39 protein-coding genes are annotated in these 43973 nt (G+C 67.2%); 16 read left to right on the forward strand and 23 right to left on the reverse strand.

Features of this window, described 5'->3' with window-relative positions; genetic code table 11:
* Window positions 1–41 precede the first annotated feature (41 nt).
* Window positions 42–332 carry an antibiotic biosynthesis monooxygenase family protein gene (locus RM96_RS01145; RefSeq protein ID WP_039006795.1) on the reverse strand — a complete coding sequence of 97 codons (291 nt, stop codon included), beginning with the start codon at window positions 330–332 and terminating at the stop codon, window positions 42–44.
* 176 nt (window positions 333–508) lie between these two features.
* Between RM96_RS01145 and RM96_RS01150 the strand changes: the two genes are divergently transcribed.
* The gene (locus RM96_RS01150) at window positions 509–2476 is read left to right on the forward strand and encodes an ExeM/NucH family extracellular endonuclease (RefSeq protein ID WP_039006796.1); all 1968 of its coding nucleotides are present in this window, start codon (window positions 509–511) and stop codon (window positions 2474–2476) included.
* Between the two features lie 78 nt (window positions 2477–2554).
* On the opposite strand, the gene RM96_RS01155 is transcribed toward RM96_RS01150, so the two are convergent.
* The 9 genes from RM96_RS01155 to RM96_RS01195 form a co-directional block, all read right to left on the reverse strand.
* Window positions 2555–3145 (reverse strand): hypothetical protein, encoded by a 591-nt coding sequence (locus RM96_RS01155; RefSeq protein WP_039006798.1) that lies wholly within the window; start codon window positions 3143–3145, stop codon window positions 2555–2557.
* A 120-nt stretch (window positions 3146–3265) separates the two neighbouring features.
* Window positions 3266–3727 carry a DUF2127 domain-containing protein gene (locus RM96_RS01160; protein ID WP_039006800.1) on the reverse strand — a complete coding sequence of 154 codons (462 nt, stop codon included), beginning with the start codon at window positions 3725–3727 and terminating at the stop codon, window positions 3266–3268.
* A gap of 81 nt (window positions 3728–3808) precedes the next feature.
* The gene (locus tag RM96_RS01165; protein ID WP_052279255.1) at window positions 3809–4243 is read right to left on the reverse strand and encodes a hypothetical protein; all 435 of its coding nucleotides are present in this window, start codon (window positions 4241–4243) and stop codon (window positions 3809–3811) included.
* A gap of 27 nt (window positions 4244–4270) precedes the next feature.
* On the reverse strand, window positions 4271–4750 hold the full coding sequence (locus RM96_RS01170; protein ID WP_039006855.1) for a YbhB/YbcL family Raf kinase inhibitor-like protein: 480 nt from the start codon (window positions 4748–4750) through the stop codon (window positions 4271–4273).
* A 228-nt stretch (window positions 4751–4978) separates the two neighbouring features.
* Window positions 4979–5536, reverse strand: a complete 558-nt coding sequence (locus tag RM96_RS01175) for an SRPBCC family protein (RefSeq protein ID WP_052279256.1) — start codon at window positions 5534–5536, stop codon at window positions 4979–4981.
* A gap of 98 nt (window positions 5537–5634) precedes the next feature.
* On the reverse strand, window positions 5635–7158 hold the full coding sequence (locus tag RM96_RS01180; protein ID WP_274520134.1) for an efflux transporter outer membrane subunit: 1524 nt from the start codon (window positions 7156–7158) through the stop codon (window positions 5635–5637).
* Window positions 7159–7169: 11 nt separating this feature from the next.
* Window positions 7170–10355 carry an efflux RND transporter permease subunit gene (locus RM96_RS01185; protein ID WP_039006802.1) on the reverse strand — a complete coding sequence of 1062 codons (3186 nt, stop codon included), beginning with the start codon at window positions 10353–10355 and terminating at the stop codon, window positions 7170–7172.
* A 108-nt stretch (window positions 10356–10463) separates the two neighbouring features.
* Window positions 10464–11705, reverse strand: coding sequence for an efflux RND transporter periplasmic adaptor subunit (locus RM96_RS01190; RefSeq protein ID WP_039006804.1), 1242 nt, complete (start codon window positions 11703–11705; stop codon window positions 10464–10466).
* A 183-nt stretch (window positions 11706–11888) separates the two neighbouring features.
* Window positions 11889–12839, reverse strand: a complete 951-nt coding sequence (locus RM96_RS01195) for an alpha/beta hydrolase (protein ID WP_039006806.1) — start codon at window positions 12837–12839, stop codon at window positions 11889–11891.
* 446 nt (window positions 12840–13285) lie between these two features.
* Between RM96_RS01195 and RM96_RS01200 the strand changes: the two genes are divergently transcribed.
* A complete protein-coding gene (locus tag RM96_RS01200; protein ID WP_039006808.1) occupies window positions 13286–14215 on the forward strand; it encodes a LysR family transcriptional regulator in 930 nt (309 codons plus the stop codon).
* A gap of 110 nt (window positions 14216–14325) precedes the next feature.
* Window positions 14326–14880 carry a superoxide dismutase family protein gene (locus RM96_RS01205; RefSeq protein WP_039006809.1) on the forward strand — a complete coding sequence of 185 codons (555 nt, stop codon included), beginning with the start codon at window positions 14326–14328 and terminating at the stop codon, window positions 14878–14880.
* Window positions 14881–15107: 227 nt separating this feature from the next.
* Here RM96_RS01205 and RM96_RS01210 read toward each other — a convergent pair whose 3' ends face one another.
* The gene (locus tag RM96_RS01210; protein ID WP_039006812.1) at window positions 15108–15371 is read right to left on the reverse strand and encodes a hypothetical protein; all 264 of its coding nucleotides are present in this window, start codon (window positions 15369–15371) and stop codon (window positions 15108–15110) included.
* Between the two features lie 198 nt (window positions 15372–15569).
* Between RM96_RS01210 and RM96_RS01215 the strand changes: the two genes are divergently transcribed.
* The 3 genes from RM96_RS01215 (at window position 15570) to RM96_RS01225 (ending at window position 18508) form a co-directional block, all read left to right on the forward strand.
* Window positions 15570–17153: a phospholipase D family protein gene (locus tag RM96_RS01215; protein ID WP_039006813.1), complete on the forward strand. Its 1584-nt coding sequence runs from the start codon at window positions 15570–15572 to the stop codon at window positions 17151–17153.
* Between the two features lie 153 nt (window positions 17154–17306).
* The gene (locus RM96_RS01220) at window positions 17307–17645 is read left to right on the forward strand and encodes a hypothetical protein (RefSeq protein ID WP_039006858.1); all 339 of its coding nucleotides are present in this window, start codon (window positions 17307–17309) and stop codon (window positions 17643–17645) included.
* Between the two features lie 185 nt (window positions 17646–17830).
* The gene (locus tag RM96_RS01225) at window positions 17831–18508 is read left to right on the forward strand and encodes a peroxiredoxin-like family protein (protein WP_039006815.1); all 678 of its coding nucleotides are present in this window, start codon (window positions 17831–17833) and stop codon (window positions 18506–18508) included.
* On the opposite strand, the gene RM96_RS01230 is transcribed toward RM96_RS01225, so the two are convergent.
* Window positions 18509–19423: a LysR family transcriptional regulator gene (locus RM96_RS01230; protein WP_039006817.1), complete on the reverse strand. Its 915-nt coding sequence runs from the start codon at window positions 19421–19423 to the stop codon at window positions 18509–18511.
* 51 nt (window positions 19424–19474) lie between these two features.
* Window positions 19475–20737, reverse strand: coding sequence for a M20/M25/M40 family metallo-hydrolase (locus RM96_RS01235; RefSeq protein WP_039006819.1), 1263 nt, complete (start codon window positions 20735–20737; stop codon window positions 19475–19477).
* 124 nt (window positions 20738–20861) lie between these two features.
* Here RM96_RS01235 and RM96_RS01240 point away from each other — a divergent pair, with 124 nt between their 5' ends.
* Window positions 20862–21932: a GlxA family transcriptional regulator gene (locus RM96_RS01240; RefSeq protein WP_039006821.1), complete on the forward strand. Its 1071-nt coding sequence runs from the start codon at window positions 20862–20864 to the stop codon at window positions 21930–21932.
* Window positions 21933–21960: 28 nt separating this feature from the next.
* On the opposite strand, the gene RM96_RS01245 is transcribed toward RM96_RS01240, so the two are convergent.
* Together RM96_RS01245 and RM96_RS01250 are read right to left on the reverse strand one after the other, a co-directional pair.
* Entirely contained in the window at window positions 21961–22692 is a 732-nt protein-coding gene (locus RM96_RS01245) for a BON domain-containing protein (protein WP_039006823.1), read from the reverse strand.
* Window positions 22693–22855: 163 nt separating this feature from the next.
* The gene (locus tag RM96_RS01250; protein ID WP_039006825.1) at window positions 22856–24517 is read right to left on the reverse strand and encodes an acyl-CoA synthetase; all 1662 of its coding nucleotides are present in this window, start codon (window positions 24515–24517) and stop codon (window positions 22856–22858) included.
* 756 nt (window positions 24518–25273) lie between these two features.
* Between RM96_RS01250 and RM96_RS39200 the strand changes: the two genes are divergently transcribed.
* The 5 genes from RM96_RS39200 (at window position 25274) to RM96_RS01265 (ending at window position 28671) form a co-directional block, all read left to right on the forward strand.
* Window positions 25274–25441, forward strand: coding sequence for a hypothetical protein (locus tag RM96_RS39200; RefSeq protein WP_193752370.1), 168 nt, complete (start codon window positions 25274–25276; stop codon window positions 25439–25441).
* 117 nt (window positions 25442–25558) lie between these two features.
* Window positions 25559–26230: an SOS response-associated peptidase gene (locus RM96_RS01255; RefSeq protein ID WP_039006827.1), complete on the forward strand. Its 672-nt coding sequence runs from the start codon at window positions 25559–25561 to the stop codon at window positions 26228–26230.
* A 324-nt stretch (window positions 26231–26554) separates the two neighbouring features.
* Complete coding sequence (locus RM96_RS39205) at window positions 26555–26722, forward strand: hypothetical protein (RefSeq protein WP_193752371.1); 168 nt, start codon at window positions 26555–26557, stop codon at window positions 26720–26722.
* Window positions 26723–26932: 210 nt separating this feature from the next.
* Window positions 26933–28018, forward strand: a complete 1086-nt coding sequence (locus RM96_RS01260) for a calcium:proton antiporter (protein ID WP_039006829.1) — start codon at window positions 26933–26935, stop codon at window positions 28016–28018.
* 131 nt (window positions 28019–28149) lie between these two features.
* The gene (locus RM96_RS01265; RefSeq protein WP_039006831.1) at window positions 28150–28671 is read left to right on the forward strand and encodes a DsbA family protein; all 522 of its coding nucleotides are present in this window, start codon (window positions 28150–28152) and stop codon (window positions 28669–28671) included.
* On the opposite strand, the gene RM96_RS01270 is transcribed toward RM96_RS01265, so the two are convergent.
* The gene (locus tag RM96_RS01270) at window positions 28668–29582 is read right to left on the reverse strand and encodes a LysR substrate-binding domain-containing protein (protein WP_039006833.1); all 915 of its coding nucleotides are present in this window, start codon (window positions 29580–29582) and stop codon (window positions 28668–28670) included. The genes RM96_RS01265 and RM96_RS01270 overlap by 4 nt on opposite strands.
* 109 nt (window positions 29583–29691) lie before the next feature.
* Between RM96_RS01270 and RM96_RS39210 the strand changes: the two genes are divergently transcribed.
* A complete protein-coding gene (locus RM96_RS39210; protein ID WP_039006835.1) occupies window positions 29692–29997 on the forward strand; it encodes a DUF2917 domain-containing protein in 306 nt (101 codons plus the stop codon).
* Window positions 29994–30785: a crotonase/enoyl-CoA hydratase family protein gene (locus RM96_RS01280; RefSeq protein WP_039006837.1), complete on the forward strand. Its 792-nt coding sequence runs from the start codon at window positions 29994–29996 to the stop codon at window positions 30783–30785. The genes RM96_RS39210 and RM96_RS01280 overlap by 4 nt, the downstream gene beginning before the upstream one ends.
* Before the next feature lie 76 nt (window positions 30786–30861).
* Here RM96_RS01280 and RM96_RS01285 read toward each other — a convergent pair whose 3' ends face one another.
* The 6 genes from RM96_RS01285 to RM96_RS01310 form a co-directional block, all read right to left on the reverse strand.
* Window positions 30862–32262, reverse strand: coding sequence for a dihydrolipoyl dehydrogenase (locus RM96_RS01285; RefSeq protein ID WP_039006838.1), 1401 nt, complete (start codon window positions 32260–32262; stop codon window positions 30862–30864).
* A gap of 140 nt (window positions 32263–32402) precedes the next feature.
* Window positions 32403–33134: a glutathione peroxidase gene (locus RM96_RS01290; protein WP_039006839.1), complete on the reverse strand. Its 732-nt coding sequence runs from the start codon at window positions 33132–33134 to the stop codon at window positions 32403–32405.
* 798 nt (window positions 33135–33932) lie between these two features.
* Window positions 33933–34736 (reverse strand): IclR family transcriptional regulator, encoded by an 804-nt coding sequence (locus tag RM96_RS01295; RefSeq protein WP_039006841.1) that lies wholly within the window; start codon window positions 34734–34736, stop codon window positions 33933–33935.
* A 110-nt stretch (window positions 34737–34846) separates the two neighbouring features.
* Window positions 34847–36970 (reverse strand): acetate--CoA ligase family protein, encoded by a 2124-nt coding sequence (locus RM96_RS01300; protein ID WP_039006844.1) that lies wholly within the window; start codon window positions 36968–36970, stop codon window positions 34847–34849.
* A 3-nt stretch (window positions 36971–36973) separates the two neighbouring features.
* Window positions 36974–37774 (reverse strand): enoyl-CoA hydratase/isomerase family protein, encoded by an 801-nt coding sequence (locus RM96_RS01305; protein WP_039006845.1) that lies wholly within the window; start codon window positions 37772–37774, stop codon window positions 36974–36976.
* 30 nt (window positions 37775–37804) lie between these two features.
* Window positions 37805–38779 (reverse strand): tripartite tricarboxylate transporter substrate binding protein, encoded by a 975-nt coding sequence (locus tag RM96_RS01310; protein WP_039006860.1) that lies wholly within the window; start codon window positions 38777–38779, stop codon window positions 37805–37807.
* A 280-nt stretch (window positions 38780–39059) separates the two neighbouring features.
* Between RM96_RS01310 and RM96_RS01315 the strand changes: the two genes are divergently transcribed.
* Window positions 39060–40805, forward strand: a complete 1746-nt coding sequence (locus RM96_RS01315; protein WP_039006847.1) for a dipeptidase — start codon at window positions 39060–39062, stop codon at window positions 40803–40805.
* 56 nt (window positions 40806–40861) lie between these two features.
* Here the strand turns inward: RM96_RS01315 and RM96_RS01320 are convergent, their stop codons facing one another.
* On the reverse strand, window positions 40862–42631 hold the full coding sequence (locus RM96_RS01320) for an FAD-dependent oxidoreductase (RefSeq protein WP_039006850.1): 1770 nt from the start codon (window positions 42629–42631) through the stop codon (window positions 40862–40864).
* Between the two features lie 395 nt (window positions 42632–43026).
* On the opposite strand from RM96_RS01320, the gene RM96_RS01325 reads away from it, so the two are divergent.
* Window positions 43027–43734, forward strand: a complete 708-nt coding sequence (locus tag RM96_RS01325) for a YceH family protein (RefSeq protein WP_039006851.1) — start codon at window positions 43027–43029, stop codon at window positions 43732–43734.
* The last annotated feature ends 239 nt before the right edge of the window (window positions 43735–43973 follow it).

Genomic DNA, 43973 nt, shown 5'->3' on the forward strand with positions numbered 1-43973 from the left:
CGGGGACGCTCCGGCGGCGTCAGCATACCGGTGGTGGCCCCTTACAGCACCTTGGACACGTGGCCCACGTTGGGCGGCGCGGCAAAGCAGTCGCCGACCAGCGCACGCCACTCCTGGAACTCGGGGGCCTCGCGGAAATGAACCATGTGGTTTTCCACGGTTTCCCATTCAACCACCAGCGTGTACTGCTCCGGGTGCTCGACCGAGCGGAACAACTGCACGCCGTGGCAGCCGCGCGAACGCAGGAACAGCGGCGTGGCCTTGCTCACACCCTGCTCGAACTGGCTTTCCATGCCGGGCTTGACGGTGATTTGGGCGATTTCCTTGATCATGATTTCTCTTGCTGGTTGCGGTTGGGCCGGCATCTGCGGGCGGACTGCGTTACCTTAGCACGATCACGCGACGGGGGTCGCGCACCGGGCCGGGCCGGCGCCAGCGCTCGGCCATCTTTTCGTTACCGCGGCCCCTTAGCATCCCTCGCTTGACTGACAGCCATAGCGAACCAACCATGCGCCTGAATCCACGCCGTTCCCTCCTGCTGTGCCTTGCCCTGTCGGGCACGCCCGCGCTAGGCGCCGGCCCTCCGTGCGGCACGCCGGCGACGCCGATTGCCGAGATACAGGGCTCCACGCCCACCTCGCCGCTCGCGGGCCGCAAGGTCGAGATCGAAGCCGTGGTCACCGCCGACTACAGCGGACCGGATGGCTTCAAGGGATTCTTCATCCAGCAGGCGGATGCGCAGCGGCAACACCGTCCTGGTGTGTCTGAAGGCCTCTTCGTCTACGCGCCGCATGTGGCCGCCCGCGCCGGCGACCTGCTGCGCATGTCCGGCAAGATCGAAGAGAAGTTCGGCCAGACCCAGCTCGCGCTGAGCGGCACGCCCGCACTATGCGCGACCGGCCGGACTGTCACGCCGGCCAAACTGACACTGCCGGTGGCCGACACGCAGGCGCTGGCCGCGTTCGAAGGCATGCTGGTCAGCCTGCCGCAGACGCTGACGGTCAGCGAAACCCACGAGCTGGCCCGCTACGGCAGCCTGCTGCTCAGCAACGGCCGCCTGCGCATACCAACCAATGTGGCGCCGCCGGGCAACGACGCCGCCCGGGTTGCCGCCGCCAATGCGCTCAACAGGCTGGTGCTGGACGATGGCGCAAGCCGCCAGAATCCGGGCACGGTTCCCTACCCCGCGCCCGGCTTGAGCGCTGCCAACCCGGTGCGCAGCGGCGATACCGTGAGCGGCGTGCAGGGCGTGCTGGAGAAACGCCACGACGCCTGGCGCCTGCAGCCGGTGCCGGGCGCCCCTGCCCCGGTCTTCCACCCGGCCAACCCGCGCACCGGCGCCCCGCTGCGCCATGCCGGCACCGACTTGCGCGTGGCGTCGTTCAATGTGCTCAACTACTTCAACGGCAACGGCCAGGGCGCGGGCTTCGATGATCCGGAAAATCGCGGTGCAAAGACCCAGGCCGAGTTCGAGCGGCAGGAAGCCAAGCTCGTCGCGGCGCTGCGCGCGCTGGACGCTGACGTGATCGGGCTGATGGAAATCGAGAACGACGGCTATGGCGAAGCCAGCGCGATCCGGCGGCTGACGGCCAGGCTCGGCCCCGACTGGCGCTTCGTCGACCCCGGCCTGCCACGGCTGGGGGGCGACGCCATCGCCGTGGCGCTGATCTACAACAGCCGTACCGTGGTACCCGTGGGTGTCCCGGCCACGCTCGCCATCGACGACCGGAGCCGCCAGCCGCTGGCGCGCACCTTCCGGCGGGTCGGGCAAAGCCTCGCGGTCACCGTCGTGGTCAACCACCTCAAGTCCAAAGGCTGTACCGGTGCGTCCGGCCCGGATGCCGACCAGGGCGACGGACAAGGCTGCTGGAACCCCACGCGCCAGCACGCCGCACAGGCGCTTGCCGACTGGCTTTCCACCTCGCCGACCGGCGTTGCCGATGCGGGCCAGTTGCTGATCGGCGACCTCAACAGCTACGCAATGGAGGCCCCGGTGCGCCTGCTGGCAAGCCGCGGGTATGCCGACATGATGGCGAAGTTCGCGGGCAAGGATGCCTACAGCTACGTCTTTGCCGGCGAGGCCGGCTATCTCGACCACGCCCTCGCCAGCGCGCCGCTGGCACGACGCATCCGGGCCGTACAGCCCTGGCATATCAATGCCGATGAACCGGCCGCGCTTGCCTACTCGCAGGCCTGGCGGGATGCAACGCAGCGCCAGCGCTACTACGCGCCCGATGGCTATCGCTCATCGGATCATGACCCGGTGCTGGTGGACGTGGCACTGGGCGATGCCGTGGACAGCTCGCCAGCAACGCAGCCTGACAGTGGCAGTTCGGGGGCAGGCCCGGTTCCGGTCAGTCCGCACGCCACCGACGTGCCTGACGGCGGGGGCGGTGCTGCCGATCCGCTGGCATTGCTCGCAATCGTCGCCGCGGCCGTCCTGGTGTTGTTGCGCAACCGCGGCTGGTTGCGCTGACAATCGGCGCTGCCACCGGCCGGCAGCCCCATCCTGGCTGCAGCGGCATGGCATCGACGGATCAGAAGCGGATCACGCTCAGACGCGTGAACCATCGCTATTCGCTTCGAGCGTGCGGCCCGGCGTACCGGACACGCCGCGCGTGTCCATGCCTGCGATCGTCAGCGCGCCATCGGTGAACGGATCGACCTGGCGGGTGCGGGCACCATCGGTATAGGTGTCGAACTTGCGGGCCGGATCAGCGGAGGGACCCGAACGGTCCAGCCCAGCCACAGTCAATGAACCATCGGTGTACGAGTCGAGCTTGCGGGCCGGATCGGCGGACACGCCAGCGCGGTCCATCCCGGCAATGGTCCGGGCGCCATCCGTGAACGGATCGGCCTGACGCGTGCGTGCGCCATCGGTAGAGGTGTCGAACTTGCGTGCCGGATCGGCGGAGACGCCAGCGCGGTCCATGCCGGCGATGGTCAGCGCGCCGTCGGTGAACGGGTCCAGCTTGCCAGTGCGCGCGCCATCGCTGAACGGATCGACCTTGCCGGTACGGGCGCCGTCGCTGTAGGGATCCGGCGTACGCACGGCATGGATACCTGCAGCATGTGCAGCACCGAACGAGAGGGCGGCGGCTGTCGCTACGGCAGTCAGCAGGGTCTTGGCGAGGATGGGGGTCATGGCAGTCTCCAACGGGGGGTGAATGTTCCCGTTGGTCGCTGCCCGATACGTGGCCTTACAGAATTTCTTCGAATTTCTTCAGTGTTCGCGCGCAGGCCCGTGCTGCGTGCCGTCTTGCTCCTACGCCGCCACTTTCCGCCGCACCAGGCCCATCGTCAGATAGATCACCACTATGAGGTTGGCGGCTGCCAGCGCGATATGCAGCAGATTCGGATGCCGGAATGCCTCATAGAGCTCCAGCGGGATATACATGCCTCCCGACCACACCCCGAGCCAGTTGCCCCACGCCAGGCCGCGCCACAGCCCATACGCCTCTGCGAAACGCATCAGCGCATAGACCGCCGCCGAACTCCCGATGGCCCAGAGCCGGGCATCGCTCGGATGATTGAGCAGCGCAAGGAAGATGGTTGGATAGCGGCTGGCCGGGTTGATATGCAGGCGCATGATGATCGATTCCGCCAGCGCCTGGGCATCGCGATGCAGCAGCGCGACCAGCCCGAGGCCGGCCAGGATCACCAGCGCGCCCTTGGCGGCCTCGAACAGCGCAATGCTCTTCAGGCCAAGCGCTTCCTGCTTTGCCATGGGTGGGGCTCCGTGGTTGTGATGGAAAGCCGATATTGTGCAACACCGGCCATCCACAACCCGCGCCCGCACCGTTTCCGTTCAGCGCGAGTACTCCCGTTCGCGCATCGGACCGTCGGCATCGATGCCGCCGTTGGCCTCGATCGGACCATCCACGGTCAGCGGCCCGTCGACCAGCAGATCGCCTCTTACGACCATGGAGCCGTGTATCGTCAGCGGCCCGTCGAATTCCTTGAGATAGCCGCCCTGGAAGGGAATCCCCGCGGCGCTGACCGGCCCCGAGAAGTACGCCGCCGTTACCGGACCACGTGCCCGCACGCGGCCCGCGACGCTCAGTCTGCCGTGAACCACCACCGGTCCCCTGGCATGGACCGAGCCGCCCACCGTGATCGGCCCCAGTTCCTGTGGCTGCCCATGCACCGGCCGGATCGTGCAAAGCACCAGCCCGAGCAAGGCGGCCGTCATCGCAAGCGTGAAGCGCCGCGCCGTGGCAGGCATGACGAAGACGTGGTTCATGCGGATCTCCTGTTCGGCATCCGACGGCTAACGATGCTGCTTCTGGTAGGTGCCGACCAGTTCCGCATGTGCCAGCACGTGCCCGTGCATGGCACGCTCGAGCGCCGCCTTGTCGGGCATGCCAAGGTCCGGCAGCACCACGTCGAGCGCATAGAGCTTGAGGAAGTAGCGGTGCCGGCCGACCGGCGGACACGGCCCGCCGTAGCCGGTGCGATGCCAGTCGTTCAGGCCCTCGCGCGTGCCGGCTGGCAGGCCGGCCTGCCCGACCGCCTGCGCCAGCGCGCCGGCCTGCGGCGGCAGGTTGTAGAGCACCCAGTGCACCCATGTCATCTTGGGCGCGGCAGGGTCCGGGGCGTCCGGGTCATCGACGATCAGCGCCAGGCTGGCAGTGCCGGCAGGCACGCCCGACCAGGCCAGCGGCGGCGAGGCGTCGGACCCCTCGCAGGTGTGCCGCGCAGGAATGGCGCCCCCGTGGGCGAACGCGGTGGAAGTCAGGGTAAGCGGCATGGAAGGCCTCGTCTGGGCGGACGGCGCCGGCGCGGCAAGCATGACGGCACCGGCCAGCAGCAACGACGGCAGCGCGGACCGCTGCCAGGGCAATACGGATGTGAGGCGCCCGAGTCTGCAGCGCGGCAACATATCGGCCCCATCAGGTGACGGCTGTTCCAACTTAGTGCGGATCACAAGGCGATGCAAGCAACCCGCGCGTCACGCGGCGACCTGCCTCTGCCTGCGCTAGCGCGCCGCTTCCAGCTTCGCCTTCAGGCGTCCCACCGCATCGGTGGATTCGGCTTCAATGCGGGGGCGCAATACAAGACGGTTCATCAGCAAGAACAGCAGCGTAGGGGACTGATAGGTGAAATCGCGCTCAAAGCGCGTGCTTTCGCTGGTGGGCGTGAGTGATGGCGTCAGCGCCGGGGTGAGCGTGTAAGTGACCGTTCCGGCCTTGCGCCCTTCGATCTCGCCTTCGATCACCCATTCGCGCGGCCGCTTGCTGTCGGTCACGGTCCAGACCACCACGCCACTGCGGCCGGCCACCACGAAGGTTTCGGTCACGCGCTCGCCGGTTGCCAGAGGATGATCGGTGGCGCCGCTAACGCCAAGCGAGGACGGATGCCAGGCGGGCCAGTTGCCCGGCGTCGACACATAGTCGAACACCTCGGCCGGCGGCCTGGCGATGATCACTTCGTTATGGATGCGCGTACGGTCAGCCCACGGCAGCGGCACGAACAGGGCTGCAACGATGATGATGACGGCGAGGATTCCCCACCACAACGCTTTGTGTCGATGCATGTCAGCGGGGCAGATCGCGCGCCCCGGGCGCATGGCGCGATGCATCCAGTGTAGTGACCCGGATGCATCGCGCCAGCCCCGCCGACTTGCACGCTGGACTAGTTGCTCCCGGTGCTTCCCGCCCGTGCAGTCTGGTTGGCGGCCACCGATTCCGGCAGCGGGCCCCATCCGCCACCCAGGCTCCGTACCAGCGAGACCGTTGCTGCAGCGCGCAAACCAGCCACCTGGTTGGCGTCGCGCTGCGACTGCAGCACGGTGCGGTCGGCATCGATCACGGTCAGGTAATCCACGGCGCCGGCGTCATAGCGGCTGCGCGATATTCGCGCGGCACGGCGGGCTCCGCCCAGGGCGCTGTCGAGCGCGCCGGCCTGCTGGCTCAGCCAGCGTACGTCGGCCAGGCTGTCTTCCACCTCGCGGAACGCCACCAGCACGGTCTGCCGGTATGCCGCGACGCTCTCCTCATGCGCGGCGCGGGCGCCGGCCAGGTTTGCTTTGTTGCGGCCACCGTCGAAGACCGTCTGGGCAATCGTGCTCCCGATCAGCGGCCCGAGCGCCCACGTCCGCGAAGACCACTTGAACAGGTTCGCGAGGTCCGCCGACTCGAAGCCGAACAGGCCCGTCAGCGTGATGCGCGGGAAGAACGCCGCCTTGGCCACGCCGATGCGCGCGTTGGCGGCGGCCATCTGGCGTTCCGCCGCCGCGATGTCCGGGCGCCGCTCCAGCAGCTCGGACGGCAGCCCGGCCGGGACGGCAATGGGCGCCGCGTCGAACGGCCGCGCCGGCAGCGAGAACGCCGCCGGCGGCACGCCGGTCAGCACGGCCAGCGCATGCTCCTGGTTGGACCGGCGGCGTTCGATCCCGGCCAGGTCCGCGCGCGCGGTGCCGAGTTCGGCTTCCGCGCGCGCGGGATCGAGGTCGGTGGTCTCGCCCGCGTCGAAGCGCTTCCTGAGCAACTGCAGCGCGTCCTCGCGCAGCTTGATGGTGGCATTGAGCAGATCGCGTTCGCTGTCCAGCGTGCGCAGCGCAAAGTAGGCCTGCGCGGTGTCAGCCTGCAACGCCAGCTGGACGGAGCGGTACAGGTCCTCGGCAGCTTCGCCATCGGCGCGTGCCGCATTGACGCTGCTCGCCACGCGGCCGAACAGGTCAAGCTCGTAGCTGGCAAAAGCGCGCGCCTTGAGCACGGTCTGCGCCGGCACCCGGGTGCCGTCCGGCAGCCCTTGCGAAGCGGCCGACGGTTGCGAGCGCGTCGGGTCCAGGCCCACGCTCAGTTGCGGGTAGAGATCCGCTTCAGTGGCGCCGGTGAAGGCGCGGGCCTGCTTGAGCCGCGCCGCGGCAATCGCCAGGTCCTGGTTGGAGGTGCCGGCGGCGGTCATCAGGCGATCCAGCTCGGGATCGCCGAAGATCTTCCACCACTCGCCGCGCTGCTGGCCTTCGGCCGGGGTCGCGGTCTTCCACTGCGCGCCCTCGGCCTGGGCGGCCTCGGCTTCCTTGTAAGCCGGCACGGTGGCGGTATCGGGCACCTTGTAGGTCGGGGCCAGCGAGCAGCCGGCCAGGATCAGCGCGGCCGCCAGCGTGGCCAGTTTCGGCAGGAACTGATTTGTCGAAAACGCAAAGGCATTCATGTTATTCACCATTATTCAGCCGAGGCGGCCAGTACCTGGGCCTGCTGCTCTTTCGCCCTGGCCCGCTCGCCGCGCGTCGCCCACAGGCGCAGCGCCACGTAGAACACCGGGGTGAGGAACAGCCCGAAGAAGGTCACGCCAAGCATGCCGGCAAACACCGCCACGCCCATTGCATGGCGCATCTCCGCACCGGCGCCGGTCGACACCACCAGCGGCACTACACCCATGATGAACGCGAACGACGTCATCAGGATCGGGCGCAGACGCAGGCGGCTCGCTTCGATGGCGGCCTGCACTACCGTGCGGCCGTGATGCTCCAGCTCGCGCGCAAACTCCACGATCAGGATCGCGTTCTTCGCCGACAGGCCCACCAGCACGATGAAACCGATCTGCGTGAAGATATTGTTGTCGCCACGCGTCAGCCACACACCGGTCATGGCGGCCAGCAAGCTCATCGGCACGATCAGGATCACCGCCAGCGGCAGCGTCAGGCTCTCGTACTGGGCAGCCAGCACCAGGAACACCAGCAGCACGCACAGCGGGAAGATCCACACACCCGCATTGCCGGCCAGGATGTCCTGGTAGGTCAGCTCGGTCCATTCGAACTTCATGCCCTTGGGCAGCGTTTCAGCAGCGATGCGCTCCGCGGCAGCCTGCGCCTGCCCCGACGAGAAGCCCGGCGCGGGCCCGCCGTTCATGTCTGCGGCGGTGAAGCCGTTGTAGCGCACCACGCTGTCCGGGCCGAAGCTCTGCTTCACCTGCACCAGCGACGACAGCGGCACCATGTCGCCGGCGGCGTTGCGCGTCTTCAGCTGCAGGATGTCTTCGGCATGGGCGCGGAACGGCGCGTCTGCCTGCACCTTCACCTGGTAGGTACGGCCAAACTTGTTGAAGTCGTTGACGTAGGCCGATCCCAGGTAGGTCTGCAGGGTATCGAACACATCCGTCACCGGCACGCCAAGCTGCTTGGCCTTGACGCGGTCGAGCTTCACGTCGAGCTGCGGCACGTTCACCTGGTAGTTGCTGAAGATGCCGGCCAGCTCGGGTGTGGCGCGCGCCTTGTTGGCGAAGGCGTTGGTGGCCTCGAACAGCGCGTCATAACCCAGCGCGGCACGGTCCTCGATCATCAGCTTGAAGCCGCCGATGGTGCCCAGGCCCTGCACGGGCGGCGGCGGGAATACCGCGATAAAGGCGTCCTGGATTGCCGCGTACTTCTGGTTCAGGTCGGCGGCAATGGCGCTGCCGGACAGTTCCTTGCTCTTGCGCTCTTCAAACGGCTTGAGCGTGGCGAACACGATGCCGGCGCTCGGGCTGTTGGTGAATCCGTTGATCGACAGGCCCGGGAAGGCCACCGCCGACTCCACGCCCGGATGCTTGAGCGCGATCTCCGACATCTTGCGGATCACGTCCTCGGTGCGGTCCAGCGTGGCGCCGTCGGGCAGCTTGGCAAAGCTCACCAGGTACTGCTTGTCCTGTGCCGGCACGAAGCCCTTCGGCACCATCTGGAACACGCCCCAGGTCAGTGCCAGCATCACCGCGTACACGCCGAACACCGCGCTCTTGCGCGAGATCACGCCTTTCACGCCCTTGCCGTACTGCTCGGCGCTGGCGCCGAAGAAGCGGTTGAAGCGCTTGAAGAAGCCGCCCAGCACGCGGTCCATGGCGCGCGACAGCCAGTCCTTGGGCGCGTCATGGCCGCGCAGCAGCAGCGCGGACAGCGCCGGCGACAGTGTCAGCGAGTTGAAGGCCGAGATGATGGTCGAGATCGAGATCGTCAGTGCGAACTGCTTGTAGAACTGGCCGGTCAGGCCGCTCATGAACGCCAGCGGCACGAACACGGCGATCAGGGTCAGCGCGATGGCGATGATCGGGCCGCTCACCTCGCGCATGGCCTTGTAGGTGGCCTCCTTGGGCGTGAGTCCCTCCTCGATATTGCGCTCGACGTTTTCCACTACCACGATCGCATCATCGACCACGATACCGATCGCCAGCACCAGCCCGAACAGCGACAGCGCGTTGATCGAGAAGCCGAACGCATGCATCAGCCCGAAGGTCCCGACGATCGACACCGGCACCGCCAGCAACGGGATGATCGACGCGCGCCAGGTCTGCAGGAACAGGATCACCACCAGCACCACCAGCAAGATCGCCTCGAACAGCGTATGCGTCACGGCCTCGATGGAGTGGCGCACGAACTGGGTCGGGTCATAGACGATGCTGTAGTCGATGCCGTCAGGGAAGTTCTGCTTCAGTTCTTCCATGGTCTTGCGCACGTCATCCGAGATCTGGATGGCGTTCGAGCCCGGCGCCTGGAAGATCGGAATGGCCACGGCCGGCTTGTTGTCCAGCAGCGAACGCAGCGCGTATTCGGACGCGCCCAGCTCGATACGGGCGACGTCCTTCAGGTAGGTCACGCCGCCGTCTGCCGAGGTACGCAAGACGATATCGCCGAACTCCTCCGCTGAATTCAGGCGGCCCTGCGCATTGACCGAGAGCTGCAGGTCAGCGCCCGGCAGCGACGGCGATGCACCGATCACGCCGGCCGCCACCTGCACGTTCTGCTCGCGGATGGCCTTGACCACGTCGCTGGTAGCGAGCTGGCGCTCGGCCATCTTGTCCGGGTTGAGCCACACGCGCATGGAATAGTCGCCCGAGCCGAACAGCTGCACCTGGCCCACGCCCTGGATCCGCGCGAGTCGGTCCTTGACGTTGATCACCGCATAGTTGCGCAGGTGCGTCATGTCATAGCGATTGTTCGGCGAGACCAGGTGGACCACCATGGTCAGGTCCGGCGAGCTCTTCACGGTAGTGATGCCCAGGCGGCGCACGTCTTCCGGCAGGCGCGGCTCGGCCTGCGAGACGCGGTTCTGCACCAGCTGCTGGGCCTTGTCCGGGTCGGTGCCCAGCTTGAAGGTGACCGTCAGCGTGAGCAGGCCGTCGCTGTTGGCCTGCGACGACATGTAGAGCATGTTCTCCACGCCGTTGATCTGCTCTTCCAGCGGCGACGCCACCGTCTCGGCAATCACCTTCGGGTTGGCGCCCGGATACTGCGCCCGCACCACCACGGACGGCGGCACGACTTCCGGGTATTCCGAGATCGGCAGCCTGAACATCGAGATGGCGCCAATCAGGAAGATCAGCACCGACAGCACCCCCGCAAAGATCGGGCGGTCGATAAAGAATTTCGAGAGATTCATCTTGGTCTCGGCCTGGTTGGGCGTAAAAGGTCCCCTGGCGGCCCGCCTTGGCGGGCGCCATCTGCATCACGGGGATGGCAAGGATTGACTGGCTGTGGGGCGCGGCGATCAGCTCACCGGCTTGCCCTCGGCCTCGGTTTTCTCGCTGGCCGCCTGCTTGCGGTCCGGCACGGCACCGCGCGGTTCCAGCTCGCTGCGGTATGCCATCGCCACCGGCTTGGGCGCCACCGTGTCGCCCGGCCGCACACGCTGCAGGCCGTTGACCACGATGTTCTCGCCCGGCTTCAGGCCCTTGCGGATCACGCGCAGTCCTTCATAGTTGGGCCCCAGTTCCACTTCGCGGTAGACCAGCTTGTTGGCGGGATCGACCACCAGCACGAACTTCTTGCCCTGGTCGGTGCCGACCGCGCGGTCGTTCACCAGCACCGCGGGATGCGGCGAACCGCCGCCGAGCTTGATCTTGGCGTACAGCCCCGGCAGCAGGCGCCCGTCCTCGTTGTCGAACACGGCGCGCACGCGGATGGTGCCGCTCTTGGGGTCCAGGCGGTTGTCGACCGACTGGATCTTGCCCTCGTGCGGATTGCCGTCTTCATTGGCCAGGCCGAGATAAACAGGCAGGTTGGCTTTGCCGCCGCCCGCGCCCGGTGCCGTGTAGCGCAGGTAGCTCTGCTCGTCGATCTCGAAGCTGGCATAGACCGGCGACACCGACACTACCGTCGTCAGCGCCGGCGATGAGGTTCCGGCCGCGACCAGGTTGCCCACCGTGATCTCGGCGCGCGAGACGCGGCCAGTCACCGGGGCCGTGATGCGGGTGTAGGTCAGGTTCAGCTTTGCCACATCGAGCTGCGCCTGCGCGGCACGCACATTGGCATTGCTCTCGCGGGCGGTGTTGATGCGCTCGTCGAACTCGCGCTTGGACACCGCGTTGTCGTCCAGCAGCCGCTGTGCACGGACCTGCTCGGTCTGTGCATGGGCGGCGCGGACCTGCGCGGCCGCCAGCGCTGCTTCGGCGCGCGCCACCTCGGCCGCATACGGGCGCGGATCGATGGTGAAGAGCGGATCGCCCTTCTTTACCAGCGCGCCTTCGCGGAAGTGCACGGCATCAATGGTGCCGCTCACGCGCGGCCGTATCTCGACCCGGTCAACCGCTTCCAGGCGGCCCGAGAATTCATCCCACTCGGTGATGGTCTGGCCTACCACGGCCGCCACTTCGATGGACGGCGCGGGCGGCGGGGTGTTGGCATGCGCTTCGCCGCCGTGCCAGGGGCGAAGGACCGAGGTTGCCACGCCGGCGCCAAGCACCACGACGATGGCAAGGGCAATCCATGTACGTCGATTCTGGTAATGCATTTCTCTAAACTCCTGGTTCGGGTTTTCTTCAACCGGAAAAGCAAATGGCCGAACGCCGCCTGCCGGTCCGCGTGGGCGGATCGGGACAAAGGCCGGGCTAATGGTCTGACTCGGGCCGGCTACTTGCCCGGTAGCGGCCAGCGAACTGGCCGCACGGAGCCGGCTGTCTCGTTCCGGAGCGGCTCAGCCAGCTGGCTTGGCTCCGGGCCGGCCGGATGTGGCTCCGGGCCGGCGTTCGGTCAGGGGTGAGGCGTCGTCGGTCCCTGCAAGACATCGCTGCAGGAACAGCGCACCTTCGTCTACCCATGCCTGACAGCTGTCATGGGACTCTTCCACGCCGTCGCCGCAGGCGCCGGGCATGATCATGGCTTCGGCCGGCACACCGGCTTTGCCCAGGCGCCCGGCGAAGGCTTCGCCTTCGGCACGCAGCGCGTCGAATTCAGCCACCTGGATCAGCGTAGGTGGCAGCCCCGCCAGCCGGGAGGCCATGGCGGGAGCGGCATACGGATGCACGCTTGCCGCGGGCGTGGGCAGGTAGTCGCGATAGTTGCAGGCCAGCTGCCGCAGCGTCTCCATCGGCACCTGGTTGCCCGACCATTCCGAGCTCGAGGCGTGCTGCAGGCAGGGATCGGTCACCGGCCGGATCAGCCACTGCCCCAGCGGCTGCGCCGTGCCGCGGTCGCGCAGCATCTGCGACAGCGCGATCGCCAGGTTGCCACCGGCTTCCTCGCCCACCAGCGCAAAGCGGGTCTTGTCGACTTTCAGGCGCTTGGCATTGCGCAACACCCATTCCACCGTGCTGTGCGCATCCTCCGGCGCGGCCGGGAACGGATGGTCCGGCGCCAGCGAATAGTCCGGCGTCACCACCACCGCGGGCACCGAAGCGGCCAGCGCGTACACCAACCGCCGCGCCTTCTCCAGCCCGCCATCCACAAAGCCGCCGGCGTGCAGGTACACCAGCCAGGGCAGCAGCGCGCCGCCCTCCGAAGCCGGCGCCGGATAGCCCGCCGGGTAGCACAGGCAAACCGCAATTTCCCGGTCGCCGCTGGTCACCGTGTGCTCCACCACGCGGGCCTGCGCATTGCCGGCTGCAGGCGGTGCGGCGGGAAGGCGATGACCGGGCTTTTGTGGCATGGCGGCGTGCGCACCGATGGGAAAGCGCGCTTATCATGTGTTGCGATGGAACGGATTATGGTGATTGACGGGGATGGGATAAAGCGAGACATTGCCAATGCACTGTTCCCAAACTGGAATAATCGCTGTGATCGAAACCCCACGCATGACAAGGTCTTCGGAAATGTGATTCACTCCCGCTCTCGGCACGCAGATCGCGGGTTCACGGCGCGGCGAGCCGAAGGAGCGACGGAACCAGCCACCCAGCCTGGCCCGCATCCTGATCTCCCGAAGGCCTGCCGCACAAACCGGCGCAGGCGTCCCAGGTACTTTTCTCCCGGCCCTTCAGTTCAGTTCAGTTCGCAACAATCGATTCGCAAGTCGTCGTTCGGAAACACGCGGCACCCGTTATTCAGCAGGCAACCCCGCTCGGCGATGCCGTCCGGAACTCTCGTCGGAACATCATCATGGATCGTCTCGTTTCAATGCAGGCATTCACCCGGGTGGTCGATGTCGGCAGCTTCGCGCGGGCAGCCGAGTCGCTGGACCTGCCCAAGGCCACCCTCACCCGGCTGATCCAGAACCTGGAAACCCACCTGGGCGTGAAGCTGCTGCACCGGACCACCCGGCGCATCAGCGTGACCAATGACGGCGCCGCCTATTACGAACGCTGCGTGCGCATCCTGGCCGATGTGGATGAGGCCGAGCAGTCGCTGACGCGCCACAACAACTCCCCGCGCGGCACGCTCAGGGTGGATACCACCACAGCGCTGGCGCGGCTGGTGGTGATACCGCACCTGCACGACTTCTTCCGCGCCTATCCCGACCTCAAGCTCGAGCTGACCCTCAACGGCAAGCCCATCGACCTGCTGCAGGAAGGCGTGGACGTGGTGCTGCGCGTGGGCGCGCCGGTCGATGAATCGATGGTGGCCCGGCGCATCGGGCATCTGCAACTGGCCTACTACGCTTCACCGATTTACCTGAACCGCTTCGGCACGCCGCGCGACCTGGCGGAACTGGCGCAGCACAAGGCGGTGAACTACCTGTCCAACCGCACCGGGCGCGAGATGCCGTGGCCGATGGCGCGCGGCACGGAGCGCAGCGACGTCCTGCTGCCGTCGGCGATCTCCACCAACGATGCCGAGGTCTACCTCAGCTGCACGCTCGAAGGCCATGGCATCGCCCAGCTCTCGCGCGTCATGGCCGAGCCCTACGTGGCCAGCGGCAGGCTGGTGGAAATCATGACGGACTGGAAGACCGAAGAACTGCCGATCTCTGCGATGTACCCGCAGAACCGGCATCTCTCGGCCAAGGTCCGGGTCTTCGTCAACTGGGCGGCAGAGATCTTCGCGCGCTACCCGCACTTTGGTGCGGCGGCGCAGCAACTGGCCGCATGACCTGGCGAGGCCGGAATTGCGAAGGTGGGAAATCGCCCTGAGGCGGAATCCAGCGTAAGTGTGCCGTCCTATACTGTTTCTTCCGCAATTACGTGAAAGAGAGGGTTCCGATGAAACGTGTACTTTTCAGCCTGGCAGCCGGGGCGGCAATCACGATCACTCTGGCCGGCTGCAGCGGCACAGGCATGGGCAGCACCGCCGCCGGCCGTAGCGGTGCCAAGGCCGTTGCCACCCTCTCGCCCAAGAGCGACACCAACACCGGCGGTACGGTGACCTTCCAGCAGCAGGCCGGCGGCGGCGTGATGATGGTGGCCAGCGTGACCGGCCTGCCGCCCGGCACCACCCATGGCTTCCACGTTCACGAAAAGGGCGACTGCTCCGCGCCCGATGCCATGAGCGCAGGCGGACACTTCAATCCGACCGGCAAACCGCACGGCCAGATGACCATGCCAGACCACCATGCCGGCGACATGAACAACCTCACCGCGGACGCCGGCGGCAATGCCAGGGTCAGTGTGCTGCTGCCCGACCTGAGTGTGGGCAGCGGCCCCAACAGCGTGATCGGCCGCGCTGTGGTGGTCCACAAGGACCCGGATGACTACAAGACGCAGCCGACTGGCAATTCGGGCGGACGGATTGCGTGCGGGGTAGTGGCGGCGTCCTGAGGTCGGCCTGCTGCAGTCAATCGACACTGCTGGCGTTCTCCCTCTCCCGCAAGCGGGAGAGGGGAGAAAGCCCTGCCTCGCTGCCCTCCTCAATACCCCTTGAAGTTCGCGTTCACGCGCTGCCGCAGGTAGTCGCCGGCGCTGATGGGCGGATACGGCCCTGGCCGAGCGCCGGCTGAAGGCCTGAGGCGCCTCTGCCTGCAGAAAGCCAGCCCGGTGCGCCGGAATCAAATCTGGTCGAGCAGGCTGCGCACGATATCGGCCAGCCGGCCGGCGCGTTGCCGGCCCCTGGCGTCGAGGTCCATGCCGCAGCCGCTTGCCAGCGCCTTGAGTCCGAACAGCGCGTCGCCGACATCGCGCCAGCCCGGATAGTCGGCGTACACCCGCTCCAGCGCGGCGGCCCCGGCCACCACCTGGGCGGGCACGGGCTGGTTGCCGGCGGCCAGGTCGTCAAGCGCGGCGGCGGCGTCAAGCAAGCCTTTTCGGTTCATGTGGTGTCTCCCCCGGAAGTCTGTTCTGGTCGTGCCCGCGCACTGACAATCCACGTGGCATCGGCGGTCGTGGCCGCGCTGCTACTGTAGCAGGAGTTCCGCAGCGGGCCGCGATTGCACCTCTCCCGCCCCGGCCATGGCAACATGTGGGACATTCCCTGCACCGTCCGCCCAGCCCCGGAGGCCCCGGAACACGCCATGCCATCGCCGACAGACGTCCCGCCCCGCCCGGTCCGACGTGGGCTGCGCATCGTTTCGTGCCTGCTGCCCTGCGCCGCCCTGCTCGGCGGCTGCGCCCTGCCGCCGCTCGACAACCGCACGCCATCGGCGGCGCTCACACCTGCCGAGGCACTGGCTACGCCGCTCGGCCGCGCGCTGGCCGGCGAGCTGGACCGGCATCCCGGCCTGACCGGCATCCATCCGCTGTCGGATGCGCACGCAGCCTTCGCGGCGCGCGTGCAACTGTCGCGCGTGGCACGGCGCACGCTGGACGTGCAGTACTACATCTGGCGCAACGACCTGACCGGCACGCTGATGCTCGAAGCCCTGCACGCCGCCGCCGACCGCGGCGTGCGCGTGCGGCTGCTGCTGGACGACAACGGCATCTCGGGCCTGGACGAAACGCTCGCCGCGCTCGATGCGCACCCGAACATCAAGGTCCGCCTGTTCAACCCCTTCGTCATCCGCAAGCCAAAGCTCCTGAATTTCCTCACCGACTTCTCCCGCCTCAACCGGCGCATGCACAACAAGTCGTTCACCGCCGACGGCATCGCAACCATCGTCGGCGGACGCAACGTGGGCGACGAGTACTTCGGCGCGACCGACGGCGTGCTCTTCGCCGACCTCGACGTGATCGCAATCGGGCCCGCCGCCTCCGACGTCGCGCAGGATTTCGACCGGTACTGGGCAAGCGGCTCGTCCTATCCCGTCGACCGCATCGTGCCTGCGGCCAGCATAGAACAGCTTGACGCCCTCGTCAGCAAGGCGCAGGCAGCCGAACGCGAGCCGGCCGCCGAAGCCTACATGGCCGCGCTGCGCGACCAGCCGGACGTGCAGCAGATGCTGAACGGCACACTGACGTTCGAGTGGGCGAAGACGCGCATCGTCAGCGACGATCCCGCCAAGGCGCTGAACCAGGCGCCACCCGAGACAATGGTGCCGCACCAGCTCCGTGAAATCCTGGGCGAACCCGAGCGCGAACTGGACCTGATCTCGCCATACTTCGTCCCGGCCGAGTCCGGCACCCGCTACTTCACGCAACTGGCCGAGCGCGGCGTAGCGGTGCGCGTGCTGACCAACGCGCTCGAAGCCACCGACGTCGCTGCGGTGCACTCAGGCTACGCCAGGCGGCGCGCTGAACTGCTCAAGGCGGGTGTCGACCTGTACGAACTGCGGCGCTCGGCCGGCGCCACCGACAAGAAGGAAGAACGCGCCGGCCCCTTCGGCAGTTCGGGATCGAGCCTGCACGCCAAGACCTTTGCCGTCGACGCGAACCGGGTCTTCGTCGGCTCGTTCAATTTCGATCCGCGCTCGGCCAGGCTCAATACCGAGCTCGGCTTCGTGATCGACAGCCCGACGCTCGCCGGCAGGATCGAATCCACCTTCGCTACCGCCGTGCCGCAAAACGCCTATGCGGTCCGCCTTGACGACAACGGCAAGCTGTACTGGCTGGAGCGGCGCGGCGACGAGGTGCTCCGCTACGACACCGAGCCGAACACAACGTGGTGGCAACGGCTGGGAATCTGGTTCATGTCGATCCTGCCGATCGAATCGCAGCTGTAGCGAGCCGCTTAGTGACGACGACTGCTCACGCGCGGGCCGATAACTATCGGCTGCCGAGCGGCCATGCAGAAGGTCACATTCACAGTGCGCCCGGATCGCAGTACGCTGGCAGTTGCCGTCATGCCCCACAACGCAGACAGCGAGGAGCGAGCCATGTCCCTGCCCCACCTATCCTCCGGCCAGGTAGCCAGCGTGCTGCCGCTTGGCGCCAAACTCGAACAGACCCCGACTTCAGCGCTCTTCAAGGAAGAGCGCCTGGAGGTGATGCGGCTGGTGCTGACCGCCGGCAAGCACGTGCCGACGCATTCGGTGGCGGGTCCGGTCACCATCCAGTGCCTGGAAGGGGAAGTCGATATCGGCGTGGACGGCGGCCACCGCCTGCTGCGCCAGGGCGACCTGGTCTACCTGGCGAGCGGCGTGGCGTATGACGTCACGGCGATCAGCAAGGCTTCGCTGCTGGTGACGATCGTGCTGGACAACGGCAAACGCTAGCCGGCCGCCTTCCGGCAGCGTCCATGTGCATGCGGGCTCAGTGAAGATTGCTGTCACGGCATGCCTTGCCGGAATAAGTGTCATGAGCGCCGCCGGCCTACCGGCAACGGCTCCGGTATCCGACTATGCAGACGTGCGATGCGACATCGCCAATGCAAACGGAAACCAGGCCAAGGAGCTGCATCATGACACTGCAAGACAAACTCGACGCCTTCAAGGCGGATTTCAAGGCCGGCAAGGCGCCGTACTTCGCCCCGCCCGAGATCCACCCGATCATGGAACGCGCCACTGCGGAACTGATTGCATCCGGCCAGGCGGAACGCGCGCTCAAGGCCGGCGACAAGGCACCGGCATTCGTGCTGAACGATCCCGATGGCAGGCCGGTCTCTTCGGAAGAACTGCTCGCCAGAGGGCCGCTCGTGATCAGTTTCTATCGCGGCGTGTGGTGCCCGTACTGCAATATGGAAATGCAGGCGCTGCAGGAGGCACTGCCCTCGTTCGAGGCGCTCGGCGCGAGCCTGGTCGCGATCTCGCCGCAGAACCCGGTCAACAGCCGCAAGTCCGTGCGCACCAACGGCCTTGGCTTTCCGATTCTCAGCGATACGAAGAACGACGTGGCCGCGGCCTTTGGCCTGCGCTTCTCGCTGCCGGACTATCTGGTGGCGCTGTACAAGACGCTGAAGAACGACCTGCCTGCGTTCAATGGCGACCCGAGCTGGACGCTGCCAATGCCAGCGCGCTATGTGATCGGCCAGGACGGTACCATCCTCTATTCGGAGGTGAACCCGGACTACACGCATCGCCCGGAGCCGTCGGACATGCTGCCTGCATTACGCAGCGCCACGGGCCGTGTAGTGGCCTGATCAAGCGTCCTCAGCAGGCGCGCCGGCATCCGCGGTTGCCAGCGTCGCCTCGATGAACGCCACGAAGGCGCGTGCCTTGGCACTCGCCATGCGGCCGCCGGGGAAAACGGCCCAGAGGTCGACCGGCGGCAAGCTCCAGTCGCTCAGCACCTGGCGCACCTGGCCGCTCTCCAGCTCGGGCGCGAACATCCATTCGGAGGCAATCGCCAGCCCGAGGCCGGCCAGCACCGCCGCCCGCACGCCCTCGGCGGCGCTCACGCGCAGGCGGCCGGAGACAACCACCGCGACTTCCGTGCTGCCATCCCGGAACTCCCACGCAACACCTCCGCCCCGCTGGTCGTAGACGATGGCCTGATGCGCAATCAGATCGGCGGGTTGCTGCGGCACGCCCGCGCTGGCGAAGTAGGCCGGCGTACCCACCACCACGCGCCGGCTCTGCCCGATGCGTCGTGCGATCAGGCTCGAATCCGCAAGCTTGCCCATGCGCAGGGCCACGTCGATGCCCGCTTCCATCAGGTCGATATTGCGGTCGTCGAGCACGATGTCGACTTCGAGCTCCGGATGTTCCGCGAGAAAGGATTTCAGGCGCGGAATGACGTTCAGCCGCGCGAAGGTCACCGCGGCGCAGACGCGCAGCCTGCCGGTCAGGCTGGCGCCGGCCCCGCGCGCGGCCAGCTCGGCTTCGTCGGCTTCCTCGATGGCGCGTCGGGCGCGCTCATAAAACTGCTGCCCGGCTTCGGTCGGCGTCAGGCCGCGCGTGGTACGGGCCAGCAGGCGCACACCGAGGCGCGCCTCCAGCTGGGCGATGGCCTTGGAGATCGCCGGCTGCCCCACCTCCAGCCGGCGCGCGGCCGCCGAGAACGAGCCCGTCTCCACCACGCAGACGAAGGTTTCCATTGCACCCAGGCGATCCATGTCATGCCTCCGTGACCGGAAGCGTGCCCGCACTGGCCTGCGCCTTCCCGATCAGTTCTTGCCGATATCTTCCAGCATCCGCGTCATCAGGTACAGGCGCGGCACGATGGAGTCGAGTTCGATGTACTCGTCGCGGGCATGGTAGCCGAAGCCGGCCAGGCCGAAGCTCTCGACCACGGCGGCCTTGCCCGAGCGGCCGGCATAGCCGGCGTCCGTGGCACCGCCGGTGCCTTCGGTCAGCGCCAGCGGACGGCCGTCGAGCTCCGCATAGATTTCCTGCGCATGCCTGGCCAGGGCGCGGCCCTTGCCGTCGGCCACATACGGCGGGCGCCCTTCTTCCATCAGGACGGTGGTCTGGGTATCGGGGATGATCTGGCCGGCCTTGACCTTGTCCTGCAGCGCGACCTTGAGCTTCTCGGCGCCGCCGTTGACCGTGACCCGCACATCGCCGTACGCGACCGCGCTTTCCGGGATCTGGTTGCGCACCGTGCCGGCGTTGGCGTTGGTCCAGTTCAGCTGCGTGCCTGGCACGAGCTTCGCCACGTCGCGCGTCTGCTGCAGCTGGTAGGCCAGCTCCAGCAGGGCATTACGGCCGAGTTCAGGGGCAGTGCCGGCGTGTGCCGAGCGCCCCTTGACCTGCATGGTGGCGGTGGCCGTGCCGCTCGCGCCCAGCAGCAGCGATTCCACCTTCACGACCGACTTCGCCGCGGTCGGCTCGCACGACAGCACCACGTCGTGCTGGTCGGCCAGCTGGGCAATGGTTTCGCCCGAACCGACCGAGCCCACTTCCTCATCCGGATTGAACAGCACGGTGAGCTGGGCATAGTCGCGCCAGCCCTTGTTCTTCAGGATCTCCAGCGAATGCAGGATCACCGCAATACCGCCCTTGTCATCGGCGATGCCCGGGCCATACAGGCGGTTGCCGTCCTCGCGGATCGGCTGGGTGGCGAGCGTATTGGCCGGATAGACGGTGTCCATATGGGCGATCAGCATGATGCGTCGCTTGCCGGTGCCGGTGAACGTGCCCTTGACCATGGTGCCGGGGCTCTTCGTCACGGCCACGCGCTCGACCTTCGCGCCCAGCGCCTGCAGGCGCTTCTCGGTATAGCTGGCCATCTGCGCCAGGCCCGCCGCGTTGGCGCTGCCCGATTCGATCGACACCATCTCCCTGAGCGATTGCACCAGCGCAGGCTGCGCGGCCCGTGCCGCCTCCAGCAAGGCGGTATCCGGCGCGGCGGCCAGCGCGCTGCCGGCTCCGGCAAGGGCCAGTACGGCGGCTGCGGCCGCCCTGGCGATAGGACGAAGCGAATGCATGAAGTCTCCTGGCGTGTCGTTATGGGGTGCCGCAAGATGCTAGCCCTTGCATGAACCCGTGGGGAGGACCAATATCGCCATTCGGAATGCCGATCCCGCCAAGCCCCCCGCTATCGCCACCCTCATGCCCGCCAGCCCTGCCCCGCTCCACGTCCGCCTGCTCTGGTTGCCCGAGGCCATGCCGGGCACCCTGTTCACCACGCTCGATGTCTTGCGCACCATCGCCGGCGTCGCCCGTTTGCAGCGCCCCGATGCGCCGGCCACATTGAGCTGGCAGGTGATTTCCGCCAACGGACGCGCCGTGCCGGTGAGCCTGCCGGGCATGATTGCCGCCACGCGCCGCTCCCGCGCACCCGATGCCCGCACGCTGATCGTGATCCCCGGGGTGCTGGCCAGCAATGCGCACCAGCTGGGTGAAATGGTCGCCGGCGACACCGCGACGCTGCGCATGCTGGAGCGCCATGCCGAAGCCGGCGGCTGGATTGCCGCGGCTTCCTCGGGAATGCTGTACCCGCTGCAGATGGGCTTGCTCGATGGCGCGCGCCTTGGCGCGCCGTGGGTTTACCAGAGCTGGATGACGACGCGATTCCCGCGCTGCGATTTCGCCTCGGACCAGCCGATGAGCGTGCACGAGCACGTGTTCACCTGCGTGGCGCCTGCGCTGCAGGTCGAGTTCATGCTGCGCGTGCTGGGCCATCTGCATGATCCAGACCTGGCGCAGGCAGCTTCGCAGCTGCTGCTGTACCAGCCGGAGCGCCAGCGCAACGTGCCGGAGCTGGTGTCGCGGCGCTGGCTGAGCAAGACCGCGGACAGCCCGGTGTACCGCGCCATCAACTGGCTGCAGGCCCATGTGGGCGAACCCTACCGGTTGAGCGCGGTGGCGCAGGCGGCGGCCGTCAGCGAACGGACGCTGCTGCGGCATTTCCGCCAGGTCACGGGACTTTCACCGCTGGATTACCTGCATACGCTGCGCGTGGAGCGCGCCCGCATGCTACTGGAGGTCACGCTGCACGGCACGCAAGCCATTGCGGAAGCCTGCGGCTATAGCGATGCCGCTGCCTTCCGGCGGCTGTTCCAGCGCGCCGCGGGGATGTCGATGTCGGACTATCGTGCGCGCTTTGCCTTGCGCGCGCAGCGCCGTTACTGGCGAATGGAAGATGCTGCGGGCGCAGGCCGCGCGCGCAGCCGCTCATGATGGCTGCATGCGCGGCACGGATTTGCGCTCAGCTGCGCAGCGCGATGTGGTTGATGACGTTCTCCACGCCCTGTATGTACCACGCGTCGCGCTCGATCTGCCGTCGCGCGGTTTCCGTCGAGGCATAACCATCCAGCGTCACCACGCGGTTCTCGGTGCGCACGCCGATGCGCCCGGCGTCGACGAAGGGGTCGGTCTCCAGCACCAGCATCAGCGCCTCGGTGATTTCGTCGTCGCGGTCAGTTTCGGCCGGTGCCACCACCAGCTCGTTGACAACGCAGCGGCAACCGCGCGACCACCATGCCAGCACGCCTGCCAGCCGCATATGCGACAGGCTGATCACCTGCCCGCTCAGCGTCACCACGCCATTGCTGGCGGATACCTCGATCCAGCCGTTGCGCTCGCCGACGGCTTCGCGCATCGGCTCGAGCTGGCCCTTTATCTTTGCGCAGATCTTGCAGTTGCGGAAATCGATGGCGTTGAGCAGCCGCTCGCACACCGCGTCGCGCAGCTCGCCGTCGCCCACCGGTACGCCGCCGTCCGTCACGCGCAGATGGTCAATAACGCTGGTCACTCCGTCCACCCGCCGCACCATCGCGGCCGCACGGGTCTTGTCGACGATATCGGCCACCTCGCCCTCCAGAATCAATGCGCCGTCTGACAGGCGCAACTGGATGGTGGGATGGAGGTGATGACTGTGATAAGGCACATGTGCCAATGCTGCGCGAGCCTGCGTCAGCACCGCTTCGCTACTCTGCATGATGTCTGCCTCGCCTGATGGTCTGGAGATGGGAAGGAGCGCGCTCCTGCCCGCGAGCGCGCCTGGCGCGGTGCCGCTTCGTCCCGCAGGGTCCGGCGTTGGCAGGTGGAAGCGACAACCGCTTCCCCATTATAGGAAGCGGTCCGCCGCCCGTTCTGCCCGCTCAGCGGACGGTTTGCCCCTGCGCCTCCCGCAGTTTTGCCACCTCCTGGTTGCGCAGGATGAAACGCTGCACCTTGCCGCTCGGGGTCTTGGGCAGTTCGGCGACAAACTCGATCTCGCGCGGATAGGCATGGGCCGCCAGGCGCTTGCGCACGTGCAGGCGCAGTTCCTCGGCCAGTTCCGGCGTGGCGCGGTATTGCGGATCGAGCACGACGAAGGCCTTGATCAGTTCGGTGCGCTCGGGATCGGGCTTGCCGATCACCGCGGTTTCCACCACGGCGGGATGCTCGATCAGCGCGCTTTCCACATCGAACGGGCCGACCCGGTAGCCCGAGGTGGTGATCACGTCGTCGGCGCGGCCAATGAAGCTGATGCTGCCATCGTCATTGAGTTCGGCGGAGTCGCCGGTCAGGTAGTAGTTGCCGACAAACGAACTGGTAGCCGTGCCGTGATAGCCACCGAACCAGCACATCGGCGAGCGTGTCAGGTCCAGCGCCAGCGTGCCCGGATTGCCCGGCGGCAGTTCGCGGTTCTCGTCGTCGACCACCACCACGCGGTGGCCCGGGCTGGCAAACCCGGCTGCGCCCATGCGCACCGGATGCGCCAGCGCATGGTGATTGCACAGCACCATGCCCGTTTCGGTCTGGCCATAGTGGTCATGGATCGTCACGCCCAGCTCGCTCGCGAACCAGCGGATCACCTCCGGATTGAGCGGCTCGCCGGCGCTGCTGACCGCCCGCAGCTTGCCGCGCAGCGGGCCCGAGACCGCCTTGCCCGCGGCAATCAGCAAGCGGTAGGCCGTCGGCGACCCTGCCAGGTTGGTGATGCCGTACTTCTCGATCACGCGGCAGGTGCTTTCCACGCTGAACGGGCCGTCGTAGAACGTGGTCGGATGGCCCAGTGCCAGCGGCCCCGTGACGGCGTAGTACAGGCCGTAGGCCCAGCCCGGATCGGCCAGGTTCCAGAATGCGTCTTCGTCGCGCAGGTCGACGGCATCGCGCATATAGCCCGCAAACGCCACGATCGCCTTCAGCGGCACCTGCAGCGGCTTGGCCGGCCCGGTGGTGCCGGAGGTGAACATCATCAGGAAGGGGTCGTCGCCGCGTCGCATGACCGGCTCGAAGCTGGCGGGCTGGCGGTCCAGTTCGGCCCAGAAGCTGAAGTCGCCGCGCACCAGGCCGCGGCCCTTGTTGCCGGCCACGGTGAGGATATCGGGGCAGCCGGCCACGTCGTCGAGCTTGGCGCGGTTGGCGCCGTCGGTCACCACCAGCTTCGCGCCCGAGGTATTGAGACGGTGCTCGATGGCCTTGGGCCCGAATGCCGTGAACAACGGCTGGTAGACCGCACCCGCGCGCCACGTACCGAGGATGGTGACGAGCAGCTCCGGCGTACGCGGCAACAGGCCCGCCACGCGGTCGCCGGGCTGCACGCCCCGCGCCTTCAGGAAACCGGCAAATTGCGCCGACAGTGCCTGCAACTGCGCGAAGGTGTAGGTCTGCGAGCTACCGTCGCGGCCTTCCCAGAACAGCGCGATGCGGCCCGGCAACGCGTGGCGGTCGCAGCATTCGACGCAGGCATTGATGGCCTCGAGGCTGCCGTGCAACTGCCTTGCCACGGTGTCCTGGTAAGAGAATCCGGCGAAGGTCTCGGCGTAGTCGCGCATGGGTGTCTCCAGAAGTTATGCGGTATTGATCCGGTGCTTTTTCGTGTTATGCGGCCTCGTGCCTGCCAGCACGGCGCCATGTGCGCACACGAGTGTGGGCCAGGCGAACGGGCGGGACAATATCCGATTCCTCCATCGGCGCTGACCGTTTTTGCCATGCAGCCTTCGCGCCCCTCTTTCATTATGCAACGGGTTCTAAGAGAGGTTGACGAGCGCGCAAGCCGCCGCTAGACTCCGCCGTTGTTCACAGCCTTGGGGTTCCAATTGGACTCAGCCAGTTGTCCTGACCGACACATCAGGTAATCCCGGCCAGACCCTTCGTCCCTCCTGCCTGCATTGCGCCGGCAAATCACAGGGCCACCGTCTGGCAGGTATCGCCTGACGGTGCGCATCCGCTGCGGTTCGCCGCACGTTCTCCGCACCACCCGAATTCGAAAGTACGCTTGCGCGTTGGCCGCTGCCATGCGCGGGCTTCGTCACGGCCTTGCTCGCGCGCGCAGCGCTTGCCATCGCCGCGACACCGGCTGCGCACAACGCGTGCGCCATCGCCTGCACGCGCCCGTGCGCCAGCGATGACGCATTCCGACCGACACCAGAACGGAGATCCATCATGCCCGACGACCCTTGCAGTGCCATATGCCCGCCGGCGCGCGCCAAGCCTGGCATGCGCGCCTTCATTGCTTCCCCGCCCCGGCTGCCAGTGCCGGCATGGCCTGCCTGAACGGCGCCGGGTCGGGACATCACTGGAGATCCATCATGAAGTTCTCGATCCTGCTGCCCGACTTCCGCCACCCCGAAGTTGCCGCCCACGACGCCGACCGCCTGCACGCGGTGCGCGCGATGCCGGGCGCCGGCCGCCTGCGCGTGCGTCGCGCGCTGCTGCGTGCATGCGCCTTGCTGCGTCTGCGTCTCCAACCGCGCTGATCCCGCCACGCGTCGGCTTGACGGGGCGCTGTATCGCGCGGACGATGTCTGGCATCGTCGCGGCGCGGTGCGGCCCGCCGCGACGCCATCGCGACATAGCCCGGGAGAAAGCCGCCGATGTGCACCAACTACGCGCCGGTCCAGCGGCAGGTGTTGCGCGATGTGTTCGGCGTAGAACCGCCGCCTGGCCTGTTCAAGGCCGAGACGTATCCCGACTATCCCGCCCCAATCGTGCGCGCCTCGCCCGACGGCGAGCGGCATTGCACGCTAGCGAGCTTCGGCATGGTGCCGAGGAAGCGCTTTCAGCCGGGTGCCCGCAAGTTCGACACCACCAACGCGCGCAGCGAAACCGTCGGCGAACGTCCGGCATTCGCGAAGTACTGGCGCCAGGGCCAGCTCTGCCTGGTGCCGGTCAGCGCCTTCTATGAGTTCGCCTATCCCGAAGACGGCACGGCGGCCAGCCCCGGCAAGCCGGTGCGATGGCGCGTCTGGCTGCCGGCCGAACCCGCCTTCGCCGTGGCCGGTCTCTGGCGCGACTGGCCCGACGGTGCTTCTTCGTTCACGATGCTGACTGTCAATTCGGAAAAACATGCGCTGATGCACCGCTTCCACAAGCCCGGCGACGAAAAGCGCTCGGTGGTCATCGTGCCGCCCGCACAGTGGGACGACTGGCTCACCTGCCGCGATCCGGAAGTGGCACGCACGTTCCTGACGCTCCTTCCGCCAGAACGGATGGCCGCCGAGCCTGCGCCAAAAGTGCCGGGTGCGGCCATCCCCGACGCGGACTGAATCCGCGGACCGTCGCTGCCGCGCCACAACGCCGCGGACCGCGGGTTGCCGTGAAATGGATCGCCGGTACACTCGTTTGCGGGGCGGTTAACGGGTACGCCCCACCACTTCGAGCCCTCGACCACCCCGGCCGAGGGCTCTTTTGTTTGTACCCCGCGAATCGCTCCTGTTTTCCCGCCAGGATCGCGCCGGCCGGCGCAAACCTATGGCTGATGCGGGTTTCAAGTGCACCATGCCCTACCTCAAGAGGGTGTCGGACGTAACGATTGCTGCGCATACTGCCCCCCATCACCGGCCAGAAGAGCCGGCAAACAAGGGTCAGAAATGCAAAACATCGTCGTCGTCGGCGGGTATTTCCTCGCCTGCCTGCTCGCCTTGCTTATCGCCGCCCGCTGGATCTTGCGGAATCACCCGGCATTGCGGGAGCCGGACCCGGCCGAGCCCGAGGCCGGCGCTGCAGCCGCAGACCGATCCGAGCCTCCGCCCGCCTGACCTCATCGCCACCAAAACCCGGCGAAAACCACGCCAATTACGCCCAAGTTCCATTTCATGGAACCGATCGGGCTCCTGCCTGCCTTATCACTGTTGCCGCGCCGGTCAAACGGCCCCGCTGCACTCTCCTCCGACATAATGCGCGTGTAATAGCCGACACGCCCCGCTGCCGCCCGGCCGCGGCACTCAAAACAAGAAAGGAAAACAGGGATGGCACTGACTTCCAACAAGCTGCCGGCATGGACCATCTGGGCGCCGCTGGCGGCGGCGGCGACGCTTGGCCTGGGACTGGCGATGCCCGGACAGGGCTGGCTGATCGCGCTGATGGCGGCGGCGCTCGCCGGCGCCGTGTTCTCCGCCGTGCATCACGCCGAAGTGGTGGCGCACAAGGTTGGCGAGCCGTTCGGCACGCTGGTGCTGGCGATTGCCGTGACAGTGATCGAAGTGGCGCTGATTGTTTCGGTGATGCTCTCTTCCGGCCCGGAAAAAGCCGGCCTGGCGCGCGACACCGTCTTTGCCGCGGTGATGATCATCTGCAGTGGCATCGTCGGCCTGTGCCTGTTCGTCGGCGGCCTGCATCATCGCGAGCAGGCCTTCCAGGCTCCCGGCGCCAACGCAACCATGGCCGTGCTGGCCGCGCTGCTGGTGCTGACGATGGTATTGCCCAACTACACCAGCTCCTCGCCCGGCCCTGTGCTGACGTCCGCGCAGCTCGCCTTCTCGGGCGTCATGTCGCTGGTGCTTTACGGCTCGTTCGTCTTTGTGCAGATCATCCGCCACCGCGACTACTTCCTGGTCGAAGGCAGCTCGGATGAAAACGTCCACGCACCGCCGCCGCCGGCACGCATTGCCACCGTGAGCGCCCTGCTGCTGCTCGTCTGCCTGGTTCTGGTGGTCGGCCTGGCCAAGCTGCTGTCGCCTTCGGTCGAAGCCGCGGTGCTCAATGCCGGCGCGCCGGCGGCCGTGGTCGGCATCGTGATCGCGGCGATCGTGCTGCTGCCCGAAGGCCTGGCCGCCCTGCGCGCGGCGCGTGCCGACCGCATCCAGACCAGCCTGAACCTGGCGCTGGGGTCGGCGCTGGCCAGCATCGGCCTGACCATTCCCACGGTCGCCGTGGTCTTTATCTGGATCGGCCAGCCGCTGGAACTGGGCCTGGGCGCCAAGGACATGTTGCTGCTGGTATTGACGCTGGTGGTCTCGTCGCTGACGCTCGGCATGGGCCGCACCACGATCCTGCAGGGCGTGGTCCACCTCGTGATCTTCGCGGCGTACCTGTTCCTGTCGATCGTGCCCTGAGCACAGGCGCCGGCAAGGCTCCGCCCCCGGCCCGGCGCCAACTTGCGCTTCCCATCCTTCCGGCGGCGCCTAAACTGGTAAATCCTGCCACCCCTTGCGCAGGCCAGACCGCGCAAGTACCGGAGAGCCACATGCTGGAAGTCGCCGTCACCGCCGCCGACCATGCGATCGGCCCAGACACCGCCAGGGTTACTGTCGTCGAATACGGCGACTTCGAATGCGCCTACTGCCAGATCGCGTACGGCGCCATGAAGATCCTGATGGAGCACTACGGGCCGCAAGTGCGCTTTGTGTACCGGCACTATCCGCTCACCAGCTGGCATCCGTCGGCGGAAGCCGCGGCCGAGTGCGCCGAGGCAGCCAGTGCGCAGGACAAGTTCTGGCCGATGTACCGCATGCTGTACGAGCACCCGTACGGCCTGAAGCCCGATGCGCTGCGCCAGTACGCCGGCATGATCGGCATGGATCTCGGCCGCTACGACAGCGACATGGCCACGCACAGCTTCCTGCAACACGTCCGGGCCGACCAGCAGGGCGGCACACGCTGCCATGTCCGCGGCACGCCTTCGTTCTTCGTCAATGGCGCGGTGCAGGATGTGACGTTCGGCATGGAGCGGCTGCAGATGGCGATTGATACCGCGCTGGCGCACTAGCCCAGTACCTCTGCCCCTAGTTCGCTTTCCAGCCATTCCCGGAAGCGCCGTACGCCGGGCCGCGCAGGTGCGGCCTCGACGATGCGGTAGCCCATGCCGTCCGCCACGTGCTGCGGCAGGACAACCTCCAGCCGGCCACTGGCAAGCAGCGGCAAAACCAGCGGCGTGCGGCCAATGGCAACGCCCGCACCCTGCGCCGCCGCGTTCAGCACGTCTTCGTACTGCGAGAAATACAGGCAAGGCTGCCGCGGCGAGCGCGAAAGCGCCAGGCGCCGGTACCACTCCGTCCATGACATCCAGGGAAAGCGCCCGGCCGGGTCGTAGTAGACCAGCAGCGGTATTGAAGTGAGTTCGCTCGCGCTCCGGATACGCGCGGCAACCGCCGGCGCGGCCACCAGCATCAGGCGCTCGCGCAGCAGGGGGATCTCGTCTGCGGCAGGCTGGCCCAGGCGGATCGCCACATCGAAGCCTTCCCTCTCCAGATTGGTGTTGGCCTCGGACGCATCCACGCGCACGTCGATGCCGGGCGCCAGCGCCTGGAAGCGTGCCAGCTTCGGCACCAGCCACAGCGACGCGAACGATGGCGTAGTGGTTACCGCGATCGAGACGCGGTCCGTGGCCAGCACGCGGTCGACGGCATCGCCCAGCTGGCCGATCGCTGCGCGTGCCGCTTCATAGAGCTGCCGGCCCTCCGCGGTCAGGCTCAGGCCCTTGCCGCCGCGCAGGAACAGCGCCACACCCAGTACTTCCTCCAGGCTTTTTACCTGCTTGCTCACGGCCGACTGCGTGAGGCACAGCTCCTGAGCGGCGGCGGTAAAGCTCAGATGCCGCGCACTGCATTCAAAGCCACGGATGGCGTCGAGCGACATGGCACGCAAGGCATTGGCGGAAGCAAGGCTGAGTAGCGTCATGACGGGCTGGAATACCTCGGATGAAAACACTTCCGGCCACCCCGGCCGGATCACGACAACAATGATGTCACGGCCTGACCAACCCGTCAGGCGCAATGAGGAGACTGTCGTGAAGCATCCCCGGCTCTGGCGCATTGCCGGCCGCGCGCCGCAATGCATACGGCTCGCCCGCGGCGACTGCCTGACTTGCCTGCAGGGCCTGGTGTGGGTCACCCAGGCATCCATGGATCGTAAAGAAGCCTGCTCCGACATCGTGCTCGCACCGCGCGAGCGCTTTTGCGCGGCGCACGCGGTCACGTGCCTTGTCTCGGCATTGCACCGCGAACCGGCATGCGTCGCCATCGAAGCCGAGGCTGCATGGATCGCCGACGCATGGCCCGCATCCATTCCATCCCCCGAAGAGAGCCACACATGACCGACCTGATCGAGACCGAACGCCTTGGCCAGCATGCCTTGCTGGTGCTGAACCGGCCCGAAAAACTCAACGCCCTCAGCTATGCACTGATCGACGCACTGACAGCAAGCCTGCGCGCGCTGGAGGCGGACGATTCGGTCCGCTGCGTGATCCTGACCGGCAAGGGCCCGCGCGCCTTCAGCGCCGGTGCTGACATTGCCGGCTTTGCGCCGGATATCGCGGCGTCGCCGGAACGGGCGCTGCGCAACTTTCTGGAACGGGGCCAGGCCCTGACCCGGTATATCGAGAACTTCCCGAAGCCGGTCATCGCCGCGGTCAACGGGCTGGCGTTCGGAGGCGGTTGCGAGGTAACGGAGGCGTGCAGCCTGGCGGTGGCAGCCGAACATGCGACCTTTGCCAAGCCGGAGATCCGGCTGGGCTTTCCGCCGACCTTCGGCGGCACCCAGCGCCTGCCCCGGCATGTCGGCCGCAAGCGCGCCAACGAGATGATCCTGACCGGCGATGCCATCGATGCGGTCATGGCCGAACGGATCGGCCTGGTCAATCGCGTGGTGCCCGCCGATGGCCTGCTGCCGGCCTGCGTGGCGCTGGCGGACCGCATTGCGCGGCACTCGCCGCTTGCGGTCACCGCTTCGCTGCGAGCCGTCACCCGTGGCATCAATCTGCCCATCGATGAAGGACTGGCGGTGGAAGCCATGCAATTCCGGATCGCCGCTGCATCGGACGATGCGCGCGAGGGCACGCGGGCGTTTGTGGACAAGCGCGCCCCGGTACTGCGCAGCCGCTAGCCGCCTGCGATGCCGCCTGCGGTTTGCCCCCGGCAGGCGGTGGCCGGCAACCCATGCGGGCTGCCGGTCACGCCACTCACACCGCGAGCTTTTCCGCAGCGTCGCGCAGTGCAGTGCGCAGGCCCTCTTCCACCACCGGGTGGTAGAACGGCATGCCCAGCATCTGGTCGATGGTCAGGCCCTGCTGGTATGACCATGCCAGCAGGTGCGCGATATTCTCGGCGCGCGGGCCGGTCCATTCCGCACCGAGGAAGCGACCCGTGGCCTTGTCTGCGTAGACGTGCATCAGGCCCCGGTTCTTCAGCATCACGCGGCTGCGGCCCTGGTCCTCGAAGCTGACTTCGCCGATGACAAAGCTGCCCTCGGCCAGGTCTGCATAGCGTTGGCCGACCATCGCGATCTGCGGGTCGGAGAACACCACGGCGAGGGGCGCGCGGCGGGCCAGCGGCTTCACCTGCGGATACGTCGCGGCGTTCTCGCCGGCCGCCCTGCCTTCATCGGCGGCTTCGTGCAGCAGCGGCAGGATGTTGTTGGCATCGCCGGCAATAAAGACCGGCGATACGCCACACTGCAGCGTGGCCGGATCGAACACCGGCACGCCGCGCGCATCCAGCTCGAGCCCGGCATTCGCCAGACCCAGGCCGCGCACGTTCGGCACGCGGCCGGTGGCGGCCAGCGCGTAATCGAACTTCTCCGTGACGGTCCTGCCATGGCGGTCGAGATAGGTCACCACGACCTCGTCGGCGTCGCGGCCCATTTCCATGACCTTCGCGTCCGGATCCAGGTAGAACTCGTCGCTGAACGTCTGCTCGGCATAGGCGCGGATGACGGGATCGGTAAGCGGCCCCAGCGAGCCGGTGACGCCGAACACGCGCACCCGCACGCCGAGGCGCGACAGCGCCTGGCCCAGTTCCAGCCCGATCACGCCCGGGCCGAACACCACCACGCTGCGCGGCAGCTCGTCCCATGCGAACACATCGTCGTTGACGATCAGGCGGTCGCCGAAGGCCTTGAACGGCGCCGGCAGCATCGGGCTCGAACCGGTGGCAATGACCACACGGCTGGCGCGCACGGTGGTCTTGCCCTCGCCCGTGTCGACTTCCAGTGTGGTGTTGTCGATGAAGTGCGCATAGCCGCGGATGCGATCGGCCTCGGGAATGCTCTCCACGCCGCGCACCACGAAGCCGACAAAGCGGTCGCGCTCGCGGCGCACGCGGGCCATGACCTCGCGGCCGTCAATGCGGATCTGGCCATCCACGTGCACGCCGAACGCGGCCGTGTGGCGCAGCTCGTGCGCGGCTTCCGCCGCTGCAATCAGCAGCTTGGACGGCATGCAGCCCACGCGGGCGCAGGTGGTGCCATAGGGGCCGCCTTCGATGATGACGGCGCGCTTGCCGGCCGCGATAGCGGCGCGATAGGCGGCAAGCCCGGCGGTACCTGCGCCGATGACGGCGACGTCGGTCTGGATGGTGGTCATAACTTGCGATTCCTTGATTCGAGATGGCGTGACTGGGTGCGTCAATCAGCGGGCTGGATGACACCGCCCTTGCCCTGCTCGTGCGGAACAGGGCGGCGTCATCGGGTCCGGCGACTGCCGGTAGCGGGGAGTCCTGCGGCTTACTTGGCCAGGTACTGCTCAACCGCCTCGGCGTTGCCGATCAGCTTGCCGTTGATGAAGACCTGCGGAGCGGTCATCTCGCCGGAAATTGCGCCCAGTACCTTGCCGCGGACCTTGTTGTCCAGCGGCACGTCGATGTACGCGTAGCCGTTGTCGTCCAGCAGCTGCTTGGCCTTGGCGCAGAACGAGCAGCCCACCTTGGAGAACACCACCACCTGGTCCGGCTTGCGCGCATCGGGGGCAATGTAGGCCAGCATGGTGTCGGCGTCGGAGACCTTGAACGGGTCGCCCGGCTCCTGCGGCTCAATGAACATCTTGTCCACCACGCCGTCCTTGACCAGCATCGAATAGCGCCAGCTGCGCTTGCCGAAGCCCAGGTCGGCCTTGTCCACCAGCATGCCCATGCCTTCGGTGAATTCGCCGTTGCCGTCGGGGATCATGGTGATGTTCTCCGACTCCTGGTCCTTGGCCCACTCGTTCATGACGAAGGTGTCGTTGACCGAGACGCACAGGATGGCGTCCACGCCGTGCTTTTTGAACACCGGCGCCAGCTCGTTGTAGCGCGGCAAGTGGGTGGACGAGCACGTCGGCGTGAAGGCGCCCGGCAGCGAGAACACGGCAACGGTCTTGCCATCGAACAGTTCCGCGCTGGTGACGGTTTTCCACTCATTGTCTTCACGGACGCGGAAAGTGACTTGAGGAACGCGTTGGCCTTCACGGGATTGCAGCATCGAAGAACTCCTTGGGGTTGGGTTTTGGCTGCTTGATGCAGCGAAGGCCCCATTCTGTCGATCGGCCCGTGATTTGTACAATTCATCGTTTAAAACATTGTGATTGATATCAGCTATCAAGCTAGGATGAAAGGGGTCTTTGGCGGATTGCGGCGTTTGAGTTCTTGGAGGCGTGGCTGTTTCGCCGGCGTAGCCGGCGAGTCACTTTTGTCCGAGCGACAAAAGTAACCAAAAACGCGTTTTTTGCCCGCCGGGCGGCCAGTCTTATCGTAGTGAGCTACGGTTTTTGTACGGGTATTCGCTTCAGGGCATAGCTGGACTGCCTGCCGCGCAGATCGCCAGGGGCAACGCCGGGAACGGCGCCGTCCTCCCGACCTCGTGAGAGCGGAGTGGCACGGTCATCAAGCGGCGTGCCTGCGGCAAGAGGTTCGGGACCACAACGGTGGTGCGCGATGTCGCCGCGCATACCGGCGAGTGTCAATCTGCGTACCACTCCGCTCTCACGAGGTCGGGAGGACGGCCTGTCAATGCCTCGCGCCGTCTCGTCACCACGCGGCAGGCATCGTAACTATGCCCTGAAGCCCATACCCGTACAAAAACCTGCGCACGCTACGATAAGACTGGCCGTCCGCCGAGGACAGTAAACGCGTTCTTTGGTTACTTTCTGTCGCTCGGACAGAAAGTGACTCGCCCGGCAGGGCGAAACCCGTCCATCCACCGTCAACATCAGCCAACCCCAGCCATCAGACCCAATCACCAAGGAGAAGCCCAACCAGGACCGCCCCCAGCGCGGCAAGCCTACTCACCAACGCTGGCCCGAAAAACCTCGCCAATCTCCCCAGCCAGCCGCATCAGATGCGGCTCCAGTTCCCGCGTAGCTTCGGAGACAGAGGCTTTGGTCGAGAGACTGACATTGAGCACATGCACCGGGTGATGACCCAGGCGCAATGGCGTTGACATGGCCACCACCTCGGGCTGCCAGCTGGCAACGCACCAGCCATACCGCTGCACCTGCCTGACGGCAGCCAGGATCTCCCGCTCCAGTGCACTCCAGCCAGACGGAAAGCGCCGTGCGAACACGGCCATCAGGGCCTGCCGCTCGGCGGCGGGCGCCGTGGCGAGCCAGGCGCGGCCGAGCGAGGTCAGCGCCATCGGCACGCGCTGCCCCGTCACCACGGTTCGCAGCGACACCTTGCGGCTGTAGCGGATCGATTCGAGATAGACCATCTCGTCGCGGTCTGCCATGGCCAGCCCGACGTTGAGGTGCTGCGCCTGCGCCAGCTCGCGCATCAATGGCGCGGCCACCTGCAGGATTGCGGAACCGGTGTGCATCGCATGCGCCAGGCTGAGGACTGGCGCGCCCAGGCGGTAGGCGCGCAAGGCAGCATCGTATTCAAGAAAGCCGGTATCCACGAGCGTCTGGGTCAGGCGCGACACCGTGGACCGCGACAGGCCGGTGCGCTCCGCCAGTTCGCCATTGCCCAGAACGTCGGACCCGGGCCGGAAGGCGCGCAGGATTTCCATGCCACGCTCCAGGGAACGGTTGGAGGGGGTGCTGGCGGGGCGGCCACGGGCCCGGCTCCTGGCATCCTGCAATTCCACGGTAGGTCTCCCTGTGCGCTGGCTGGGCGTCTGCCCTGCAATTCCGTCAGACGGAAATGTCAGAGGCGAGTCTCGCACAGTTCGCCAGCGCCAGGGCATCCTGTAGCCTGCTAGGCTTCGCCGACCACCACCACGCCATCCGCCGCGCGCACGCCCTGCCCCGCCGGCAACACAAAGAGCGGGTTGATTTCCGCCTCGACCAGCCGCGTACCCATGGCCGCTGTCATCGCCGAGAACGCGACAATGGCATCCGCCAGCGCCGCCACGTCGGCTTTCGGCCGGCCACGGAAGCCGTCGAGCAGCGGCCAGGTCTTGAGGTCGCGCAGCATCGCCAGCGCTTCGTCGCGCGACAGGCCGCCCGAGGGCGGCAACAAGCGCATCGTCGTGTCCTGGAACAGTTCGGCCGTGACGCCGCCCATGCCCAGCAGGATCGCCGTGCCCAGCGCGTCGCGGTGCATGCCGAGAATCAGTTCGACGCCGCCGCTGACCATCTCCTGCACGAGGAAGCGCGCCGGTGCCGAGCCGGTATGGCCGCGCACGTCTTCGGCCATGCTTGCCAGCCGCGCGGGCACATCGTGCGGCGCCACGCCGACCGCCACGCCGCCCACCTCGCTCTTGTGCGTGATGGCCGACGACAGGATCTTCAGCACCACGCGCTCGCCGAGATCACGCGCCGCCGCCAGCGCTTCATCGCCATTCGTCACCACCACTTCCCTCACGCCTGGCAAACCGAAGCGTGCAAACAGCTGCTTGGCGGCAGCTTCATCGAGCGATCCCGGCTTCAGGTCCGATGTGTCGATGTCGTTGGAAGCGCAGGTAGGCGGCGCAGTCGACACCGCCTTCAACTGCCCCGCCGCCAGCATCGCCCCCAGCGCCACCGCACACGATTCCGGTGCGCTGAACGCCGGTACGCCGCGCTGGTTCAGCACCACTGCCGCTTGAGGCGCGTGCGGGCTGACATAGGCCAGCACCGGCTTGTCGCTCTCGGGCAGGCAGTCCCGGATCGCATCGGCCATCAGGTCCGGCATGGCGAGCCCGGACGAGCCGACGATGATCGCCACGGCGTCGTACGACGGGCTGGCCAGCAGCGCGCGAATCGCGCCGCGCAGCAGGTCCGGCTGCAGGCCCGCCAGCGTGACGTCGATGGGGTTGCGGTCCAGTGCGGCATGGTCGCCCTTCTGCAGCCCGCGCAGGCGCTCCGCGGTCATCGCGTCAGGAGCCGGCGTTTCGAAACCGGACACGCCGAGGCTGTCGGACACCAGCGTGCCCGCGCCACCCGTCGACGTCAGCACGGCAACGCGCCTGCCCTGCAGCACGCGGCCCGTGGCCAGCGCTGCCGGGATATCGAGCAGGTCCGAGAAGGTCTGCGCGCGAATCACGCCGACCTGCCGGAACAGCGCGTCATACATCCTGTCGGCGCCCGCCATTGCCCCCGTGTGCGACACCGCGGCCCGCGCACCGGCCTCCGAGCGGCCGATCTTGAAAGCCACCACGGGCTTGCCCGCCGCCGCGGCCTTTAGCGCCGCCGCACGGAATTTCTCAGGATGGCGCACGCTTTCCACATAGAGCGCGATCACGCGCGTGGCGTCGTCGTCGGCGAGGTAGTCGATAAAGTCCGCGAGGTCGAGATCGGCTTCGTTGCTGGTGGACACCAGCTTGGACAGCCCGATGCCGCGCGCCGCCGCGCGCGACAGCAGCGCGCCGAGGATGCCGCCGCTCTGCGACACCACGCCGATGCTGCCGGCCGGGAAATGCTCCATTTCCAGCGCGCCGCTGGCAGACAGCGGGATGTTGTCGGTCAGGTTGACCAGGCCGATCGTGTTGGGACCGAGCAGCCGCATGCTGCCGGCGGCCTCGATCAGTTCCGCCTGCCGGCGCGCGCCCTCGGCGCCGGTCTCGGTATAGCCGCTGGCCAGCACGATCGCGGCACCCGTGCCGCGCTGCGCCAGTTCGCGCACCGCCTGATGCGCCCGTTCGGCGCCCAGCAGCACGATGCCGACATCCGGCACCTCGGGCAGCGAGCCGATATCCGGGTAGCAGCGCAGGCCATCGATGGCATCCACTTTCGGGTTGACCGGATAGATGGCGCCGTCAAAACCGTGGCGCGTCAAGTACGACACCGGGCGGCCCGAGGTCTTGGCCGGGTCGGCCGACGCGCCGATCACGGCCACGCTGCGCGGCCTGACCAGCCGCGAGATCGCCGCGGATGTGGAGGAAGGGTGTTCGGTTGCCATGGTTCAGCCCTTTGCCGCAGCGCTCTTGGCCAGGAAGGCCAGCACGGACTCGCGGTGTTCCGTGCTGGTGTAGCAGATGCCCTGAGCCTGGCTGCCTTGCGCGAAGACCTGGTCGGCACTCAGTTCGAAGGACTGGTTCAGGATGCTCTTGCCCAGGCCGAGCGCGGTAGGCGAACCGTGCGACAGCGCCGCCGCCCAGCCCAGCGCATCAGCCAGCAATGATTCCGGCGACGACGACAGCCGGTCGGCGATGCCAAGCTGGAGTGCCTCGGGCGCTTCCACCTTGCGGCCCGAAAAGATGAGTTCCTTGGCCTTCGACAGCCCCGTGCGGCGCGGCAGGAAGTACATGCCGCCGCCATCGGGAATCAGCCCCCGGTTGATGTACGACCAGGCGAAACTCGCCGACTCCGACGCGATCACGAAGTCGCAGGCCATGGCCATGTCGGCGCCCAGCCCGTTGGCGCCGCCGTTGACGGCGGCAATGGTCGGCTTCGGCATGTTATGCAGCAGCGCCACGGAATGATGGACGCGCTGCTGGCGGGTCCAGCCGTTGAAGCCGACCTCGCCCGGGGGCGCATCCATGCGCCGCTGCATGCCGGCCACGTCGCCGCCGGCGCAGAAGCCCTTGCCCTCGCCGGTCAGCACCAGCGCGCGGATGGCCCGGTCGGCAGACACGCGCTCGAGCGCGGCAATCAGTTCGGAGCGCATATCGTCGCTGATGGCGTTGCGCTTGTCGGGGCGGTTCAGCGTCAGCACGGCAATGCCATCGCGCACGTCGAGGCGGATCAGGTTGAATTCGGTCATGGGTGAGGTTCTCGGAAAGTTCGGGGAGATTCAGTTCAGGGTGATCTTTGCGTCCTTGACGACCTTGCTCCAGCGCACCTCTTCGCCGTGGACGTAGCGGGCCAGGTCATCGGGCGTGCCGGGGCTGACGATCAGGCCCTCGGCGGCCGCGCGCTTGCGGAACGCGTCGGAGCCCACCGCCTTGCGCGCGGCGGCGTTGAGACGGGCAATGACGGGCGCGGGCGTGCCAGCTGGCGCGAACAGGCCGTACCAGCTTTCGGCCACGTAGCCGGGCACGCCGCTCTCGGCAATGGTTGGCACCTTGGCCAGGTCCGGGCTGGCGGAGCGCTGCGCGCTGGTCACGCCGAGCGCGCGCAGCTTGCCCGATTCCAGCAGGTTGCCGACGGCCGATGCCGTGGCGAACATCAGGTCCACCTGGCCGCCCAGCAGGTCGGTGATGGCTGGGCCGGCGCCCTTGTAGGGAATGTGGTTCAGGTCGACCTTCGCCAGGCTCTTGAACAGCTCCCCTGCCAGATGGGCAGAGGTACCGGGGCCTTGCGAGGCAAACGAGACCTGCCCCGGCTTCGCCTTCGCGGCGGCGATCACATCCTGCACGGTCTTGTAGGGGCTGTCCGCGCGCACCACCAGCACGTTGGGCGAGCGGCCGACCAGCATGACCGGCGCGAACGCCCTGTCGGTCGCATAGGGCAGCTTCGGCTGCAGGCTCGGGTTCACGGCGTGGGCGAAGGTCGCCATGACCAGCGTGTAGCCGTCCGGCGCGCTCTTGGCCACGTTGTCCGTGCCGATGATGGTGCCGCCGCCGGGGCGATTGTCGACGACCACGGCCTGGCCCAGGTCCTGCCCCATCGCCACGCCCATGGCGCGGGCGATCAAGTCCGTCCCGCCGCCCGGCGAGAATGGCACCACAATGCGGATCGGCTTGTCCGGGAAGGCGGGTGCGGCGGCCAGCGCGGTAGCCGGCGCCGATGCGCCCAGGATGGCGAATGTCGTGCAAAGCGCTGCCAGCCGGCCGGCGGCGCGGAAATGGGGGAATGCCAAGGCTGTCTCCTGTTGCTGTAGTGGCGCTACCGGCTGGTGGACCCGGGCCGACAGCGCGTTTTCGATGGCTGTAGCGTAGGCTCGGGCGTCGCTTCACGCAGCTACGCAATTCCATCCAGTGGAATCAGGAGGCGCGATTCCCCGCGCGCGCCGGCCGAGGGGCGGGCGTTATCTTCGGCATGTTTTTGCTGGCAGGCGGGCGCCAGTGCCCTATCATGCGGCCACCTGTCGACTTTTCCTGTGATCCATGACCCGTCCACGCCGCCAGTTGCCTTTCTGCCGCCTGGCTTCCCTGCTTGCCCTGTCCGTGGCCCTTGCCCAGCCGGTCTGTGCCGAAACCATCAAGAAGCCCGCGCTGGATGCCCTGATTGCCGCCAGCGCCAAAGCCGGCGCCCCGGCCGATCTCGACGCATTCCTGGCCAGCGCCGCCAAGGCCGACCCGGCCGTGGCGCCCGCGGTCACGGCCTGGCAGAACAAGGCGCCGCTCAGCGGCGACAACCTCGTCAACATCGGCCGCCTGCTCGGTGCCTACAACCGGGTGCGCAACGAGCCGGCCGTCATCGATGCGATCGGCAGAATGGTGGCGCTGCGCACCGTGCGCGACGAAAAGGTTCCCCCACACGAGAGTCCGGCCATCATCGAATTCGGCAAGCTGGTGGAAGCCATGGCCAGGGAGTTCGGCCTGGCCTTCCGCAACGTGGACAACCGCGTGTTCGAAGTGACGCTGCCCGGCAGCGGCAAGGACACCTTCGGCATCCTGACCCATGCCGATGTGGTGCCGGCGGTGGCCGACGAATGGGTGCTGGACGACGGCACGAAGCTTGACCCGTTCAAGGTCACCCGTGTCGGCGACTACCTCTACGGCCGCGGCACCATCGACGACAAGGGCTCCATCGCCGCGGCGCTCTACGCGATGAAGACCGTCAAGGAAAGCGGCGTGCCGCTCGAACGCTCCATCCGCCTGATGATCGAGACCACCGAAGAGACCGGCGGCGACGGCATGAAGTACTACCGGCAGCAGACCGCGCTGCCCGAATTCAATATCGTGCTCGACAGCAAGTACCCCGCCGTGGTCGCCGAAAAAGGCTCCGGCGCGCTGAAGGTGCTGTTCCCGGTGCAGGCGACCGACGGCAAGCTCCCGGCCATCGTCGCGATGACCGGCGCGGCCTCGGCCAACTCCATTCCGCAGACGGCCACGGCGAGGATCGCCGGCGGCAACCCAGCCGCGGTGGAGGCAAAGCTGGAAGGCGCGCGTGCCGCCTTTCTGCGCAAGTACACGCCGCAAGGCGGCAAGTTTTCGATCGATGTAAAGCGCGATGGCGAGCAGGTCGAGGTCAGGGTCACGGGCGTGTCCGCACACGGCTCGCGGCCGGAGGAAGGCGTCAATCCGCTGCCGCGGCTGGCGCTGTTCCTGCAGGCAGCGGGACTGCAGCTCGCCGACAACCACTACCTGAAGGCCGTGAAGTACCTGAACGACTTGTATGGGGTGGACTACCTCGGCGTGAAGATGGGCGTGGCCTATCGCGACCCGTTCATGGGCCCGCTGACGCTCTCTCCCACGCTGATCCGCCAGAACGGCGACGAGCTCGAGGTGACGACCAATGTCCGCATGCCGCGCGGCAGCACGCCGGACGCCCTGGGCGGCGCGATCCTCAAGCACATCTACACCTGGGCCAAGGCCAACAACGCCGTCGTCAACGTCAAGCATGACCAGGGCAACTGGATGGCGCGCGACCCGAAGGGCGCGTGGCTGTCGACCCTGCTCAATATCTTCGGCGAGACCACTGGCCTGGAAGCCAAGCCGGTCTCCACCGCCGGCAGCACCACGGCCAAGCTCCTTCCCAACGCCATCAACTTCGGCCCGGCCATGCCCGGCAAGAAGTACACGGCGCATAACGCCAAGGAGTACAAGGAAGTGTCCGATCTAGGCCTGGACCTGCAGATGTTCACCGAGATGCTGGTGCGCATCGGCAACCTGGACAAGATGCAGTAGCGCGCCGAACGGACGGGCCGGCGGTTCACGCCGGCCCGCGCGGACTACCACGGCGCTCAGGCAGACCTTGCTCCGGCCACTGCGGCCATCGCCGGCAGCCCTGCCAGATAGCTGTGGATCTGCGCCACCACTGCCGCCCCCTCGCCCACCGCGGCCGCCACCCGCTTGGTCGAGCCCGAGCGCACGTCGCCGATGGCAAACACGCCGGGCACGCTCGTCTGCAGCGGATACGGGATTGCCGCCGCGCACCCCAGGTCGCCGCCGCCGGTTTGCACAAAGCCCTTGTCATCCACCTTCACGTTGCAGGTGCGCAGCCATGACGCATTGGGGTCCGCGCCGATGAAGAGGAACAGGTGCCGCACCGGCATCGAGATCGGCGCCGGGCTCTCCGCGCGCGCGTTGTAACGCACGGTCGAAAGCCAGCCGTCACCATCCAGCGAAGTGATTGCGGCATGCGTGTGCAGGGTGAGGTTCGGCAGCCCGCCAATGCGGTCGATCAGGTAGCGCGACATGGTTGCGGCCAGCCCCGGCCCGCGCACCAGCATATGCACGTGCGCCGCATGCGAGGCCAGGTAGACCGCCGCCTGTCCGGCCGAATTGCCGCCGCCGACCAGCATCACCGGTTCGTCCTTGCACAGCTTGGCCTCCACCGGCGAGGCCCAGTAATACACGCCCCGGCCTTCGAAATGCTCCAGCGCCTCGATGCCAGGACGTCGATACTGCGCGCCGGTGGCGATCACCACGGTGCGGGTCGGGATCATGCGGCCGTCGGCCAACTCCAGCCGGATCGGGTCCTGTCCGCAATGCAGCGCCTTCACCTCCAGCGGAATCGCGATATGCGCGCCGAACTTGAGCGCCTGCACGAAGGCACGCCCCGCCAGCGCCTGCCCCGAGATGCCGGTGGGAAAGCCAAGATAGTTCTCGATCCGCGCACTGGCGCCCGCCTGTCCGCCCGGCGAGCGGCAGTCGATCACCGCCACCGACAAGCCCTCCGAGGCACCATACACAGCCGTGGCCAGCCCGGCCGGCCCAGCGCCCACCACGACGACGTCGTACACGTGATTGGGATCGAATTCGGGCAGCAGGCCCAGGCACGACGCCAGCTGGCCTTCGTCCGGCGCGCGCAGCACGCGGCCGTCCGGGCAGATCACCAGCGGGAAGTCGGTGGCGGGAGCCTGGGCGTATTCGACCAGCGCCGAGCAATCGCGGTCGGCGTCCATGTCGACCACGGTGTGGGGATGGCCGTTGCGGCGCAGGAAGGCCTGCAGCGCCAGCAGCAACGGCTCCGTCCCGTGGCCGACCAGCACCGGGCCGCTGCCGGATTCAATCAGGCCCACGCGGCGCAGGATCAGGGCGCGCATGATGCGCTCGCCCAGCTCGGCCTCGGCCACCAGCAGCGCACGCAGGCGGTCAGGCGGGATCACATAGCCTTCGGTATCCGTGAGCGCCTCGCCGTCCACCAGCGCGGGGTGCCCCCTGAGCGTGCCCACTTCGGCCAGGAAATGGCCGGGGCCCTGCTCGGTGATCAGATGTTCCCGCCCCAACCCGTCGCGCCGGACGATCTTCACGCGGCCGGTCACCACCAGGTACATGCCGCGGCCGACCTGTCCGACCGAAAACAGGCGCTCCCCCGCCTGCCATCGCTGCGGGGTGCCAAAGCGACGCACGCGCTCCATTTCGTCGGCATTGAGCTGCGGAAACATCTGGTGGCGCCGCGATTCGAGCGTCGAATACGGCGCTTCCAGCTCTGCGCCCGGGTCCGGACCGGCCGGCACCTCATCCGCTGCCCCGCCTGCCATCAAAGGATCCGCTTGCGAAATCGCCATGCTGCCTCCCATACCTTGAAGGGTGTCGGCTCGGAGCGCGCGATCCGGACATGGGATCACGGGCGGCAGGCGGCGCCGACTGCCGTCGACTGCATGTGGCGACCGCTGTCAGCAGTCGCGCGCTCATCGATAGTACTCGGCTCCGGCCAGAATGGCAGGGACGGATAAGAGACGTACGGGCCCGGTGGTGAACTAAAACCCGGGCCGCCCACCTGCAGGCCCCGCATTCGAAGGTGGTTTTAATTCCTGGCCGTTAATTGAATAATTCAAAGCGCCCGTGCGGCTGTCGGGTACGTATTCAGCGGCAGTGCTGCGTGCCAGTTGCGTATTGCCCCGCGTTGGGATTGAATGATCGCCTCGCCATCCCGCGCAACTCGCGCACGCCGACCCCATCAATGAGTTCCACGCCTGAAAGCCTTCCCCGCCAGTCCATCCGCGCCCTGACCGCCATCGAAGGCCGCGTGCTGGCCGTGCTGCTGGAAAAGCAGCACACCGTGCCCGACACCTATCCTCTCTCGCTCAACGCCCTTGCCTCCGGTTGCAACCAGAAGACCGCGCGCTCGCCGGTAATGAATGTCACCGAGGCCGAGATCCTGACTGCCATCGACGGCCTGAAGAGCCTCAGCCTGGTGTTCGAAGGCAGCAGCAGCCGCGTGCCGCGCTTCGAGCAGAACATGCAGCGCGTGCTGGGCGTGCCGAGCCAGTCTGCGGCCCTGCTGGCTCTGTTGCTGCTGCGCGGCCCGCAAACCGCCGCTGAATTGCGGCTGAATACCGCGCGGCTGCACGCCTTTGCGGATATTTCGTCGGTGGAAGCCTTCCTCGATGAACTGGCCAGCCACGAACCGCCCTATGTGGTCCGGCTGCCGCGCTCACCCGGCGAGCGCGAAAGCCGGTGGATGCATCTGCTGAGTGGTGAAGTCAGCGCGGAAAGCTTCGTCGAGAGCGCCGACCGCGGCGCCGCGGACATCGCGGTATCGCCCTCCGAGCTCGAGAAGCTTCGGGCGGAACAGAAGGAACTGGCCGCGAAAGTCGAGCGGCTGCAGGCGCTGGTCGAGCATATGGCGGGTCAGTTGGGGATATCGACTGACGCTTTCCCGCTCTGACTGGCGCGATCCCACGGCGGCTGCATCGCCGGCAAGCTGATGTTCCTGAAGTTGGTGGTTGCGGTTGGGCGCTGTCGATGGTCGACGGCCTCAGGTTTCGGCCTGAATGGCGATGGCTGTGGTTGGCTGATGTTGATGGTGGATGGACGGGTTTCGCCCTGCCGGGCGAGTCACTTTTGTCCGAGCGACAAAAGTAACCAAAAACGCGTTGATATGACTCCCGGTGTCAATAGATGGGG

Source organism: Cupriavidus sp. IDO, from assembly GCF_000812465.1.
GTDB lineage: Bacteria > Pseudomonadota > Gammaproteobacteria > Burkholderiales > Burkholderiaceae > Cupriavidus.

Coding starts and splice junctions, on each gene's coding strand:
- RM96_RS01145 (WP_039006795.1), bottom strand. CDS start 332: ATGATCAAGGAAATCGCCCAAATCACCGTCAAGCCCGGCATGGAAAGC.
- RM96_RS01150 (WP_039006796.1), top strand. CDS start 509: ATGCGCCTGAATCCACGCCGTTCCCTCCTGCTGTGCCTTGCCCTGTCG.
- RM96_RS01155 (WP_039006798.1), bottom strand. CDS start 3,145: ATGACCCCCATCCTCGCCAAGACCCTGCTGACTGCCGTAGCGACAGCC.
- RM96_RS01160 (WP_039006800.1), bottom strand. CDS start 3,727: ATGGCAAAGCAGGAAGCGCTTGGCCTGAAGAGCATTGCGCTGTTCGAG.
- RM96_RS01165 (WP_052279255.1), bottom strand. CDS start 4,243: ATGAACCACGTCTTCGTCATGCCTGCCACGGCGCGGCGCTTCACGCTT.
- RM96_RS01170 (WP_039006855.1), bottom strand. CDS start 4,750: ATGCCGCTTACCCTGACTTCCACCGCGTTCGCCCACGGGGGCGCCATT.
- RM96_RS01175 (WP_052279256.1), bottom strand. CDS start 5,536: ATGCATCGACACAAAGCGTTGTGGTGGGGAATCCTCGCCGTCATCATC.
- RM96_RS01180 (WP_274520134.1), bottom strand. CDS start 7,158: ATGAATGCCTTTGCGTTTTCGACAAATCAGTTCCTGCCGAAACTGGCC.
- RM96_RS01185 (WP_039006802.1), bottom strand. CDS start 10,355: ATGAATCTCTCGAAATTCTTTATCGACCGCCCGATCTTTGCGGGGGTG.
- RM96_RS01190 (WP_039006804.1), bottom strand. CDS start 11,705: ATGCATTACCAGAATCGACGTACATGGATTGCCCTTGCCATCGTCGTG.
- RM96_RS01195 (WP_039006806.1), bottom strand. CDS start 12,839: ATGCCACAAAAGCCCGGTCATCGCCTTCCCGCCGCACCGCCTGCAGCC.
- RM96_RS01200 (WP_039006808.1), top strand. CDS start 13,286: ATGGATCGTCTCGTTTCAATGCAGGCATTCACCCGGGTGGTCGATGTC.
- RM96_RS01205 (WP_039006809.1), top strand. CDS start 14,326: ATGAAACGTGTACTTTTCAGCCTGGCAGCCGGGGCGGCAATCACGATC.
- RM96_RS01210 (WP_039006812.1), bottom strand. CDS start 15,371: ATGAACCGAAAAGGCTTGCTTGACGCCGCCGCCGCGCTTGACGACCTG.
- RM96_RS01215 (WP_039006813.1), top strand. CDS start 15,570: ATGCCATCGCCGACAGACGTCCCGCCCCGCCCGGTCCGACGTGGGCTG.
- RM96_RS01220 (WP_039006858.1), top strand. CDS start 17,307: ATGTCCCTGCCCCACCTATCCTCCGGCCAGGTAGCCAGCGTGCTGCCG.
- RM96_RS01225 (WP_039006815.1), top strand. CDS start 17,831: ATGACACTGCAAGACAAACTCGACGCCTTCAAGGCGGATTTCAAGGCC.
- RM96_RS01230 (WP_039006817.1), bottom strand. CDS start 19,423: ATGGATCGCCTGGGTGCAATGGAAACCTTCGTCTGCGTGGTGGAGACG.
- RM96_RS01235 (WP_039006819.1), bottom strand. CDS start 20,737: ATGCATTCGCTTCGTCCTATCGCCAGGGCGGCCGCAGCCGCCGTACTG.
- RM96_RS01240 (WP_039006821.1), top strand. CDS start 20,862: ATGCCCGCCAGCCCTGCCCCGCTCCACGTCCGCCTGCTCTGGTTGCCC.
- RM96_RS01245 (WP_039006823.1), bottom strand. CDS start 22,692: ATGCAGAGTAGCGAAGCGGTGCTGACGCAGGCTCGCGCAGCATTGGCA.
- RM96_RS01250 (WP_039006825.1), bottom strand. CDS start 24,517: ATGCGCGACTACGCCGAGACCTTCGCCGGATTCTCTTACCAGGACACC.
- RM96_RS39200 (WP_193752370.1), top strand. CDS start 25,274: ATGAAGTTCTCGATCCTGCTGCCCGACTTCCGCCACCCCGAAGTTGCC.
- RM96_RS01255 (WP_039006827.1), top strand. CDS start 25,559: ATGTGCACCAACTACGCGCCGGTCCAGCGGCAGGTGTTGCGCGATGTG.
- RM96_RS39205 (WP_193752371.1), top strand. CDS start 26,555: ATGCAAAACATCGTCGTCGTCGGCGGGTATTTCCTCGCCTGCCTGCTC.
- RM96_RS01260 (WP_039006829.1), top strand. CDS start 26,933: ATGGCACTGACTTCCAACAAGCTGCCGGCATGGACCATCTGGGCGCCG.
- RM96_RS01265 (WP_039006831.1), top strand. CDS start 28,150: ATGCTGGAAGTCGCCGTCACCGCCGCCGACCATGCGATCGGCCCAGAC.
- RM96_RS01270 (WP_039006833.1), bottom strand. CDS start 29,582: ATGACGCTACTCAGCCTTGCTTCCGCCAATGCCTTGCGTGCCATGTCG.
- RM96_RS01280 (WP_039006837.1), top strand. CDS start 29,994: ATGACCGACCTGATCGAGACCGAACGCCTTGGCCAGCATGCCTTGCTG.
- RM96_RS01285 (WP_039006838.1), bottom strand. CDS start 32,262: ATGACCACCATCCAGACCGACGTCGCCGTCATCGGCGCAGGTACCGCC.
- RM96_RS01290 (WP_039006839.1), bottom strand. CDS start 33,134: ATGCTGCAATCCCGTGAAGGCCAACGCGTTCCTCAAGTCACTTTCCGC.
- RM96_RS01300 (WP_039006844.1), bottom strand. CDS start 36,970: ATGGCAACCGAACACCCTTCCTCCACATCCGCGGCGATCTCGCGGCTG.
- RM96_RS01305 (WP_039006845.1), bottom strand. CDS start 37,774: ATGACCGAATTCAACCTGATCCGCCTCGACGTGCGCGATGGCATTGCC.
- RM96_RS01315 (WP_039006847.1), top strand. CDS start 39,060: ATGACCCGTCCACGCCGCCAGTTGCCTTTCTGCCGCCTGGCTTCCCTG.
- RM96_RS01320 (WP_039006850.1), bottom strand. CDS start 42,631: ATGGCGATTTCGCAAGCGGATCCTTTGATGGCAGGCGGGGCAGCGGAT.
- RM96_RS01325 (WP_039006851.1), top strand. CDS start 43,027: ATGAGTTCCACGCCTGAAAGCCTTCCCCGCCAGTCCATCCGCGCCCTG.